At 65.1% G+C, this 55954-nt stretch carries 56 protein-coding genes and 1 tRNA gene (1 of these 57 cut by a window edge); 31 read left to right on the top strand and 26 right to left on the bottom strand.

Going from position 1 to position 55954, the window contains the following annotated elements:
* Window positions 1-331 precede the first annotated feature (331 nt).
* The 13 genes from ASE69_RS17585 to rpsB form a co-directional block, all read right to left on the bottom strand.
* Window positions 332-649 (bottom strand): PilZ domain-containing protein, encoded by a 318-nt coding sequence (locus tag ASE69_RS17585; RefSeq protein ID WP_056489523.1) that lies wholly within the window; start codon window positions 647-649, stop codon window positions 332-334.
* A gap of 104 nt (window positions 650-753) precedes the next feature.
* The gene (gene rpmE / locus ASE69_RS17590) at window positions 754-984 is read right to left on the bottom strand and encodes a 50S ribosomal protein L31 (RefSeq protein ID WP_055880673.1); all 231 of its coding nucleotides are present in this window, start codon (window positions 982-984) and stop codon (window positions 754-756) included.
* Between the two features lie 103 nt (window positions 985-1087).
* A complete protein-coding gene (fabZ, locus tag ASE69_RS17595) occupies window positions 1088-1573 on the bottom strand; it encodes a 3-hydroxyacyl-ACP dehydratase FabZ (RefSeq protein ID WP_056066017.1) in 486 nt (161 codons plus the stop codon).
* Between the two features lie 9 nt (window positions 1574-1582).
* Window positions 1583-2248: an OmpH family outer membrane protein gene (locus tag ASE69_RS17600; protein WP_056066013.1), complete on the bottom strand. Its 666-nt coding sequence runs from the start codon at window positions 2246-2248 to the stop codon at window positions 1583-1585.
* Window positions 2248-5061 carry an outer membrane protein assembly factor BamA gene (bamA, locus tag ASE69_RS17605; protein WP_056490230.1) on the bottom strand — a complete coding sequence of 938 codons (2814 nt, stop codon included), beginning with the start codon at window positions 5059-5061 and terminating at the stop codon, window positions 2248-2250. The genes ASE69_RS17600 and bamA overlap by 1 nt, the downstream gene beginning before the upstream one ends.
* 53 nt (window positions 5062-5114) lie before the next feature.
* A complete protein-coding gene (gene rseP, locus ASE69_RS17610; protein ID WP_056489525.1) occupies window positions 5115-6248 on the bottom strand; it encodes an RIP metalloprotease RseP in 1134 nt (377 codons plus the stop codon).
* Window positions 6245-7402: a 1-deoxy-D-xylulose-5-phosphate reductoisomerase gene (locus ASE69_RS17615; protein WP_056489527.1), complete on the bottom strand. Its 1158-nt coding sequence runs from the start codon at window positions 7400-7402 to the stop codon at window positions 6245-6247. Before ASE69_RS17615 ends, rseP begins: the two co-directional genes overlap by 4 nt.
* The gene (locus ASE69_RS17620) at window positions 7399-8154 is read right to left on the bottom strand and encodes a phosphatidate cytidylyltransferase (protein ID WP_056490233.1); all 756 of its coding nucleotides are present in this window, start codon (window positions 8152-8154) and stop codon (window positions 7399-7401) included. Before ASE69_RS17620 ends, ASE69_RS17615 begins: the two co-directional genes overlap by 4 nt.
* A gap of 65 nt (window positions 8155-8219) precedes the next feature.
* Window positions 8220-8978 (bottom strand): isoprenyl transferase, encoded by a 759-nt coding sequence (locus ASE69_RS17625; RefSeq protein WP_082453220.1) that lies wholly within the window; start codon window positions 8976-8978, stop codon window positions 8220-8222.
* Window positions 8979-8980: 2 nt separating this feature from the next.
* On the bottom strand, window positions 8981-9538 hold the full coding sequence (gene frr, locus ASE69_RS17630; protein ID WP_056055952.1) for a ribosome recycling factor: 558 nt from the start codon (window positions 9536-9538) through the stop codon (window positions 8981-8983).
* Window position 9539: 1 nt separating this feature from the next.
* Entirely contained in the window at window positions 9540-10268 is a 729-nt protein-coding gene (gene pyrH, locus ASE69_RS17635) for a UMP kinase (RefSeq protein ID WP_056489528.1), read from the bottom strand.
* Between the two features lie 411 nt (window positions 10269-10679).
* On the bottom strand, window positions 10680-11612 hold the full coding sequence (gene tsf / locus ASE69_RS17640) for a translation elongation factor Ts (RefSeq protein WP_056055945.1): 933 nt from the start codon (window positions 11610-11612) through the stop codon (window positions 10680-10682).
* Between the two features lie 89 nt (window positions 11613-11701).
* Window positions 11702-12556: a 30S ribosomal protein S2 gene (gene rpsB, locus ASE69_RS17645; protein ID WP_056489530.1), complete on the bottom strand. Its 855-nt coding sequence runs from the start codon at window positions 12554-12556 to the stop codon at window positions 11702-11704.
* A gap of 325 nt (window positions 12557-12881) precedes the next feature.
* Here rpsB and ASE69_RS17650 point away from each other — a divergent pair, with 325 nt between their 5' ends.
* Window positions 12882-13115 carry a hypothetical protein gene (locus tag ASE69_RS17650; RefSeq protein WP_056489532.1) on the top strand — a complete coding sequence of 78 codons (234 nt, stop codon included), beginning with the start codon at window positions 12882-12884 and terminating at the stop codon, window positions 13113-13115.
* Here the strand turns inward: ASE69_RS17650 and ASE69_RS17655 are convergent.
* On the bottom strand, window positions 13054-13872 hold the full coding sequence (locus tag ASE69_RS17655) for a CDP-alcohol phosphatidyltransferase family protein (protein ID WP_235518993.1): 819 nt from the start codon (window positions 13870-13872) through the stop codon (window positions 13054-13056). The two genes, ASE69_RS17650 and ASE69_RS17655, sit on opposite strands and share 62 nt — an antisense overlap.
* Window positions 13873-13901: 29 nt before the next feature.
* Window positions 13902-14630: a phosphatidylserine decarboxylase gene (locus tag ASE69_RS17660; protein WP_056489534.1), complete on the bottom strand. Its 729-nt coding sequence runs from the start codon at window positions 14628-14630 to the stop codon at window positions 13902-13904.
* A gap of 142 nt (window positions 14631-14772) precedes the next feature.
* On the opposite strand from ASE69_RS17660, the gene ASE69_RS17665 reads away from it, so the two are divergent.
* From ASE69_RS17665 to ASE69_RS17675, 3 genes are all read left to right on the top strand, one after another.
* Window positions 14773-15993, top strand: coding sequence for an NADP-dependent isocitrate dehydrogenase (locus tag ASE69_RS17665; RefSeq protein ID WP_056489536.1), 1221 nt, complete (start codon window positions 14773-14775; stop codon window positions 15991-15993).
* 72 nt (window positions 15994-16065) lie between these two features.
* The gene (locus ASE69_RS17670) at window positions 16066-16605 is read left to right on the top strand and encodes a TIGR02594 family protein (protein WP_235518955.1); all 540 of its coding nucleotides are present in this window, start codon (window positions 16066-16068) and stop codon (window positions 16603-16605) included.
* 90 nt (window positions 16606-16695) lie between these two features.
* Window positions 16696-18474 carry a cation:proton antiporter gene (locus ASE69_RS17675; protein ID WP_056489538.1) on the top strand — a complete coding sequence of 593 codons (1779 nt, stop codon included), beginning with the start codon at window positions 16696-16698 and terminating at the stop codon, window positions 18472-18474.
* A 43-nt stretch (window positions 18475-18517) separates the two neighbouring features.
* Here ASE69_RS17675 and ASE69_RS17680 read toward each other — a convergent pair whose 3' ends face one another.
* The gene (locus ASE69_RS17680; protein WP_056489540.1) at window positions 18518-20110 is read right to left on the bottom strand and encodes a long-chain fatty acid--CoA ligase; all 1593 of its coding nucleotides are present in this window, start codon (window positions 20108-20110) and stop codon (window positions 18518-18520) included.
* A gap of 19 nt (window positions 20111-20129) precedes the next feature.
* Entirely contained in the window at window positions 20130-23633 is a 3504-nt protein-coding gene (gene dnaE / locus ASE69_RS17685) for a DNA polymerase III subunit alpha (protein WP_056490240.1), read from the bottom strand.
* A gap of 106 nt (window positions 23634-23739) precedes the next feature.
* Here dnaE and ASE69_RS17690 point away from each other — a divergent pair, with 106 nt between their 5' ends.
* Entirely contained in the window at window positions 23740-24333 is a 594-nt protein-coding gene (locus ASE69_RS17690; protein ID WP_056489542.1) for an HdeD family acid-resistance protein, read from the top strand.
* A gap of 235 nt (window positions 24334-24568) precedes the next feature.
* On the opposite strand, the gene ASE69_RS17695 is transcribed toward ASE69_RS17690, so the two are convergent.
* The 6 genes from ASE69_RS17695 to ASE69_RS17720 all read right to left on the bottom strand — a co-directional run bounded on the left by ASE69_RS17695 (window position 24569) and on the right by ASE69_RS17720 (window position 29372).
* On the bottom strand, window positions 24569-25048 hold the full coding sequence (locus tag ASE69_RS17695) for a glutathione peroxidase (protein WP_056489544.1): 480 nt from the start codon (window positions 25046-25048) through the stop codon (window positions 24569-24571).
* On the bottom strand, window positions 25045-25641 hold the full coding sequence (locus ASE69_RS17700; RefSeq protein WP_056489545.1) for a GNAT family N-acetyltransferase: 597 nt from the start codon (window positions 25639-25641) through the stop codon (window positions 25045-25047). Before ASE69_RS17700 ends, ASE69_RS17695 begins: the two co-directional genes overlap by 4 nt.
* Window positions 25638-26351, bottom strand: coding sequence for an ABC transporter ATP-binding protein (locus ASE69_RS17705; RefSeq protein ID WP_056489548.1), 714 nt, complete (start codon window positions 26349-26351; stop codon window positions 25638-25640). Before ASE69_RS17705 ends, ASE69_RS17700 begins: the two co-directional genes overlap by 4 nt.
* Entirely contained in the window at window positions 26344-27594 is a 1251-nt protein-coding gene (locus ASE69_RS17710; RefSeq protein WP_056489550.1) for a lipoprotein-releasing ABC transporter permease subunit, read from the bottom strand. The genes ASE69_RS17705 and ASE69_RS17710 overlap by 8 nt, the downstream gene beginning before the upstream one ends.
* Before the next feature lie 535 nt (window positions 27595-28129).
* Window positions 28130-29128, bottom strand: a complete 999-nt coding sequence (rsgA, locus tag ASE69_RS17715; protein ID WP_056489552.1) for a ribosome small subunit-dependent GTPase A — start codon at window positions 29126-29128, stop codon at window positions 28130-28132.
* A 154-nt stretch (window positions 29129-29282) separates the two neighbouring features.
* Window positions 29283-29372: transfer RNA gene (locus tag ASE69_RS17720), tRNA-Ser, on the bottom strand.
* Between the two features lie 156 nt (window positions 29373-29528).
* Between ASE69_RS17720 and hspQ the strand changes: the two genes are divergently transcribed.
* The 4 genes from hspQ (at window position 29529) to ASE69_RS17740 (ending at window position 31546) form a co-directional block, all read left to right on the top strand.
* Entirely contained in the window at window positions 29529-29924 is a 396-nt protein-coding gene (gene hspQ / locus ASE69_RS17725; RefSeq protein WP_056489554.1) for a heat shock protein HspQ, read from the top strand.
* 253 nt (window positions 29925-30177) lie between these two features.
* Entirely contained in the window at window positions 30178-30522 is a 345-nt protein-coding gene (rplU, locus tag ASE69_RS17730; protein WP_056065957.1) for a 50S ribosomal protein L21, read from the top strand.
* A 13-nt stretch (window positions 30523-30535) separates the two neighbouring features.
* A complete protein-coding gene (gene rpmA, locus ASE69_RS17735) occupies window positions 30536-30826 on the top strand; it encodes a 50S ribosomal protein L27 (protein ID WP_056055842.1) in 291 nt (96 codons plus the stop codon).
* 174 nt (window positions 30827-31000) lie between these two features.
* The gene (locus ASE69_RS17740; RefSeq protein WP_235518958.1) at window positions 31001-31546 is read left to right on the top strand and encodes a GNAT family N-acetyltransferase; all 546 of its coding nucleotides are present in this window, start codon (window positions 31001-31003) and stop codon (window positions 31544-31546) included.
* 283 nt (window positions 31547-31829) lie between these two features.
* Here ASE69_RS17740 and ASE69_RS17745 read toward each other — a convergent pair whose 3' ends face one another.
* Entirely contained in the window at window positions 31830-32699 is an 870-nt protein-coding gene (locus ASE69_RS17745; protein WP_082453221.1) for a metal-dependent hydrolase, read from the bottom strand.
* A 63-nt stretch (window positions 32700-32762) separates the two neighbouring features.
* On the opposite strand from ASE69_RS17745, the gene ASE69_RS17750 reads away from it, so the two are divergent.
* From ASE69_RS17750 to ASE69_RS17810, 13 genes are all read left to right on the top strand, one after another.
* The gene (locus ASE69_RS17750; RefSeq protein ID WP_056489557.1) at window positions 32763-33362 is read left to right on the top strand and encodes a TetR/AcrR family transcriptional regulator; all 600 of its coding nucleotides are present in this window, start codon (window positions 32763-32765) and stop codon (window positions 33360-33362) included.
* A gap of 78 nt (window positions 33363-33440) precedes the next feature.
* The gene (gene obgE, locus ASE69_RS17755; RefSeq protein WP_056489559.1) at window positions 33441-34487 is read left to right on the top strand and encodes a GTPase ObgE; all 1047 of its coding nucleotides are present in this window, start codon (window positions 33441-33443) and stop codon (window positions 34485-34487) included.
* A 151-nt stretch (window positions 34488-34638) separates the two neighbouring features.
* Window positions 34639-35736: a glutamate 5-kinase gene (proB, locus tag ASE69_RS17760; protein ID WP_056489561.1), complete on the top strand. Its 1098-nt coding sequence runs from the start codon at window positions 34639-34641 to the stop codon at window positions 35734-35736.
* Between the two features lie 97 nt (window positions 35737-35833).
* Window positions 35834-36733, top strand: a complete 900-nt coding sequence (locus tag ASE69_RS17765) for an NAD-dependent epimerase/dehydratase family protein (protein ID WP_056489563.1) — start codon at window positions 35834-35836, stop codon at window positions 36731-36733.
* A 58-nt stretch (window positions 36734-36791) separates the two neighbouring features.
* Complete coding sequence (locus tag ASE69_RS17770) at window positions 36792-37037, top strand: acyl carrier protein (protein ID WP_056489565.1); 246 nt, start codon at window positions 36792-36794, stop codon at window positions 37035-37037.
* A gap of 138 nt (window positions 37038-37175) precedes the next feature.
* Complete coding sequence (gene spt, locus ASE69_RS17775) at window positions 37176-38438, top strand: serine palmitoyltransferase (protein WP_056490246.1); 1263 nt, start codon at window positions 37176-37178, stop codon at window positions 38436-38438.
* Between the two features lie 96 nt (window positions 38439-38534).
* Window positions 38535-40499 carry an ATP-binding protein gene (locus ASE69_RS17780; RefSeq protein ID WP_082453222.1) on the top strand — a complete coding sequence of 655 codons (1965 nt, stop codon included), beginning with the start codon at window positions 38535-38537 and terminating at the stop codon, window positions 40497-40499.
* Window positions 40500-40588: 89 nt separating this feature from the next.
* Window positions 40589-41782, top strand: coding sequence for an LPS export ABC transporter permease LptF (lptF, locus tag ASE69_RS17785; RefSeq protein ID WP_175518216.1), 1194 nt, complete (start codon window positions 40589-40591; stop codon window positions 41780-41782).
* Window positions 41779-42876, top strand: a complete 1098-nt coding sequence (lptG, locus tag ASE69_RS17790; protein WP_056489568.1) for an LPS export ABC transporter permease LptG — start codon at window positions 41779-41781, stop codon at window positions 42874-42876. Before lptF ends, lptG begins: the two co-directional genes overlap by 4 nt.
* A gap of 79 nt (window positions 42877-42955) precedes the next feature.
* Window positions 42956-43372, top strand: a complete 417-nt coding sequence (locus ASE69_RS17795) for a VOC family protein (RefSeq protein WP_056489570.1) — start codon at window positions 42956-42958, stop codon at window positions 43370-43372.
* 7 nt (window positions 43373-43379) lie between these two features.
* Window positions 43380-44105, top strand: coding sequence for a hydroxyacylglutathione hydrolase (gene gloB / locus ASE69_RS17800; protein WP_056489572.1), 726 nt, complete (start codon window positions 43380-43382; stop codon window positions 44103-44105).
* A 39-nt stretch (window positions 44106-44144) separates the two neighbouring features.
* The gene (locus ASE69_RS17805) at window positions 44145-44561 is read left to right on the top strand and encodes a hypothetical protein (RefSeq protein WP_056489574.1); all 417 of its coding nucleotides are present in this window, start codon (window positions 44145-44147) and stop codon (window positions 44559-44561) included.
* On the top strand, window positions 44558-44926 hold the full coding sequence (locus tag ASE69_RS17810) for a hypothetical protein (RefSeq protein ID WP_235518960.1): 369 nt from the start codon (window positions 44558-44560) through the stop codon (window positions 44924-44926). The genes ASE69_RS17805 and ASE69_RS17810 overlap by 4 nt, the downstream gene beginning before the upstream one ends.
* Window positions 44927-45102: 176 nt before the next feature.
* On the opposite strand, the gene ASE69_RS17815 is transcribed toward ASE69_RS17810, so the two are convergent.
* The gene (locus ASE69_RS17815) at window positions 45103-45885 is read right to left on the bottom strand and encodes a crotonase/enoyl-CoA hydratase family protein (protein ID WP_056489576.1); all 783 of its coding nucleotides are present in this window, start codon (window positions 45883-45885) and stop codon (window positions 45103-45105) included.
* Between the two features lie 93 nt (window positions 45886-45978).
* Between ASE69_RS17815 and ASE69_RS17820 the strand changes: the two genes are divergently transcribed.
* Together ASE69_RS17820 and ASE69_RS17825 are read left to right on the top strand one after the other, a co-directional pair.
* Window positions 45979-46434 carry a PaaI family thioesterase gene (locus ASE69_RS17820; protein ID WP_056489578.1) on the top strand — a complete coding sequence of 152 codons (456 nt, stop codon included), beginning with the start codon at window positions 45979-45981 and terminating at the stop codon, window positions 46432-46434.
* Window positions 46431-46829 carry a PaaI family thioesterase gene (locus ASE69_RS17825; RefSeq protein ID WP_056489580.1) on the top strand — a complete coding sequence of 133 codons (399 nt, stop codon included), beginning with the start codon at window positions 46431-46433 and terminating at the stop codon, window positions 46827-46829. Before ASE69_RS17820 ends, ASE69_RS17825 begins: the two co-directional genes overlap by 4 nt.
* A gap of 123 nt (window positions 46830-46952) precedes the next feature.
* On the opposite strand, the gene ASE69_RS17830 is transcribed toward ASE69_RS17825, so the two are convergent.
* Entirely contained in the window at window positions 46953-48077 is a 1125-nt protein-coding gene (locus tag ASE69_RS17830; RefSeq protein ID WP_056489582.1) for a PQQ-dependent sugar dehydrogenase, read from the bottom strand.
* A 178-nt stretch (window positions 48078-48255) separates the two neighbouring features.
* Between ASE69_RS17830 and rimP the strand changes: the two genes are divergently transcribed.
* The 7 genes from rimP to ASE69_RS17865 all read left to right on the top strand — a co-directional run.
* Window positions 48256-48852, top strand: a complete 597-nt coding sequence (gene rimP, locus ASE69_RS17835; protein ID WP_056489584.1) for a ribosome maturation protein RimP — start codon at window positions 48256-48258, stop codon at window positions 48850-48852.
* Window positions 48852-50642 carry a transcription termination factor NusA gene (gene nusA, locus ASE69_RS17840; RefSeq protein ID WP_082453223.1) on the top strand — a complete coding sequence of 597 codons (1791 nt, stop codon included), beginning with the start codon at window positions 48852-48854 and terminating at the stop codon, window positions 50640-50642. Before rimP ends, nusA begins: the two co-directional genes overlap by 1 nt.
* Complete coding sequence (locus tag ASE69_RS17845) at window positions 50642-50881, top strand: tautomerase family protein (protein WP_055881134.1); 240 nt, start codon at window positions 50642-50644, stop codon at window positions 50879-50881. The genes nusA and ASE69_RS17845 overlap by 1 nt, the downstream gene beginning before the upstream one ends.
* The gene (locus ASE69_RS17850) at window positions 50862-51713 is read left to right on the top strand and encodes a DUF448 domain-containing protein (RefSeq protein ID WP_082453224.1); all 852 of its coding nucleotides are present in this window, start codon (window positions 50862-50864) and stop codon (window positions 51711-51713) included. The genes ASE69_RS17845 and ASE69_RS17850 overlap by 20 nt, the downstream gene beginning before the upstream one ends.
* Window positions 51710-54565: a translation initiation factor IF-2 gene (gene infB / locus ASE69_RS17855; protein ID WP_056489586.1), complete on the top strand. Its 2856-nt coding sequence runs from the start codon at window positions 51710-51712 to the stop codon at window positions 54563-54565. Before ASE69_RS17850 ends, infB begins: the two co-directional genes overlap by 4 nt.
* 118 nt (window positions 54566-54683) lie before the next feature.
* On the top strand, window positions 54684-55073 hold the full coding sequence (rbfA, locus tag ASE69_RS17860) for a 30S ribosome-binding factor RbfA (RefSeq protein WP_056489589.1): 390 nt from the start codon (window positions 54684-54686) through the stop codon (window positions 55071-55073).
* A gap of 317 nt (window positions 55074-55390) precedes the next feature.
* Window positions 55391-55954: the 5' portion of a thymidine kinase gene (locus tag ASE69_RS17865; RefSeq protein ID WP_056489591.1), read on the top strand. It continues 12 nt past the right edge of the window; only the first 564 of its 576 coding nucleotides appear in the window; it begins with the start codon at window positions 55391-55393; its stop codon lies beyond the right edge, outside the window.

The following is a 55954-nucleotide window of genomic DNA, read 5'->3' on the forward strand; positions in this document are numbered from 1 at the left end:
CACCAACCAGACCGTGTGGCCGTTCGCTGCGGTGACACCCCTCTAGGGCCACCTCCCGATACCGTCAAACGCTTTTTTACAGTTTGAGGTCAGTTTTTGGAAAATTAAAGGCGAGGCTTCCTGCGACGCCCTCTCGCCTCGTGCCGGGGCGATGGTTTGTCACGATCGCGTTCTGAGCGAAGGCTGTCCTTGCCAGTGCAGACCAGCTGCATGTCGAGGCAGAACCCCCTCCCCAGACGAGGCAGACCGATCGAGCGCTCACGTTCGATCAGGCCTGAAGCTCACCTGAGGAGAAATGCGGCGGACTGCGGCACGTCCACTCAGCAACGCGTCAGGTTGAAGACGCCGTAGCGACCAGCGCTTCGAATACGGACGCCGGCAGGGGAGTGTGGAACTTGCAACCCGCCGTGTAGTCATCGGCCCACATTACCTCGGCAACGACCTGCCCGATTTGCGGAAGGTTGAGCCAGATGCTGGTACCGCGCTTGAGCGCCGAATAGGTTTGAAGTCGTGCACCGTGGATCGAGATGTCGATCACTCTGCAAAGAGTGCGGCCGGTCTTGCCGATCCGGACATCGAGCGAAACGGGAGCGCGAAGGGCGCTGCGCCGGGACTTACGCTCTGCGGGTTCGAAGTCGGCGGCGAACATGGGGTCCTCGTCCTTGCGAGTCCAAATTTAGCCGTCGATCCCTAACGCCGTCTTAATAAAACGCCCCGGAATGAATTAGTATCAATCCATTCCGGGGCTTTAGCTTACTTACGAAGCGTGAGACCGCCACCGAAACGCTTATTGAAGCGCGCGACCTGGCCGCCGGTATCGAGCATCGTGCCACGGCCGCCGGTCCACGCCGGATGCGCGAGCGGATCGATCTCGAGCGTCATCACATCGCCTTCCTTACCCCAGGTGGTGCGAGTCTGGTACTTGCTGCCATCGGTCATCTGGACAGTGATCATGTGATAATCAGGGTGCGTATCGGCCTTCATGGGAATTCTCCGTATGTGGCTGGTTCCGACCAGCCTGAAAAGGAAGGCGCGCCCGTACACGGACGCGCCCGAATTTACAACAATGCGAGGCTAGAGCCTCACATCAGGCTTTCGGCGGGTCGGCGATCATCGCCGTGAAGTTCGCCTCGGCCACCAACTGTCCGTCGACCAGCGCGCGGCCGGCGAACTTGCACACCGAACTGCGCTTCTGGACGAACGTCACTTCGAGCTTGAGCAACACGCCCGGCTCGACCGGCTTGCGGAACTTGGCCCCGTCGATCGCCATGAAATAAACGAGCTTGCCCGAACCCGCGAGACCCAGCGACTCGACGGCGAGAATCCCCGCCGCCTGCGCCATCGCCTCGACGATCAGCACGCCCGGCATGATCGGGCGTCCAGGGAAATGCCCCTGGAAGAACTGCTCGTTCATCGACACCGCCTTGATCGCGGTGATCGACGTGTCGAGGATCAGATCCTCGACACGATCGACCAGCAGCAACGGATAGCGATGCGGCAACGCGGCCATGACGCGCCCGATATCGAGCGGACCCAGGCTAGCCTTTGCCGTGTCGTTCACAGTCTCGCTCATCGGTATGACTTAACGACCCTGCGGCGTGCGCGTGGCGGCAGGTGCACGCCCGGCTGGAGCCGGCGCAGCGCCCTGCTGCTGCTGGCCACCCTGCTGGTTCGGCTGCCAGTTTGCCGGCACTGCGGTGCTGACCGACGGCACGAGACGATCAAGTTCGGTCGTGATCGCAGGCGTGATGTCGGCAGTCGGCTGTGCGAACAGCGCGGCCTCGGGACGCAGCAACAGGCTGACGTTCTTGGCACGAACCGCGGCCGTCACGGCGTCGCTGAGCTTCGCCTGGATCTGCTCGATCGCGTATTGCTGCGCGCGCTGAGCGGGCTGCGTCAGGCGAGCAAGCTCCTGGTTCGCCGCGGTCTCACGCGTCTGGATCGCCTGAGCCTGCGGACGCAGCGACGCGTCGGTCGCGCCGGGTGCACGCTGTGCGGTCTGGAACGCGGTGACAAGCGGCTGGAGCTCGCGAGCCACGGCCTGGCGGCGCGTCTCGGCCTGGTCGAGCTGTGCCTTGTAGGTCGTCTCGATCTGGGCGCGCGCGGCGTTCCAGGCCTTCGAGTTGGCGATCGCACCCTGCGCGTCGGCGACGGCGATGCCCGAAACCTGTGCATCAGCAGCGGTCGCGGTCATGGCAGCAGGCGCAACGAGCGCTGCGGCGAGGAGAAGCGTCTTGAACGTCGTCATCAGAACTGTGTCCCTACGTTGAAAGTAATAAGCTTGGGGTCGTCACCCTTCTGGGTGAGCAAGGCTTTGGCGAGATCGATCCGGAGGGGACCGAATGGCGAGTTCCAGTTGACACCGATACCTACCGACAGACGCGGTTTGGCAGAGTTGCCCAGGAACGTTTCCTGATAGATGCTCGGGTTGAGATACCGCGCATTGGCGGTTGTACCAGAACACGTCGTCGCCCCAGCGGCTATCACGCCTGCAGGACAGATCGTCTGAACAGACGCTATGCCTGGCGTCGTCGCAGTCGCCGGAACCTCTGGGGTCAAGTAGAGCGGATTGCCCCCGCTGTCCTTATACTGGTTTTGCAGCAACGTCGGCGAACCATCCGCATTGAACAGCAACGCGCCGGCCGCGCTTTTTGCCTGATCATAATTGAACGTCGGAAGCGGCTTCTTGATACCGAACAGGCTACCGACCTGTGCGTAGATCGACGGCCTCAGACCGAGTTCGCGTGCACCGGATCCCAACGGGATCTCGATTTCGGCACGCGCAAGGTAATAGGCACGACCACCGAGTGCATCGTCCTGAATCTGGTCGCGATCGGTCTGGACCGACTGCGAGCCATCGGCGGCGATCACGTAGCCGGCGCGCAACACACGGGGGCCTACGCCTCGAATGTCGAAGCCGCGGAACTGTGGCTCACCGAGATAGAAGCGATCGGTAATACGGATCGGGTCCCGACCGGGGCCTGGGCTGCTCTCGAGGGGATGGATGTACCCACCTTCTGCGACGATCGATCCGATAAACCCGCTGCCGAGGTTGGCATATTTCGAGCCCTCGAGCCGCGTACGCAGATATTTCACATCCCCACCCAGCCCGGCAAAATCCTGGCTGAACGAAAAACGTGACCCAGCGGTAGGACGGAGGCGGCTGTTCAACGTATCTCGGCTGATCGAGTAGCCGACCGAGGACGTCCAACGATTACCGATCGCTTCGCACAGATATCGACCCGCCACTTCGAGGTTACACGAACCGTTTGCGTTCAGATATTGGCTGTCGAGGCTAACCTCGTCGTAGGACAGACCATAGCGTGCCGAAAGCGACCAAAATTCAGTCAATGGCACGCCGGCACGAAGCTGGAAGCCGGTCGAGACCTGCGAATAATTGGTCTGGCGATCGTTGCCGACATAGTTGAATGAGTTATAGTCGCGGCGGAAGATGTCGCCACCGACTGCGATGTTCTTGTCGAACAGGTACGGCTCGGTGAAGCCCAGCTCGATCGACTTCGAGTAGCTCGAATAGTTGACGCCCGCGCGCAATTCCTGGCCCTTGCCGCGGAAGTTGCGTTGCGTGATGTTCGCCTGGATGATGAACCGCTCGAGGCTTGAATAGCCCGCCGACAGCTGCAGCTCGCCGGTGGACTTCTCTTCGAGGTTGGTTTCGAGGATCACGCGGTCGGGCGCGGAGCCCGGTAGCTGCTTGATCTCCATCTTGTCGGCGAAATACCCGAGCGAGTTGATGCGATCCTGCGAACGCTTCACCTGGAAGCTGTTGAACGCGTCGCCCTCCGCCAAACGGATCTCGCGACGAACGACCTTGTCCTGCGTCTGCGTATTGCCATTGATGTCGATCCGCTCGACATAGGTACGCTTGGCTTCGGCGATGTTGAAATTAATCCCCATCGTCAGCGTTTCGGCGTCCTTCTGGAACTCCGGGTTCACCTCGGTGAACGCGTAACCGAACAGGCCCGCGGTCTGGCTAAGGTTGTCAACCGAGTCCTCGACCAGCTTGGCGTTGTACCAGTCGCCCTTCTTGAGCGGCAGCGTGGCCGCCAGCTTGGTGTTGTCGAAGTCGCGGATTTGGCTGTCGACGGTGACATCGCCGAACTTGTAGCGCTTGCCCTCCTCCACCACGTACGTGATGATGAAGTCCTTCTTGTCCGGCGTCAGCTCGGCGACCGCCGACGTCACCCGGAAATCGGCATAGCCCTGCGTCAGGTAGAACTGGCGGAGCTTCTGCTGATCGTAGGACAGGCGATCCTGATCGTAGCTGGTCGCCGACGAGAGCAGGCGGAACAGGCGGGACTGCTTGGTCGCCATCTGCCCGCGAATCTGGTCGTCCGAGAAAACCTCGTTGCCGAGGATGTTGATCTGGCGGACCTTCGACTTCGGCCCTTCGCTGATCTCGAACACCACGTCGACGCGGTTCTGGTCGAGGTTGACCATCTTTGGATCGATCACCGCGGCGAAGCGGCCTTGGCGACGATACAGCTCGATGATCCGCGCGATATCCTGGCGGACTGCGGTGCGCGTGAATATCTGGCGGGGCGCGAGCTTGATCTCCTTAGTGATCTTGTCGCTTTTGAGCGCCTTGTTGCCCTCGATGATCACGCGGTTGATGATCGGGTTCTCACGCACGCGGAGAACGATGTTGCCGTCCTCGACACCTGCGATCGAGTAATCCGCGAACAGGTCGCTGGCCTGGAGATCCTTCAGCGCCTGATCGAGCGTCTCGGCGGTGTAGGGGATGCCGACGCGCAGCTTGGTATAGCTGAGCACCGTCTCGCCCTCGATGCGCTGCGATCCCTCAACACGCAAAGTCTTTATCGTCCGCACGGATACCGGCGCGCCGATGGGCGTTACTACCGGCGGAGCGACTCGCGTCGCACCGTTACGCGTCGCCGTTCCGGCAGGCGCGGTAGAAGGCCCAGCGGAAGGCGAGGCGGCGGGTGCCGTCTGCGCGAAGGCGGGAACGCCCGACAGGATCGTTCCTGCAAGCAGCAGGGCGCCCTTACGCGCGAAATCGTAACCGTTGATCGCTGTCACCAAACCCACCTTAAAAACGTGCACATACAAGGCGCGCCCGCCCTGCCCTATCGTCGTCAGCCGATCAAGCCGGCCAAGTTCTTCCACAGCCCAAAATTGCCGAGATCGTTGAAGGTCACGAGCAACATCAGCGCGAGGATTGCCGCAAGACCGCCTCGAAACGCCCATTCCTGAACCTGCGGCTCGACCGGGCGCCTGCGCACCGCTTCGATCGCATAGAAGAACAAATGGCCTCCATCGAGCATCGGCACTGGCAGCAGGTTGATGAACCCCAGATTGATCGACACCAGCGCGATCAGGAAGACATAGGCGTCGAGGCCGAGCGACATCTGCTCCCCCGACACCTTGGCGATACTGAGCGGCCCGCCGAGCTCCTTGACCGAACGACGCCCGGTGATGACCTGCCCCAGCGTCTCGACCATCATCGACACGATCTCGCCGGTTCGCTTCACCGCCACGACCGGTGCCTCGATCAGGCTGACGGGGACGATGACGGGCTTGCTGCCGGCGATGCCGAGACGACCGATTCGATATTCGTTGCCGAAGCGATCGCGCTGTAGTTCGGTACCGATGACGATGTTGCGTGACAGCGTCTGGCCACCACGCTGTGCGTCGATGCGCGTGCCCTCGCCAGCGCGGATGCGGGCGTAGCGGGCGAGATCGTCGAACGTCTCGACCGACCGGCCGCCGATGCCGGTGATCCGGTCGCCCGCCTGCAGGCCTGCCGCTGCGGCGGCACTACCGGGAACGGTGCCGCCGACGATCGGCGGCATCCGGATGTCGCCATAGGCGAACGCAAAGCCGGCAAGGATCAGGATCGCGACGACGAAATTGACGACCGGGCCGGCTGCGACAACGATCGCGCGCTGCCATACCGGCTTGGACTGGAAAGTACGCTGGCGTTCTTCGGCGGGTAGCGACAGCCACTCGGCCGAGGGCTGGCTCGCCGGGTTCATATCACCGGCAAACTTGACGTAACCGCCCAGCGGCAGCCAACCGAACTTCCACCGCGTGCCGCGCTTGTCGGTAAAGCCCGCGATCTCGTGGCCGAAGCCGATCGCGAAGGCATCCGCCTTGATCCCGAAAAAGCGCCCGGCGAGGTAATGTCCCATCTCGTGCACGAACACGAGGGGGCCGATCACCGCAGCGAACGACAATATGGTCAGCAGGACACCGGGTGTTTCGATCAAACCGCGTAATCCTTCACACGCTCGCCCGCCAAGATCCGCGCCTCGGCATCGATCGCCAGCACGGCATCGACGCTGTCCGGCGCGGCCGGGTCATAACACGACAACGTATGTTCGACGATTGCGGCAATTTCGAGGAAGCCGATGCGCCGTTGCAGGAAGGCCTCGACCGCTACCTCGTTGGCGGCATTGAGAATTGCGGGTCGAGCGCCACCTGCGTCGAGCGCCTCGCGGGCGAGCCGCAACGCGGGGAAGCGGACCGGATCGGGTGCCTCGAAGTCGAGTCGGCCGATCGCGACGAGGTCGAGCGGCGCCATCGGCGTCGCCATCCGGTCCGGCCAGGCGAGCGTATGCGCGATCGGCGTCCGCATGTCGGGTGGCCCGAGCTGCGCTAGCACCGACCCGTCGACATGATCGACGAGGCTGTGGATCACCGACTGCGGATGGATGACGATCTCGATCCGGTCGTGCGCAATCGGGAACAGCCGCGCGGCCTCGATCAGCTCAAGGCCCTTGTTCATGCAGGTCGCCGAATCGACCGAGATCTTCGCGCCCATCGACCAGTTGGGATGCTTGACCGCCTGTTCGAGCGTCACGCCGCGCATCTGCTCGGTCGTCCAGTCGCGGAACGGCCCGCCGCTGCACGTCAGGATGATGCGCCGCACGCGCTCGGGCCGGCTCGCGTCGAAGCACTGGAAGATCGCGTTGTGCTCGGAATCTGCGGGCAACAGAATCGCGCCGGTCCGCTTGGCCGCCGCAAGGATCACATCGCCGGCCGAAACCAACGGCTCCTTGTTGGCGATCACGACGGTACCACCCTGCTCGATCGCCGCCATCACCGGCTTCAAACCCGCGCAACCGACGATCGCGCCCATCGTCCAGTCCGCGCCCGAAGACGCCGCCTCGACGATCGCCTCGACACCGCCGCCTGCGCGGATCCCCGTGCCGGCCAGCGCCTCACGAAGCTCGGGAAGACAGCGCTCGTCCGCGACGACGGCGAACTCGGCCTTGGTCCGGATCGCCGCGGCGGCAAGCTTGGTCACGTCGCAATTGGCGGTCAGCGCGACGACGCGAAACCGATCGGGCTCACGCTCGATCAGGTCGAGCGTCGAGGTGCCGACCGAGCCGGTAGCCCCCAAAATCGTGACGCTCTTCATGCGTAGAAGTGCGGCAGCAAGACGAGGAACGCCGCGACCGGTGCGACCGGGACCAGGCCGTCGAGGCGATCCATCACGCCGCCATGGCCGGGCAGGATATTGCCGCTGTCCTTCACGCCTACCACTCTCTTCAACCAACTCTCGTAGAGATCGCCCATCTGCGCGAGCACGGCGAGTACCGGCGTCGCCAGCGTCATTCGCGTCGGCAGGCCATATTGCATATGCAACACGGCTGCGACCGCGCTGGCCACCACGACGCCACCGATCAGCCCCGACCACGTCTTGTTAGGACTGATCACCGGCGCCAGCTTCGGGCCGCCCAGCGTCCGCCCGGTGAAGAACGCGCCGATATCGCATGCCCACACCAACGACAGCGCCCACAGCGTGAAAAGGATGCCCTCCTCCTGCCGCCGGATGATCATCAGCGCGAACACCGGGAGGCCGCAGTAGATGATGCCCAGCGCCAGCTTGGGTCTGCGCGTCGTGATGACGACGAAGAACGCCGCCCCCACGAGCAGGCCCAGCGTGAAGAAATCGTGGATCACGAGGATCAGCGACGCCGGCGCCATCAGTGCGAGCGGCACCGAGAGCGCGAACTGCGTCATCCGCTTGGTCTTCGCGTCGGCGCCCTGGAGCATCGACCATTCCGCCATCATGAACAGCGCGGCCACCACGCCAAGCACCCAGAACGCGATCCCGCCGAGCGTCAGCGCAAGGCTGGCCACCGCGATCATGCCGACGCTGGCGATCATCCGGAGCTGGAGATTGGACGGCGTGCGCAGCGCCTGGTCGGGCGCCTTTTCAGGGTCGGTAAGACTCACAGACCACCGTAGCGGCGCTGGCGTTGGCCGAACGCCGCGACCGCATCGGCGAGCGCGGCGGCGTCGAAGTCAGGCCAGAGCGTGTCGACGAACAGCAGTTCCGCATACGCCGCCTGCCACAACAGGAAGTTCGACAGACGCTGCTCGCCCGACGTCCGGATCATTAGGTCCAGTGGCGGCAGGTCATGCGTGTCGAGCTCGGCTTCGATCGTCGCCTCATCGATGCTCGCCGGATCCAGCGCACCATCGCGCGCGCGCTCCGCCAGACGCCGTGCCGCGCCCACCAGTTCGGCATGCGCGCCATAATTCAGCGCGATCGCCAGAATCGGCCCGGTATTGCCCGCCGTCCGCGCGATCGCATCATCGACCATCGCCACCAGATCGGGCGAAAAGCTGCGGTAATCGCCGATCACCCGCAGCCGGACATTCTCGCGCGCGAGCTCGTCGAGATCGCTGCGGATGAAATGCCGCAGCAGCCCCATCAAATCGCTGACCTCCTCGGCCGGACGCCGCCAGTTCTCGGACGAGAACGCGTACAGCGTCAGCGCCTCGATCCCCATCGCGCGAGCCGCCCGCGTCACCTTGCGCACCGCCTCGACGCCGGCCTTGTGCCCGGCGAAGCGCGGCAGGAACCGTTTCTTCGCCCAGCGACCATTGCCGTCCATGATGATCGCGACATGACGCGGCACCGCCCCGCCTGCAGGAACGGCGCCCACAGGAACAGCAGCGAGCGGCGCGGCCGAGGAGGCCTGCAATCTCACTTGCCCAGGATTTCCTTTTCCTTGGCGGTCGCCGTCGCATCGAGCTCGGCGATGATGCTGTCGGTCAGCTTCTGCACTTCGGTCTCGTGACGCTTGCGCTCGTCTTCGCCGAACACGCCCTTCTTCTCGTCGACCTTGAGCGAATCCATGCCGTCGCGACGGACGTTACGGACCGCGATGCGCGCCTTCTCGGCATACTGGCCGGCAAGCTTGGCGAGCTCCTTGCGGCGCTCCTCGGTGAGGTCGGGGATCGGCAGGCGCAGCGTCTGGCCGTCGACGATCGGGTTGAGCCCGAGGCCGGCCGAGCGGATCGCCTTGTCGGTCGGGCCGACGTTCGACTTGTCCCAGACCTGCACCGACAGCATCCGCGGCTCGGGCGCCGACACGGTCGCGACCTGGTTCAGCGGCATCGACGAGCCGTACACCGTCACCATCACCGGATCGAGCAGCGCGGTCGACGCGCGGCCCGTGCGCAGGCCTGCGAGATCGCTCTTCAGCGCTTCGACGGCACCCGCCATGCGGCGTTCGAGGTCGGTCTTGTCGTATGCAGCCATCTTAAAGCTCCTGCTCGTTCTGGACGATCGTCGACACGCCATCACCCGCCAACACCGCGGCGAGATTGCCGGGTTCGCGGATGTTGAAGACGACGATCGGGATGTTGTTGTCGCGGCACAGCGCGATCGCGCTCGCGTCCATGACCTTGAGATCGTCGGACAGCACGCGGCTGTACGTGACCGTTTCGTAGCGCACTGCGTCCGGGTGCGTCTTCGGGTCGGCGTTATAGACGCCGTCGACCGAAGTGCCCTTGAACAGCGCATCGCACTTCATCTCGGCAGCACGCAGAGCGGCGCCCGAATCGGTGGTGAAATAAGGGCTACCGACCCCCGCCGCGAAGATCACGACGCGACCCTTTTCGAGGTGACGCTCGGCGCGACGGCGGATGAACGGCTCGCACACCGACGCCATCGGGATCGCCGACTGGACGCGCGTGTCAACGCCGATCTGCTCCAGCGCGTTCTGCACGGCGAGCGCGTTCATCACGGTCGCGAGCATGCCCATGTAATCGCCGGTCGCGCGGTCCATGCCGCGTGCGGCGCCTGCCATGCCGCGGAAGATGTTGCCACCACCGACGACGATGCAGATCTCGTAGCCCTTCGCCTTGATGTCCGCGATCTCCTGCGCGACGCGCGCGGTGAAGGTCGGATCGATCGAAAGACCCGACGGCCCCATCAGGACTTCGCCCGACAGTTTCAGCAGGATACGGTTGTAGCGCGGAGGCGTCATAAATCTCGAATTTTGATTGGCGGGGCGGCGCGGACCTTAGGCGGCGAGGCCCGGGATGTGAAGCGCTGTGCGGCGCGTGCATCGAAACTGGATGGAGATGAGACGGAAAATTGTCGTTTGCAAAGGAACGCAACGGAGAACTATCGTCATTCCCGCGGAGGCGGGAACCCATACTGGCTGGCGTCTTGATGCATCACCGGCGCCGGAGTATATGGATCCCCGCCTACGCGGGGATGACGGAGCAGCGCTGAGGCTGCCCTATAATTCTTCTCCCCTCGGGGAGAAGGTGGCCCGGCAGGGCCGGATGAGGGAGAGTGAGGTTCGAGACCCAACCACTCCCCYCACCCTTCCCACGGCCAAGCGGCCGCGGGCCCCTTCCCTCTCCCCGTAGGGGCTAGGGAGGAAGTCGGCTTACGCCTGTGGCACGCCCGAAGCAGCAGCAACCTCGGCTGCGAAGTCGGACTGCTCCTTCTCGATGCCCTCGCCGAGCTGGAAGCGGACATAGTCCACCAGCTTGATCTCGGCACCCGCATCCTTGCCGGCCTTGGCAACGACGTCGGAGATCTTGGTCTTGCCGTCCATCACGAACAGCTGGCTGACCAGAGCATGCTCCTTGCGGTACTTGGCGATGCCGCCCTCAACCATCTTGGCGATGATGTCGGCAGGCTTGCCCGACTCGGCGGCCTTTTCGGTCGCGATCGCGCGCTCGCGCTCGATCTCGGACTCGTCGAGGTCGGCTTCGTTCAATGCCTTCGGGAACGCGGCTGCGATGTGCATCGCGAGCTGCTTGCCGAGTGCCTGGAGAACCTCGTCCGAAGCCTCCGACTCGAGCGCGACGAGAACGCCGATCTTGCCGAGGCCGGGAGCCGCTGCATTGTGGATGTACGGAACGACCGCCCCCTTGCTGACTTCCAGCGTGCGCGAGCGGCGCAGCGACTGGTTCTCGCCGATCGTCGCGACGTTGTTCGTCAGGACTTCCTCGACCGTCTTGCCCGATGGCATCGCCTGCGACTTCAGCGCCTCGATGTCGCCGCCGGTTGCGAGCGCGATCTGGGTCACGTCACGGACGAACGACTGGAACTGGTCGTTCTTGGCGACGAAATCGGTCTCCGAATTGACCTCGACCGCTGCGCCCTTGGTGCCCGACACGGCGACGCCGACCAGGCCCTCGGCCGCGGTACGACTGGACTTCTTGGCAGCGGCCGCGAGCCCCTTGGTGCGCAGCCAATCCATTGCCTGCTCCATGTCGCCGGCATTCTCGCTCAGCGCCTTCTTGCAATCCATCATGCCCGCGCCGCTCTTCTCGCGCAGATCCTTGACCATTGCTGCCGTGATATCGGCCATGTCTCTAATCCTTTTTAGGTCTGAATATGGTTGCGGGCGAGGCAGAGCTTTCGCCCTACCCCGCCCGCATGACGGTTCGGCGACGACGCTTATGCGTCGATCTGGCGCTCACCCTCGGCTGCCAGCTCGGCAGCGATATCGGCGTTCGCCGCAGTCTCGGTCGTGTCGGCCGAAGCCTCGACGACGGGGTCTGCGCTCAGCGCCTCTTCCTTCGGCGGCTCGATCATCGCGCCGATGTCGGCACCGGTGCGGCGCTGCTGCTCCTGGCCGCCGCGCGTCGCTGCGATCGCGATCGCCTCGCAGTACAGGCGGATGGCGCGGGCTGCGTCGTCATTCGCGGGAACCGGGAAGGCGATGCCGTCCGGCGACACGTTCGAATCGAGGATCGCGACGACGGGAATACCCAGCGTGTTGGCTTCCTTGATCGCCAGCTCTTCCTTGTTCGCGTCGATCACGAACATTACGTCGGGAATGCCGCCCATGTCACGGATGCCGCCGAGCGAAAGCTCAAGCTTGTCCTTCTCGCGGGTGAGCTGAAGGACTTCCTTCTTGGTCAGGCCGACGGTGTCGCCCGACAGCATTTCCTCGAGCGTCTTGAGACGCTTGATCGAACCCGAGATAGTCTTCCAGTTGGTGAGCATGCCGCCCAGCCAGCGATGGTTGACGAAATGCTGGCCCGAACGACGCGCTGCGTCTGCGACAGGCTCCTGCGCCTGGCGCTTGGTGCCGACGAACAGGACCTTGCCACCACCGGCAACAGCCGACGAGACGAATTCGAGCGCGCGCGCGAACAGCGGCACGGTCTGCGAAAGGTCGAGGATGTGGACGCCGTTACGATCACCGAAGATGTAAGGCTTCATCTTGGGGTTCCACCGATGAGTCTGGTGGCCGAAATGCGCGCCCGTTTCGATGAGCTGCTGCATGGAGACGACTGGAGCCGCCATAGGGATATATCCTTCCGGTTGTGCCTCTGGGAAGCGGATGACGTCGTGGCCGAATGACCGTGACGCACCGGGCTATGATGCCTCCCATGCGGGGTTAGAGGCGCGGCCCTTAGCGTGGCTCTATTCGAAAAGCAATCGCACAAGGGCCGCTTGACTCATGGAACGCAATGAGAACATAAAGGGCTCAGAGGGGAACAGATGTTCGACTCGGCGCAGAATCACCCCGGCATGACGGGATTCGAAATGCGACGAGTGGAACGATGTTTCTGACCAAGTGTTTGCGGATATTAGGAATTTGTTCGCAACTCATAGGAAGGCGGACGTGATGTTGGTTCTGAGCTTCATGGTTTTTGCTGGTGCATTCGCGGTCGCGGGCATGATGATCGTCTCGTCGATCGCGCCGCAGTGGGACCGTATCGTCCGCCTCGCGATGGGCAACGTCGAACCCGCGTTCCAGCCGCTCCGCACGCTGGCGGTTGCGGAGCGCCGGATCGCGGTCAGGCGTTGGGCCTCGACGTCGGCTCCGGTGCCCGCCCGCCGCTGGAACGCTGCCGCCTGATCTTGGCGTAGCTCGCGATGCTGAATGGCATCGAGAGTAGGTAGAGCACGCAGATGATGCTGAGCGTATGCCACGGCGCGCTCACGATGGCGGCGCCGAGCAGCACGACGAGCGCGATGGCTTCGAACCGGATGTTGCTGCGGAGTTTGACCGAACTCCACGAATAGGTGGCGATACTCGACACCATCAGCAACGCGACGAACGCGACCCAAGGCGCCACGAAGTACGGTGACGCGAATTTGGGCTCGTCGGTCCAAAACCAGAAAAACATCGGCATCAGGGCCAGCCCTGCGCCCGCCGGAGCCGGAACGCCGGTGAGGAAGCCCGCCGACTTGTGCGGCTGGTGGCTCTCGTCGATCTTGGCGTTGAAGCGCGCGAGACGCAGCGCGCAGAACACGGCGAGGATCAACGAACAGATCCAGCCGACGCGCGGCAAAGCCGTCAGGGACCAGAGATAGACGATTAGGGCAGGTGCAACGCCGAACGAGATCGCGTCGGACAGCGAATCGAGTTCGGCACCGAACCGGCTTTCACCGTGCAGCATCCGGGCAATCCGACCATCCAGGCCGTCGAGCACGCCCGCGACCATGATCATCGCGACGGCGCTTTCCCATTGTCCACCGATCGCGAACCGCACGCCACTCAGACCTGAACACAGGGCTAGCGCGGTAACGGCGTTGGGGGCGACGGCGCGCAGAGGAAGTCCGCGCGGTGCACGCCGCGTGCGACCGAACCGGCCACGGCCTCGCTCTTCGATCGAGTCGTCGTCGATCCCGTCGCGATTGATCACTGGGCGATACCGCCGACTGGAACGCCACCGACGCGGCCGAGAACGGTCTCGCCCGCGATGCTGCGCTGGCCGAGGCAGACCTGCGGCACGACGTGGTCGGGCAGGTACACGTCGACTCGGCTGCCGAACCGGATCAGGCCGATGCGCTGGCCGACCGCGACCATGTCGCCGGCCTTCACGAAGCCGAGGATGCGGCGCGCGACCAGGCCGGCGATCTGCGTGAAGCCGATCCGCATGCCGTTGCGATCTTCGACGACAAAATGCTGGCGCTCGTTCTCGTCGCTCGCCTTGTCGAGGTCCGCGTTAAGAAACTTGCCCGAAATGTAGACCACCTGGCGGATCGTACCGGCGATCGGCGTGCGATTGATGTGCACGTCGAACACCGACATGAAGATCGACACGCGGACCAGCGGCGCATCGCCGAGACCGTTCTCGCCGGCGAGCTCGCGCGGGATCGGTACGCGCTGGATCATCGTGATCAGCCCGTCTGCGGGGGCGACGATCAGGCCTTCGCCCTGAGGAGTCGTGCGGATCGGATCGCGGAAGAACGTCGCGACCCAGATCACGACGCCCACCATTGGCCAGAACAGCACGTGGCTGACGATCGTCAGCAGCAGCGTGATGCCGGTCGCGATCGCGACGTATTTGTGGCCCTCTGGATGGACTGCGGGAAATCGCCATTTGACCGTGGAGGTCGTGACGGGCGGCTTGTCGAGCGATGCCATAACCTGCGGGTCTATCCGTGCAGGACGCGCGATACAACGATGAACCGGCTTTTCCTTGCAGCACCAACGGTTGGCCAGTGGTTGATCGCCGCGGCATGCTCCCCTAGACGCTCCCCAACCCCCTCCCCCGAAGGACCCGGATATGGCGAAGATCAAGGTAAAGAATCCGATCGTGGAGATCGATGGCGACGAGATGACCCGGATCATCTGGGAATGGATCCGCGAGCGCCTGATCAAGCCGTATCTCGATATCCAGCTCGATTATTACGATCTCGGCGTCGAGCATCGCGACGCGACCGACGATCAGGTCACGATCGACAGCGCGCTCGCCACGCAGAAGCACGGCGTCGCGGTGAAGTGCGCGACGATCACGCCCGACGAGCAGCGTGTCACCGAGTTCGGCCTGAAGAAGATGTGGAAGTCGCCGAACGGCACGATCCGCAACATCCTCGGTGGCACCATCTTCCGCGAGCCGATCGTGATCAAGAACGTGCCCCGCCTGATCCCGGGCTGGACGCACCCGATCGTCGTCGGCCGTCACGCATTCGGCGATCAGTATCGCGCGACCGACTATCTGATCCCGGGTCCGGGCAAGCTGCGTCTCGTCTTCGAAGGCGACGACGGCCAGGTCATCGACCGCGAGGTGTTCCAGTTCCCGTCGGCGGGCGTCGCGATGGCGATGTACAACCTCGACGATTCGATCCGCGATTTCGCGCGCGCCTCGATGCACTACGGTCTCAACCTGAAGTGGCCGGTGTACCTGTCGACGAAGAACACAATCCTCAAGGCCTATGACGGCCGCTTCAAGGATCTGTTCGCCGAGGTGTTCGAGGCCGAGTTCAAGGACAAGTTCAAGGAAGCCGGCATCGTCTACGAGCATCGCCTGATCGACGACATGGTCGCATCCGCGCTGAAGTGGAACGGCGAGTTCGTCTGGGCGTGCAAGAACTACGACGGCGACGTTCAGTCGGATCAGGTCGCACAGGGCTTCGGCTCGCTAGGCCTGATGACCTCGATCCTGCTGACCCCGGATGGCAAGACCGTCGAGGCCGAGGCGGCGCACGGCACCGTCACGCGTCACTTCCGCATGCACGAGCAGGGCAAGGCGACCTCGACCAACCCGATCGCGTCGATCTTCGCATGGACCGGCGGCCTGAAGTACCGCGGCAAGTTCGACGACACGCCCGACGTGACGAAGTTCGCCGAGACGCTCGAGCGCGTCTGCGTCCAGACGGTGGAGAACGGCCACATGACTAAGGATCTCGCGATCCTGATCGGCCCCGACCAGCCCTGGATGACGACCGAGCAGTTCTTCGAGCAGGTCCGCTCGAACCTCGAAACCGAAATGGCCAACTGGGCCTGATCTGGCACCCGTATCCGACCAGGTCTTCCTGGACTCCCGATACGACTGTGACGATGCTGGACCCAGGGCGAGATGATCGCCCTGGGTTTTGCTTTGCGTTCGCTGTTCTTGGGGGACCATTTCATGCCGATCGACAAGAACAACTATGCGTGGCTGGATGGCCTCGGCACGCTTCCGCGCATCATCGTCGAGTCGCGAGCGCTTGTCGGCATACTCGAGACGCCGGGCTCCGCGAACAACAGCGTCATTATCGGCTGGGCAAAGGAAGTTGGCGGCTCCGTCGAAAAGACATACACCGCCGACTCCGTACCATGGTGCGGGCTGTTCATGGCGTTGGTCGCGCGAAGGGCTGGAAAGACACCCCCCGTCGATCCGCTATGGGCGTTGAACTGGGGCAAGTTCGGAGAGCGCGCCGGGCAACCCATGCTGGGCGACGTTCTAACGTTCATACGACCTGGTGGCGGACATGTGGCGCTGTACGTCGGTGAGGACGGCGACCATTATCATGTGATCAACGGCAACATTTCCGATCAGGTGTGCTTTTCCCGTATCGAAAAGACCCGGCTGCGAGCTGCACTGCGAACGCCGTACATGACCACCCCCGGCAGCTGAAACCGTACGTGCTTACCGCTGAGGGCAGACTTTCACCGAACCCAAGCTAATATCTTTATAACTCGCATCGACTGTGCCTAGTGTGTTGCCATGGCATTACGGCTCGACAATCAAGGTTTCAGCGACGCGCTCGTCATTCTCGGCGCGGCGGGCCTCGTCATTCCCGCGTTCGCGCGGTTCCGGGTCAGCCCGGTTATCGGTTTCATCCTGGTCGGCCTGCTGGTCGGCCCCGCCGGGCTAGGCTCGCTCACCGGCTCCGCGCCGTGGTTGTATTATCTGACCATCTCCAACCCGGAATCGATCGAACCGTTCGCCGAATTTGGGATCATCCTGCTGTTGTTCTCGATCGGCCTCGAACTCTCGTTCAAGCGGTTATGGTCGATGAAGCGACTGGTGTTCGGCACCGGCGCCGCCGAACTCATCGGCTCGGCGCTGATCATCGGCACGGCGCTGCACTTCATCGGCCAGGAATGGGCGGGCGCGATGGGGCTCGGGTTCGCGCTCGCGCTCTCCTCGACAGCATTAGTCCTGCCACTTGTGGGCACGACGGGTGCGGTCGGGCGTGGTGCCTTCGCTATGCTGTTGTTCGAGGATCTGGCGCTCGTCCCGATCATCTTCGTGCTCGGTGCACTCGCCCCGACCGCGAGCGCGGACGGCTGGTCGAATATCGCCGGCGTCGCGCTACGCGGTGGGCTGACCGTGGTCGCGATGTATATCGGCGGTCGGATCGTCCTGCCCCGGCTGTTCGGCCAAGCCGCGCGAACCAAGAGTCCCGAACTCTTCCTCGCCGCGTCGCTGCTAGTGGTGATCGTTGCTAGCGTAGCGACCACAGCCGCGGGGCTGTCGCCTATCGTTGGTGCGCTGCTGGCCGGGCTGTTGATCGCGGAGACCGAGTATCACAGCGAGGTCGAGGTCATCACCGCGCCGTTCAAGGGCCTCGCGCTCGGCGTGTTCCTGATTACCGTCGGCATGAGCCTCGACCTGCGCCTGATCGGGCAGAACTGGCCTTCGCTGCTGCTCGCGGTGAGCGGCGTGGTTGCGACCAAGGCGATCGTCACGTTCCTGTTCCTGCGCGTCGCCAATTCGCGGCGCGGGGTCGCGGCCGAAACGGGCCTGCTGATGGGAAGCCCGTCGGAGACCACGCTGATCGTACTCGCCACGGCGGCGCAGGCGCAGCTGATCCTCCCTTCGACGGCGTCCTTCTGGCAGACCGTTACGGCGATCGGCCTGACGATCACGCCGTTGCTGGCCAAGCTCGGCCGCACCGTCTCGCGCCAGCTCGAAAGCCGCTCGACGGCCGATGCTGGGGATATCGAGATCGATGACGACGGCCCCGGCACGGTCGTCATCGGCTTCGGCCGGGTTGGCCGCATGGTCGCGGACATGCTGGCCGTCCACGGGCAGAAATACGTCGCGGTCGAGGCGGATATCGATTCAGTGGAAGAGGCCCGCATGCTGGGCCACCCGGTATTGTTTGGTGACGTCGCCCGCCCCGAACTGGTCGAACGATTGAAGCTGCATACCGCCAAGGCGTTAATCCTGACGATGGACGACCCGGTGCTGACGGTTCGGCTTGCGCGGCGGGTACGAGCTTTGGCACCAGACCTGCCGATCGTCGCGCGCGCGCGCGATACGGCGCATGCGGCGGAACTGTACCGCGCCGGCGTAACCGACGCCGTGCCGGAGACGCTGGAAAGTTCGCTGCAACTGGCCGAAGCTGTGCTCGTCGATCTTGGCGTGGCGATGGGGCCGGTGATCGCCTCGATCCACGAGAAGCGCGACGAGCTTCGCCAGGAGATCAAGGCGGCGGCGGACATGATCGTCGAGCCGCGGATCAGGAAAGCAAAGCGGACGCCCCGCGCGGCCTAGTATCGCACGAGGCGTCGGCCATGAACGGGCCTGAGCGAATTGATCAGGCGGCGGCGAGCGCGAAATCCTTGAAGCGTTCACGGAGTGCGGTCTTGAGCAGTTTGCCCGTCGCGGTGTGCGGCAGGTCTTCGACGAAGACGATCGCGTCGGGGAGCCACCATTTGGCGACGTGCTTGGCCAGGTGGTCGAGGATCGCCTGTTCGGTGACCTCGCTGCCCGGCTTGCGGACCACCAGCAACAAAGGACGCTCGTCCCATTTCGGGTGGTAGATGCCGATCGCCGCTGCCTCCGCGATCCCCGGACAGCCGACCGCTGCGTTTTCGAGGTCGACCGAACTGATCCATTCGCCGCCGGACTTGATGACGTCCTTCGAGCGGTCGGTGATCTGCATCGTGCCGTCCGCGTGGAGCATCGCGACGTCGCCGGTGTCGAACCAGCCTTCACCGTCGACTGCGTCCTCGTCGGCGCCGAAATAGCGTTGGACGACCCAGGGGCCGCTAACCTGCAACCGGCCGGCGATCGAGCCGTCGCGGGGGAGGACGACGCCCTCGTCGTCGATGATGCGGAGTTCTATGCCGAAGGGGACGCTACCCTGTTTGCCGACGAGGTCGAGTTTTTCGTCGTGCGTCATGTCGTCCCAGTGCGGCGGGTTGAAGCCCGCGGTGCCGATCGGCGAGGTTTCGGTCATCCCCCAGAGGTGCTTCACCGTGGCGCCCATCCCCATGATCCGCTCGATCATCGCGCGGGGGGCGGCCGAACCGCCGATCGTCACCTGTTTGAGGTAGCGCGGCGCGTCACCCGAGGCGTCCATGTGGCCGAACATCGCCAGCCAGACGGTCGGCACGCCGGCGGAGTGCGTGACCTTCTCGTCGTTCATCAGGCGGCACAGCACGGCGGGATCGTTGACCGCGGAGTAGACGACTTTCGCCCCCGACAGCGCGCAGGCGAACGGCAGGCCCCAGGCGGCGGCGTGGAACATCGGCACGACGGGAAGCACGACCGCGTTGGGGGAGAGATCGAACACCCACGGCGCGACCTCGGCCATCGCGTGGATCAGCGTCGAGCGGTGCGTATAGAGCACGCCCTTGGGATTGCCGGTGGTGCCGCTGGTGTAGCAGAGCATGCACGGCTCGCGCTCCGGGCCCTCGACCCACTCATAGTCGCCGTCCTCGGCGTCGAGCAGCGCCTGGAAGCCGTCGGGGCCGAGATCGTCGAAGCAGACGTAATGCCGAATGCTGCCCCACTGCCCCCGCAGGCGATCGACGAGCGGCTGGAACGCCTTGTCGTAGAGCATCACGCGGTCTTCGGCGTGGTTGGCGATGTAGACGAGCTGCTCGTCGAACAGCCGCGGGTTGATCGTGTGGATGACGCCGCCCATGCCGATCGTACCGTACCAGGCGACGAGGTGATGCGCGTGGTTCATCGCCAGCGTTGCGACCCGGTCGCCGGGCGCTACGCCGAGCTTTTCGAGCGCTTGAGCCAGTTTGCGGGCGTCGCGCGCGATACCGGCCCAGTCGGTGCGTGTCTCGCGACCGTCGGCCCAGTAGCTGACGAGTTCCCTCGCGCCATGCTCCCGCGCCGCGTGGTCTATCAGGCGGGGAACACGAAGCTCGAAATCCTGCATTCCACCAAGCATTCTCGCTCTCCCAAGCTCGTTATCCGACCAGAGCGAGCCTCGTTTCCGAGGTCTTCATCTCCACCTTGGCGACACCGTGCAACGACTCGATGTGCTCGACAAGCTCTCCGTCGAGCAGGAAGTCGCGGCCGAGCAGGATGCAGACCTCGCCGTCGGGCGTCGGCGCGCGCACGCGGACCTCGCCGCGCGCGCCGCGGTGTTCGGCGAGCAGCGAGGCGAGGCCGGCGAACGCGGCCATGTCGGAGATCGTCACGACCACCTGGAAGCGCGCTAGGTTGGCGAGGCCCTCGAACGGCTGGATGCGCTTGATGCTGACGCGCGGGGTGTCCTCGCCGGGCTTGCGGTCGAGTTCGACGGTGATGAGTCCGCAGCCGCCAGCCTTTGCTGCCTCTTCGAGATCCTTCGAGACCTGGTCGTCGAAGCAGGTCGCCATGAACTGGCCGCTGGCGTCGGAGCATTGCGCCATCATGAAGCGCTTGCCACGCGCGGAGGTGCGGTAGCGGGCGTCCTCGACCAGCACCGCCATCGTCGCGCCGGCGCGGCTGCCGTCATCGGGGATGTTGAGCTCGGACAGCGCGGTGTAGGCGCGGGCGCCGTGGCTGACCGCGATGTGGCGATGGCGATCGACCGGGTGCGCGGAGAAATAGAAGCCGAACGCTTCCTTCTCCTGATCCATGCGCTGGCTGAGCGTCCAGCGGACCGAGGGAGGGAGCTTGATCGCGTCGCCCGCGGGTTCGGCGTCGCCGAACAGGCCGCCCTGCCCGCTGGTCTTCTGTTCGTGCGTGCGCGCGGCGATCGCGAGGATCGTCTCGGCAGTGGCGTGGATGCCGGCGCGGTTCTGATCGAGGCCGTCGAACGCGCCCGCGGCGGCGAGCGTTTCGAGCTGGCGCTTGTTGAGGAGGCGCGGGTCGACGCGCTTGGCGAGATCGTCGAGGCCGGCGAACGGACCGTTCTGGACGCGCTCGACGATGAGCTTTTCCATCGCGCCTTCGCCAACCGACTTCAGCGCGCCGAGGGCGTAGCGGACCGCGAGGTTGTTCTCCTCGACGTCGGGCAAAACCTCGACATCGAACTCGGCCTGGCTCGCGTTGATGCAGGGCGGCAGCGCGGTGATCCCCAGACGGCGCATGTCGTCGGTGAAGATCGCGAGCTTATCGGTCTGGTGCAAATCGTAGCACATCGAGGCCGCGAAGAATTCGTGCGGGTGGTGCGCCTTCAGCCATGCGGTCTGGTACGCGAGCAGCGCATAGGCCGCGGCGTGGCTCTTGTTGAAGCCGTAGCCGGCGAACTTGTCGATCAAGTCGAACAGCGCGTTGGCCTCGGCCTTCTTGATGCCGTTGACGGTGAGACAGCCCTCGACGAAGCCCGCGCGCTGCGCGTCCATCTCGGCCTTCACCTTCTTACCCATCGCGCGGCGCAACAGATCGGCGCCGCCGAGCGAGAAGCCGGCCAGCACCTGCGCGGCCTGCATGACCTGCTCCTGGTAGACGAAGATCCCATAGGTCTCCGACAGGATCGGTTCGAGCAGCGGGTGCGGGTAGTCGATCGCCTCGGTGCCGTTCTTGCGGCGGCCGAACGAGGGGATGTTGTCCATCGGGCCCGGTCGATAGAGCGATACGAGCGCGATGATGTCGCCGAAATTGGACGGCCGCACTGCGGACAGCGTGCGCCGCATGCCTTCGGATTCGAGCTGAAACACGCCGACCGTGTCGCCCTTTTGCAGCAGCGCGTAGACGCCGGTGTCGTCCCATTCGAGCGCCTCGAGATCGACCGTCACGCCACGCTTGGCGAGCAGTTGCACCGCCTTCTGGAGCACCGACAGCGTCTTCAGCCCGAGGAAATCGAACTTCACGAGGCCGGCGCCCTCGACATATTTCATGTCAAACTGCGTGACGGGCATGTCGGACCGAGGGTCACGGTACAGGGGCACGAGCTGTGCGAGCGGGCGGTCGCCGATCACCACGCCGGCGGCGTGGGTGGAGGAGTGGCGGGGCAGGCCTTCCAGCTTCATCGCCAGATCGAGGAGCTTCCGGACTCCATTGTCGTTCGCGTACTCCTTGGCCAGTTCACCGACGCCGTTGAGTGCGCGCTCCAGCGTCCAGGGGTCGGTCGGGTGGTTCGGGACCAGTTTCGCGAGGCGATCGATCTGGCCGTAGCTCATCTGCAGCACGCGGCCGGTGTCCTTGAGCACCGCGCGCGCCTTCAGCTTCCCGAAGGTGATGATCTGCGCGACCTGATCGCGGCCGTATTTCTCCTGGACGTAGCGGATCACCTCGACGCGGCGGGTTTCGCAGAAATCGATGTCGAAATCGGGCATCGACACGCGTTCCGGGTTCAGGAAGCGCTCGAACAGTAGGCCCAGCTTGATCGGGTCGAGATCGGTGATCGTCAGCGACCAGGCGACGACCGAGCCTGCGCCCGAACCACGGCCCGGGCCGACGGGAATGTCATGATCCTTCGCCCATTTGATGAAGTCCGCGACGATCAGGAAGTATCCGGGAAAACCCATCTGGACGATCACGTCGACCTCGAACGCGAGGCGCTTGCGGTACACGTCGCGCCAGCCGTCCTCGCCCTCACCGTGGAGTTCGGCGATGCGGGCGAGACGCGCTTCGAGGCCGGCTTCAGCGTCGTCGCGGAGAAGCTTGGCCTCGCCCTCGATATCGCCCGCGAGGCTGGGGAGGATCGGTTTGCGGTACGGCGCCATCACTGCGCAGCGCTGTGCGACGACCAAGGTGTTGGCGATCGCCTCGGGCAGATCGGCGAACATCTCGTGCATCACCAGCGCGGGCTTCATCCAGGCTTCGGGACAGCTGCGGATGCGGTCCTCGGTCTCGACATAGGTCGAGTGCGCGATGCAGAGCATGGCGTCGTGCGCATCGCCGAACGCGCTTTCGGTGAAGCAACACGGGTTGGTCGCGACGAGCGGCAGGTTGCGCTCATAGGCGATGTCGATGAGGTCGTTTTCGGCCGCCGTCTCGATCGCGTCGTTGCGGCGCGAGAGTTCGACGTAGAGGCGGTCGTCGAACAGCCCTTGCAGGCGGTCCAGGTAAGCGCGCGCGCGGTCAGGCTGGCCTTCCGCGAACAGTCGGGCGAGGCCACCCTCGCCGCCTGCGGTCAAGGCGATCAGACCGTCGGTGTGGCGTTCGAGCGCGGCGAAGTCGACATGCGCGGGCATCTCGATCGGACGGTCGAGATGCGCCATCGAGACGAGCGCGCAGAGGTTGTCGTAACCGGTCATGTTCTGCGCGTAGAGCGCGAGCCAGTCGAACTGCGTGGCGACGCCGTCGGGCATGTCGGGACGACCGACGCCGAGCATGACGCCGATGATGGGCTGGACGCCATCCTTCTTGGCGGCGTCCGAATAGGCCATTGCCGCATAGAGCCCGTTACGATCGGTCAGCGCGGCGGCGGGGAAGCCCAGCGCACGCGCCTGCTTGGCGATCGCTTTCGGATCGATGGCGCCGTCGAGCATGGTGTAGCAGGAGAAAACGCGGAGAGGGACGTAACCGGAATGAGGCATCATATTTAGGTAGGCGTTGACGCATGATTCGGCCAGCGGCGTTGCGCCCGGTTGGAACCCCGGACACGACGAGCCGTTGCGGCGCAGACATCTGGGAGCATTCTTCATGACGGATCCACGCGGGCACTTTGCCGATACCGAAACCACGGCTGCGGGAACGCCTCGTGCGGGTGCTGGCTGGGGGTGGATTCTGGCGTATGGCGTGCTGTCGGTGGTGCTAGGGATCATGGCGTTCGCGTCGCCGTTTTCCGCGACCTATGCCGCGACTCTGGTGATCGGGGCGTTCTTCATTGCGGCCGGGATCGTGTCGATCGTGTCCGGGTTTGCCGGCAAGGGACACGAGGGGCGCGGCTATGCGATCGGGTTCGGGCTGGTGTCGCTGGTGATCGGGCTGATCATGGCGTTCGAGCCGGCGACGGGGGCGATCTCGCTGACGTTGCTGATTGCAATTTGGCTTGGTGTTCGTGGCGCGTTGGAGATCGGGCTTGGGGCGCGGTTCCGACGGGGCAAGGGGCTGATGATCGCGCTGGGGGTGGTGAATATTCTGCTGGCGGTGATCGTGCTGGTGACGCTGCCTTGGTCGGCGTTGACGCTGCCGGGGTATGTGCTGGGGATCAGTTTCCTGTTTGGTGGGGTGACTTCGATTGCGTCTGCGCTGGCGCATAAGAAGGGTGCACCGGCTTTCTCGGTGACCGCCTGACTTTCCCCGCGAACTGCTTGTTCTCCCGCGAAGGCGGGAGTCCAGTCTGGGCCCCCGCCTTCGCGGGGGAACAAGCTTCTGTTGGGATAAGCCACCACATCTCCTTAACCCCACCCCGGCGGAGGCCGGGGCCCAGTTGGGGGACGTTGCTAACCACGGTCAGCGCTTCGTTACTGCGACCTTTCCAACTGGGCCCCGGCCTTCGCCGGGGTGGGGCCGGGTATAGGTGCTGCTTCTACAGTAGCTTCTCGATATCCTTCCGAATGTCCTCGGGCTTCGTCGTTGGGGCATAGCGATCCACCACCGCCCCATCGCGCCCAACCAGGAACTTAGTGAAGTTCCACTTGATCGCCTTCGACCCCAACACGCCCGGCGCGTCCGACTTCAACCGCTCGAACAGCGGGTCCGCGTCCGAGCCGTTGACGTCGATCTTCGCGAACACCGGGAACGTCACGTCGTAGGTCAGCGTGCAGAAGTTCGCGATCTCAGCTGCGTCACCCGGCTCCTGCCCGCCGAACTGGTTGCAGGGGAAGGCGAGCACTTCGAACCCGCGCTCCGCATAGTCACGATGTAGCGCTTCGAGGCCGTCATATTGCGGGGTGAAGCCGCATTTCGAGGCGGTGTTGACGATCAACAGCACCTTGCCGCGGTGGGGTTCGAGCGAAGTCGCTGTGCCGTCGGCGTTTTTCACGGTGAAGTCGGTGATCGCGGTCATGGGCGGTCCTCGTTTCGCGCGAGCAGATACGCCAGGTTCTGGCGCACGCCGGGCCATTCGTGGCGGATGATGCTGTAGACGACGGTGTCGCGCAAGCGGCCGTCGGCCATCACCTGATGCCCGCGGAGCACGCCGTCGCGCTTGGCGCCTAGGCGTTCGATCGCGCGTTGAGAGTTCTTGTTAAGTGAGTCGGTCCGGATCTGGACGCATTCGCAGTCGAGGACGTCGAACGCGTGGGTCAGCAACTTCAGCTTGGCTTCGGTGTTGACGCCGGTGCGCTGCACGGACTTGGCGTAGAAGGTGCCGCCGATCTCGAGCCGCTTGTTGCCCTCGTTCATCCGCATGAAGCGCGTGGTGCCGACGACAATCCCGGCGGCCTCTACCGCGAACAACCGCGCACGGCCGAAGTCCTGCTCGCGCAACGCCGCAGCGAGCCAGCGATCGGGCGCCTTCATCATCGCGACGTTGGCGTAGAACGTGTCCCACAAATTGCCCGCCGACGCCGCCGCGACCAGCCCGTCCATGTCGTCGGCAACCAGCGGGCGGAGCGTGACGTGACGCCCGGTCAGCGTCGGCGTCTCGCCCCAGGTCACGCCAGCCGCCCCTCGTGCAGCCGCAACACGCGGTCCATGCGGGCCGCGAGCCGCTCGTTGTGCGTCGCGACCACCGCCGCCGTGCCCTGTTCCCGAACCAGGCGGATGAACTCGGCGAAGACGATGTCGGCGGTGTGTTCGTCGAGGTTGCCGGTCGGCTCGTCCGCCAGCACCAGCGCAGGCTTGTTGGCGAGCGCGCGGGCGACGGCGACGCGCTGTTGCTCGCCGCCGGAAAGCTGGCTCGGGCGGTGCGTGAGGCGGTGGCCGAGCCCGAGCTGGGTCAACAACTCCGCAGCGCGCGCGTCCGCCTCGGCCCGCGTCGCGCCGTGGACGAGTTGCGGGAGGACGACGTTCTCGGTCGCGTTGAAGTCCGGCAGCAGGTGGTGGAACTGGTAGACGAAGCCGAGGCTGTCGCGGCGCACCACGGTCCGCTCATGCGCGTTGAGCTTGGCGGCCTCGGTGCCGGCGATCCTGATCGACCCCTGGAAGCCGCCCTCGAGCAGGCCCACGGCTTGCAACAGAGTCGACTTGCCCGAGCCCGATGGCCCGAGCAGCGCGACGATCTCGCCCGGCGCGATCGCGAGGTCGACGCCGCGCAGCACGTCGATCGTCGCGCCACCCTGCGTGAAGCTCTTGGTCAGCCCGCTGGTCTGGAGGACGTAATCGTCGAACTTCTCGATCTGGCGATCGATTTTGAGGCCTTCATTCATAACGCAGCACCTGCACGGGGTCGGTACTCGCCGCTTTCCAGGCCGGATAGAGCGTCGCGAGGAAGCTGAAGACGAGCGCCATCAGCGCGATCACGACGATCTCGACGGGATCGGTCTTCGACGGGAGTTCGGTCAGATAGCGGATCGACGGATCCCACAAATTCTGGCCGGTGAGGAGCTGGACGAAGTTCACCACCCCCTGTCGGTAGAACAGGAAGATGAAGCCGAGCACGAGGCCCGCGACCGTGCCGAGCGCCCCGATGGTGGTGCCGACGACGATGAAGATCCGCATCATCGAGCCGCGCGTCGCGCCCATCGTCCGCAGGATCGCGATGTCGCGCGTCTTGGCTCGGACCAGCATGATCAGCGACGAGAGGATGTTGAACACCGCGACCAGGATGATGATCGACAGCACGGTGAACATCGCGACACGCTCGACCGCGAGTGCCTCGAACAGCTGCGCGTTCATCGTCCGCCAGTCGGCGATCACCGCGTTGCCGCCGATCTTGTCGGCGAGGGGCTTGAGGATCTCGCCGACGCGGTCCGCGTCGACCGTCTTCAGCTCGACCATGCCGGCCGCATCGCCCATCAGTAGCAGCGTCTGCGCATCCTCGATCGGCATGATGATGTACGCCTTGTCGTAATCATAGACGCCGATCTCGAAGATCGCGCCGACCGTATAGCTGACGATCCGCGGGACGGTGCCGAACGGCGTGGTCTGGCCTTGCGGGCTGAACAGCGAAATCTCCGAACCGACCTGCGCACCGAGCGATTCGGCAAGCCGCGAACCGATCGCGATCCGGCCGCTGCCCTGCGTAATCGACTGGAGCGAGCCCATCACGACCTTGTTGCTGATCGTCGAATTGCGGCGGATGTCGTCGACGCGCATCCCGCGCACGAGCACCGCCTCGGCACGGCCGTTATAGGTGGCGGCGAGCGGCTGTTCGATCAGCGGCAGCGCGCTGGTGACGCCCGGCGTCTTCTGCGCCTGCGCGACGATCTCGCGCCAGTCGGGGAGCCGGTTGCCGACGCCCTGCACCACCGCATGGCCGTTGAGCCCGACGATCTTGTCGAAAAGCTCGGCGCGGAAGCCGTTCATCACGCTCATCACGATCACCAGCGCGGCGACGCCGAGCATGACCGCGACCAGGCTGATCGAGGCGACGAGGAAGATGAACGCCTCGCCCTTGCCCGGCAGCAGATAGCGGCGGGCTATCATCCGTTCGTAGCGGGACAGGATCATGGGCGGCCAGGTTCGATCGTTAGGGATAGAGTGCAGCGGCTCTAGGACGCGGCCCGTTGCGAGGCAACTGTCGGGGCCGTGCGTCAGGCCCATGCTCGGCGTGCGGCGCCCCCTCCTACAGGGCTGGGTTAGTCCCGATCCGGAAGTGTCTAGATTGGTCTGTTGCGTAATCGCCACAGGCGCAGTTCAATCGTGAGCCGCCCCGCGCAAAGACCGTGACAAAATCCACGGACATAACTAGCAACAAACTCGCTGAGACACAGGCAACGGCCGTGGTTCGGGGACTGCTTTTCCGCTCCGTCGCAAGACGAGATGCGAGAGCAAAAAAATGGGGGCTGACGAGCGATCGTCACGCAGGCGCCCGGATCGGCAACGGTCCGGGCGTTTGCTTGTCCGGCATAGTTCACCGCAGTGGTCTATACTTTGTCAGATCTTGAACTGCTGTCACAGCAGCCTCGGCAACACAGTCGAGACGCTGCGCTCTGATGCTTTGCTGCGCCGGATCGCTTGGAAACGTCGAAGCGCGGCGCGTGCGTTACCGGGTCCGGCGCTTCGTCAGCCGTGACGCCGCACCATTTTCCTCCGCGTTGAGCTTGCGCCAGCGTTCGAAGCGGTCCGGCGCCAGCGTCCCCGCCGCGATCGCTGCCTGGATCGCGCACCCCGGCTCGACGCCGTGCGAACAGTCGGCGAACCGGCACTCCTGCGCGAGCAGCGCGATATCGTCGAACACCTCGGCCAGCCCGGTCGCGGCCTCCGACAATTGCAGCTCACGCATACCGGGCAGGTCGAGCAGCCAGCCGCCCTGATCGAGCCGGTGCATCTCGCGCACCGTCGTAGTGTGGCGGCCGGTACCGTCCTTGACCCGCACCGCCTGCGTTCCGATGCTGTCCGATCCGCGCAAGGCGTTGACGAGCGTGGATTTGCCGACGCCGGACGAGCCGAGGAACGCGACAGTCTTGCCGGGCCCACACCACGCCGCCAACCGCTTGACGTCGGCCCGGTCGCGCCCGTCGACGGTTTCGACGAGCAATCCCGGTTCGATCGCGCGCGCGGCGGCGGCGAACTCCTCGGGCGTGTCGGTCAGGTCGGCCTTGGTGAGGACGACGACCGGGGGCACCCCCACCTCGCGCGCCAGCACGAGATAGCGCTCGAGCCGAGCGATGCTGAAATCCTGGTTGCACGATGCGACGATGAAGACGGTGTCGACATTGGCGGCGATCATCTGATCTTTCCGCGGATCGGCCGGCGAGCGTCGCTTGAACAGGTTCACGCGCCGAAGGACCCGCGTCGCCTCCTGCGTGCGATCGTCGATCAGCAGCCAGTCGCCGACCGTCGGGTGATCGTCCCCCGGCTGCGCGCCTGCGATATAGGGCGAGACGAAACCGTCCGATTTGGCGCCGGACACCGCGATATTGCCGCGGTGCACCGCCATCACGCGGACAGGGTGGCAATATTGCTGCTCGTCTTCGGCAAGCTGGTCCGCGAAATGCGCAGTCCAGCCAAGGTCTGCCAGTGCCTGGTCGGTCGATATCATAGGCTTGGTGCGGCATCCTTCTCGACGACGCGGCGGCGGTCGTACCGCCCATCGTCTAGGCCGCGATGGAGGGCATTGCCATCGCCGTATGCACGCGAAACCGCCCAATTGGGGGTGCGCCTGACGGCGAATGTCCGGTGGTATAAGGAATAAATGGCGGAGAGGGTGGGATTCGAACCCACGGTACCCTCGCGGGTACGCCGCATTTCGAGTGCGGTACGTTCGACCACTCTGCCACCTCTCCGCAGGTCATCCGAAGCTCTGCGAACAGCGCCTCCGATCGGTCGAAGCGCGGCCTCTAATGAAAGGGCCCCAGCGATGCAAGAGGGTTTTGAGCGCTCCGGGCGCCGCTCGACGCGTTTTCCTTGTGCGGCGCAAAACAAACCCTAAATTGGCCGATATGCCCCGACACGACAGTATCGCTCACGACATCACCCGCCCGATCGTGCCCGCCGAGGTGGTCGCACCGCCGGTTTCGCATGCGAATTTCTCGATCGGCGACGTCGTGCGGCACCGGCTGTTCGATTTTCGCGGGGTGATCTTCGACGTGGACCCGGTGTTTGCGAACAGCGACGAATGGTATGCGGCGATCCCCGAGGACATTCGTCCGCGGAAGGACCAGCCTTTCTACCATCTGCTCGCCGAGAACATGGAGTCGAGCTACGTCGCCTATGTGAGTCAGCAGAACCTGGTGCCCGACGACAGCGACGAGCCGGTCGACCATCCGGCGATCGATGGGCTGTTCAGTGACTATGCGGATGGCCGGTACGCGCTGCGGCAGGTTCATCGGCACTAGAGGCGAATCGAATCTTCGTCATGCCGGACTTGTTCCGGCATCCACTGTTCCGTTTGATCATCGGCGGTTGATTCGCTGCGCGGTGGACCCCGGAACAAGTCCGGGGTGACGGAGTGGCGGTGATTGCCCTACCTAAACCACCCTTTCCCGCCCCTTCGCGGTTGACAACTCTCCCCCCCTCGCTTAGCTGCCCGGCTTCTTCCGGCGGACCCTGCGTTCGTGGGATACACGTATTTGGAAAGTGACAAGGGCCATGTTCGCAGTCGTGCGCACGGGCGGCAAGCAGTATCGCGTCGCCGCCGGAGATAAGATCGTCATCGAGAAGATCGAGGGCGATGCAGGTGCGTCGGTGACGCTGGGTGACGTTCTGCTGGCGGGCGAAGGCTCCGAGCTGCGGTCCGTCGAGGGCTTCGTCGTCGCTGCAGAGATCATCGCGCAGGCGAAGGCGGACAAGGTCATCGTCTTTAAGAAGCGTCGTCGTCATAACTATCGTCGTAAGAACGGCCATCGCCAGCAGCATACGATCCTGAAGATCGTGTCCGTGGGTGGCCAGACCGCCAAGCAGACCGAGGCTGATGCCCCGGCCGCTCAGGCATAAGGAGTAGCTTCAGATGGCACATAAGAAAGCAGGCGGCTCTTCGCGCAACGGTCGCGATTCGGCCGGTCGTCGCCTAGGCGTCAAGAAGTTCGGTGGCCAGGCGTGCGTCGCCGGCAACATTCTCGTGCGTCAGCGCGGGACGAAGTTCTATCCGGGCACGAACGTCGGCATCGGTACCGACCATACGCTGTTCGCGCTGGTCGATGGCCGCGTTGTGTTCAGCCAGGGCAAACTCGGGCGCAAGTTCTGCTCGGTCGAGCTGGCAGCGAACGATACTGCCGACATGGCAGCAGCAGCCGAATAACATCGGGTAACCATCCGGGTTGCCCACCAGGGTGACCCGGGTCGCGAAAGCGAACCTGAACAAGGGAGACGGGTCACCCCGGCTCCCTTTTTTATTGCTCCCTCCACGCGGCTGTCGCGGTCCCGTCATCCCGACGTGGCATGCGCGCAGCCAATGACGCGATAGGAGAGAGCCGTGTTCGCGCGCACCAAGAGACTGACATTGCGGCCGGGTTGGCCGGAAGATGCGCCTGCACTGGCGCGGGCGATCGGCCATGAGTCGGTGGTCGCCAAGCTGGCGCGGGCGCCCTGGCCGTATGCGCTGGGCGATGCCGAGGCGTTCCTGGCGCAGCCGCGTGGGCCACACGACCCCCATTTCATGATCGAGACGATGGAAGCGGGTGCGCCGCGACTGGTCGGTGGGATCGGTATCCGCGCGGCGGATGCGGGGCATGAACTCGGCTATTGGCTGGCACCTGACGCGTGGGGTCGCGGGTATGCGACCGAGGCTGGCGAGGCGGTGGTGGCGATGGCGCGGCATGCGCTTGGTTTGCGGCGGCTGGATGCGTTTCATTTCGTGGACAACCCGGCGTCGGGGCGAGTGCTGGCGAAGCTTGGGTTTCGGCCTACGGGGCGGGTCGAGGCTCGGACTTCTCGGGGGCGTGGTGGGGAAGCGCCTGCGGTGATGTTCGAGTTGAATCTGGATGACGATCGATGTGCGCCGATGCCTTTGGCGGCGTGATTCGGAGATTCGCTACCCTTTAAAGGTACGCCACCCCGGCGAAGGCCGGGGCCCAGTTGGGAGACATGGCTAACGAAGTGCGTTGCTTCGTTACTGCAACCTTTCCAACTGGGCCCCGGCCTTCGCCGGGGTGGGGCCTTAGTTTAGGCGAGCAGTTGCTCTGCACTAACTGTTCCCCCGCGAAGGCGGGGGTCCAGGAATCACGGGCGGTGTCGTTTGGTATCCTGGGCCCCCGCCTTCGCGGGAGAACTAGGAGAGGGGGAAGAAGCCTGGAGTCCGGGGCTCAGGCCACCGCTACCACCTGTTTCGCAACCGGCAGCACAGCCGCCTCATACTCGCTCTCCGCCAAGCCGATCAGCGCTCGATCGTCGTGCTTCCACGGGTGGAACCCAGGCAGGAAATACGCCGCCCAGACGCCCGCGATCTTGCGCGCCATCCCCGGATTGCCGAACGCATACCACGCCATCCGCGCCCACACGCGAGGTCCGGTCAGGCCATCCTGCCGCAACAGTTCCGCCATCCCCCGTGCACGCCCGGTGAAGAACCGCCATGTCGTGATCAGCATCACCAGCGACTTCACCCGCCAGCGCGTGAAGCGCGGCCAGTCCCGCGTTGCGTGCAACCACGTGTCATACGCGACGCCCTTGTGCTCAATCTCCTCGGCTGCGTGCCACAGCCAGAGCGCCGCCGCCTGCTGGTCGCCGCCCGCGAGATGTTTCGGATTCGCGATCAGTTCGTGCGCCAGCATCGCGGTGAAATGCTCGAGCGCGGTGGTCGCGGCGAGGCTCGCGATCTCCGGACGCCCCTTGGTCAGCGCCAGCGCCGCGTCGACGTCCACGATCAGCGGCGCGACGTCGTAGCCCTGGTCGGTGACGTGGCGGTTGAACGCGACGTGCTCACGCGTGTGGATCACCTCCTGCTTGATGAAGGCGTTGATCTCGGCGTGGAGTTTCGGCGGCGTGCCTTCGCGGAACTTCCGGACGCTGTCGACGAAATAGCCCTCGCCCTTCGGAAACGTCACCGACAGCGCGTTGTAGAACGCGGTCGCTACGGAATCGTCGTTCAGCCACCAGCGGCGAACCGCGGCACCGCGGCCGAAGCGGCGGTCGCGCGGGGTGATCGTCAGATCGGCAGGCGTGGTTGCTTTCGCCACGGAAACCTCCAAACAGGGATGAACACTCGTTACTTACATTGATGTAAATAGGTTTTCCGGTCCGTGACGTCAACACCGCGCAAGCGCCTCTCCCCCACCGAATCGCGTGAAGCCGCCGTCGAGGCCGCGCGAGCCCTGCTTGTCGAGAGCGGCCCCAGCGCTGTCACGCTAAAGGCCGTGGCAGGCCGCGTCGGACGAACGCATGCCAATCTGCTCCACCATTTCGGCTCGGCGGAGGCGCTGCATACCGCGCTGATCACGCGGATGGCGGCGGACATCGTCGGGACGATCGGTGCCGCGGTGCTGCGCGTGCGGGCGGGCGAGCTCGATCCGCGCGAGGTGGTAGAGATGACCTTCGACGCGTTCGGCAAGGGCGGCGCGGGGGCGCTGGCGAGCTGGATGATCCTGTCGGGCAATACCAATGCGCTCGATCCGATCCTGACCGCGATCCACGATCTGGTCGACGAACTGGCGGAGGGTGACATGCCCGGCGATCAGCCGATCCAGGAGCAGACGCTGACGCTGGTGCTGATGGCACTCGGCGATGCGCTGATGGGGGCACCGATGGCGCGCGCGCTGGGGCTGCCGGTCGGCAAGGCGCGCGAACTGGCGCTCGACGCACTGCTCGCCAGCAAGGACGCCGCCGCCCCTCCCCGCTGCTGAGCGCATCGGATCGGGGCACGAATCGCGAGCCGAATCGCGGAGGGTGGAGATTTTCGCCAATTTCGCTATGGGGCGGCGATGCATTTTCTAGACCAAGCCAAGATCTACGTACGTTCGGGCGAGGGCGGCCCCGGTGCCGTCAGCTTCCGCCGCGAGAAATATATCGAATATGGCGGCCCCGATGGCGGCAATGGCGGCAAGGGCGGCGACATCGTGTTCGAATGCATCGCCGGCCTGAACACGCTGATCGACTTCCGCTACACGCAGCATTTCCGCGCGCCACGCGGCTCGGGTGGTTCGGGTTCGAACCGCACCGGCGCAGGCGGCAAGGATCTCGTCATCCGCGTTCCGCTCGGCACGCAGGTGCTCTCGGAGGACAAGGAAGAGGTGCTGATCGACTTCACCGAGGTCGGCCAGCGTGAAGTGCTGTTCCGCGGCGGCGACGGCGGGCGCGGCAACGCAAGCTACAAGACCTCGACCAACCGCACCCCGCGCCAGCACGGCACCGGCTGGCCGTTCGGCGAGGCGTGGGTCTGGCTGCGGCTGAAGCTGCTCGCCGATGCGGGCCTCGTCGGCTTGCCGAATGCGGGCAAGTCGACCTTCATCAACCAGGTGACGAACGCGCAGGCCAAGGTCGGCGAATATGCCTTCACGACGACGCGGCCGCAGCTGGGCGTGGTGCGTCACAAGCAGCGCGAGTTCGTGGTCGCGGATATTCCGGGGCTGATCCAGGGTGCTGCCGAAGGTGCGGGTATCGGCGATCGGTTCCTCGGGCATATCGAGCGGTGCCGGGTGCTGTTGCATCTGGTCGATGCGAACGACCGCGACGTGGCCGAGTCGTACCGGATCGTGCGCGACGAGCTGGAGAATTACGGCGAGGGGCTCACCGACAAGAAGGTGATCATCGCCCTGAACAAGATCGACATGCTCGATCCGGAACTGATCGCGGCGCTGTCGGCGGAGCTGGCGGAAGCCAGCGGTGCCGAGGTGATGGCGATTTCGGGGGCGAGCGGCGCTGGTATCGAGGCGGTGCTGGACCAGCTGATCGAGGCGATCGGGCCGGCTCCGGGCGCGGCGAAGGAACTGGAAGAAGGCGAAGTGCCGGTCGCATGGTCGCCGCTCTGACGTCTTGCTTAGCCTTCTCCCCTGCGGGGAGAGGGTTGGCTTTCGATTTCTCCCCTTCCGCTTGCGGGAGGGGTCGGGGGAGGGCTTTCTTGCCGACAGGTCACGCCCGCCCCTCCCCTAACCCCTCCCGCAAGCGGGAGGGGAATGCGTGATGTTTCCGCCTTCGTCTTGCTCGCGGCTGATCGTGAAGATCGGCTCGGCGTTGCTGGTAGATCCCGATGGGAGCGTTCGGCGGGAGTGGCTTACGGGGCTGGTCGCCGACATTGCCGCTCGGACTGGTGAAGGCCAGCAGGTCGCGATCGTGTCGTCTGGCGCGATTGCCTTGGGCGCGCGACGGCTTCGTCTCCCAAAGGGTGGCCGCGCAAGTCTTGAAGACGCGCAGGCCGCAGCTGCCACTGGTCAGATCGCGCTCAGCCAAGTCTGGGCCGAACTGCTCGCCGCGCAGGGGCTTAACGCGGCGCAGATCCTCGTCACGCTGGACGATCTCGAAGACCGCCGCCGCTATCTCAACGCCGCCGCGACGCTCAACCGGTTGTTGTCGCTGAAGGTCGTTCCCGTCATCAACGAGAACGACAGCGTCGCGACCGAGGAAATCCGGTTCGGTGACAATGACCGCCTCGCCGCCCGCGTCGCGCAGGCCGCCGGCGCGCAGGGCGTGATCCTGCTGTCCGACGTCGATGGGCTCTACACCGCCAATCCGCATGTCGATCCGTCCGCGACGCATATTGCTAGCGTGCCGCGGATCGATGCGGTTGCGGGGATGGCGGACGATGGGTCGGGCTCGGGGATGGGTTCGGGTGGGATGGCCTCGAAGATCGCCGCGGCGCGGATCGCGACGGGTGCGGGCATTCCACTGGCGATCGCTTCGGGGCGGATCGAGCATCCGCTCTCCACCCCTGCCCGCCACACGATCTTTACGGCCGAGCGGACGGCATCTGCGCGGAAGGCTTGGTTGGCAGGCGGGCTGACCGCGAAGGGGGCGATCCATGTCGATGCGGGAGCTGCGGCAGCGCTTGGACGGGGGCGGAGTTTGCTGGCGACTGGGGCCACTCGGATCGACGGGGGTTTCGCGCGCGGTGATCTGGTGACGATCGAGGGGCCTGCCGGGACTGTCGCACGGGGCCTTGCGGAATATGATGCGGCGGATACCGCGCGCCTGCTTGGTCGACATAGCGACGATCATGCGGCCATCCTTGGCTACGCGCCTCGGTCTGCGCTGGTGCATCGCAATCATCTGGCGCTCGTATGACCGGCCGCGCCTTGTTCACCCGCGAAGGCGGGTGTCCAGTCTGGGCATCCGCCTTCGCGGGTGAACATACTTTTACTGCCACCTCGGGAGCGGCGTCTTGATCCTGGCCATCACCGGCGGCACCGGGTTCGTCGGCAGCCACCTGATCGATCATGCGCTCGAGACCGGGCACACCGTCCGCGCGCTCGCGCGGAAGCCGCAGGCCAAGCGCATCGGCGTGACCTGGATCGAAGGCGCGCTGGATCGCCCGAAGAGCCTCGCGACCTTGGTCGAAGGCGCGGACGTGGTGATCCACGTCGCGGGAGTCGTCAACGCGCCCGACCGGGCAAGCTTCGTCAAGGGCAACGTCGCCGGCACCGAAGGCATCCTCCAGGCTACGAAACATGCGGGAATCCGCCGATTCGTCCACGTCTCCTCGCTTGCCGCACGCGAGCCGACGCTGTCGAACTATGGCTGGTCGAAGGCCGAGGCGGAAACGCGTGTGCAGACGTCGGGGCTGGAGTGGACGATCGTCCGCCCGCCCGCGATCTTTGGTCCGCGCGATCTTGATATCCTCGATCTCTTCAAGGCGGCACGGTCCGGCTATCTGCCGATGCCGCCGGCCGGCACGCGCGTCTCGTTGCTGTACGTCGAGGATTTGACCGCGCTGCTGCTCGCGCTCGCCGAGACCGCCGATGCGCCGTCGATCATGGAGCCCGACGACGGGGTGCCGAACGGCTGGGACAACCGCGATTTCGCGCGCGAGATCGGCGTGGCGGTCGGCAAGCCGGTCAAGGTGTTCTCGACACCCCGCGCGCTCCTGAAGCTCGCCTCCGCCGCCGACCGGCTCGTCCGGCGTCGCAAGGCCAAGCTGACGCGCGACCGGGTGAGCTATTTCTGCCACCCCGACTGGGTCTCGCACAAGCCGCCTCCGGCTGCGCTGTGGACGCCGTCCGTCCCGACTCCGCAGGCACTCGCGCAAACCGCGGCGTGGTATCGCGCCGCCGGGCTGTTATAGCGCCGAAAAGCCGCCGCAATTTCCTGTCAGGGATTGTTGCGACACCGAAGGGAATAGCATGAGCGACCGTCAGCAGATCTACGACACCGTCACCGCGCAGATCGAGCCGTTCAACAGGAAGGGCGTCGCGCTCGCCGATGCGACGACGTTCCAGGGCGACCTGGAATGGGACAGCCTGACCGTCATGGATTTCGTCGCCGCGATCGAGGACGAATTCGACATCATCATCACGATGAACATGCAGGCCGAGATCGAGACGGTCGGCCAGCTGGTCGACGCGGTCGCGAAGTTGAAGCAGGACTAATCAAAAATATCCCGTTCGTGGTGAGTAGGGACTGAGCATGGCGAAGGCCCGTATCGAACCACCTGCCCTTCGATACGCGTCTTCGTCTTCGCTCAGCCGCTACTCAGGACGAACGGAAATTTTCAAGGCCGAATGACGATGACCGAAGCCGCCACCACCGCCCACGCCCTCCCCGTCGACGCTCCGGAGGTCGCCCCCGAACGCGACCTGATGTCGAAATTCGACGCGCTGATCGCCGAACGCGAGGCGCTGATCGCCAGTGGCGTGCGCAATCCGTTCGCGATCGTGATGGACGAGGTGAAGGGCCCGACGCAGGCGGTGATCCGCGGCAAGGACACGATCCTGCTCGGCACCTACAATTACATGGGCATGACGTTCGACCCCGACGTCATCCAGGCGGGCAAGGACGCGCTCGACGCGTTCGGGTCGGGGACCAACGGCAGCCGGATGCTCAACGGCACGTTCCACGATCATATCGACGTCGAACAGGCGCTCCGCGAATTCTACGACATGACCGGCGCGATCGTGTTCTCGACCGGGTACATGGCCAATCTCGGGATCATCTCGACGCTCGCCGGCAAGGGCGAATTCGTCATCCTCGACGCCGACAGCCACGCGTCGATCTACGACGGCTGCAAGCAGGGCAACGCCGAGATCGTCCGCTTCCGCCACAACGACGTCAACGATCTCGACAAGCGGCTCGGCCGCCTGCCGAAGGAAGCGGGCAAGCTGGTGGTGCTCGAAGGCGTCTATTCGATGCTCGGCGACATCGCGCCGCTGAAGGAGATGGTCGCGGTCGCCAAGAAGCATGGCTGCATGGTGCTGGTCGACGAGGCGCATTCGATGGGGTTCTTCGGCCCCAACGGGCGCGGCGTGTACGAGGAGATGGGGCTGACCGACGAGGTCGATTTCGTCGTCGGCACCTTCTCGAAGTCGGTCGGCACGGTCGGCGGGTTCGTCGTGTCGAACCATCCGAAGTTCGAGATGGTGCGGTTCGCCTGCCGCCCGTACATCTTCACCGCGTCGCTCCCCCCCTCGGTGGTCGCGACCGCCGCGACCTCGATCCGCAAGCTGATGACCGCGCACGACAAGCGCGCGCAGCTCTGGAAGAACGCGCGCCGGCTGCACGGCGGACTGAAGGCGATGGGGTTCAAGCTCGGAACCGAGACGTCCGATTCGGCGATCATCGCGGTGATCCTCACCGACCAGGAACAGGCGATCGCGATCTGGCAGTCGCTGCTCGAGGGCGGTCTGTACGTGAACATGGCGCGCCCGCCCGCGACGCCAGCGGGGACGTTCCTGCTGCGATGCTCGCTGTGCGCGGAACATACCGACGAGCAGATCACGACGATCCTCGGGATGTTCGAGACCGCTGGCCGCGCCGTCGGCGTGATCGGCTGACGGTTTCCTCCTCCCGCGGGGAGGAGGAAACATCCGTGAAATGTTCGATCGGTACTGGCATTCCAAGTCATTGCGTGTGGGCAACGACGCGTTAGGATGCCGGCCGTGACGCAAGACGAGGTCGAGACTGCGGCCCAGGGGGGCGGGGCGAGGTGGCGCATAGCCATGCTGGTCGTGATGGGCCTGCTCGGTGCGGCGGTGCTCGTGGCGCTGATCGTGACGCTCGGCCACGCAAATCGCCAGCGCGATCGTGCACTGGAGCTGCAGGCTCACAGCTATGACGTGATGATCCTCGCGCGGACGCTGTCCGGGACGATCGCGCGATCGGAGGCGTCGCTCGGGCGGTACGTCATCAGCGGCGACAAGCAGCTGGGGCAGCTCTATTTCGACGAGTGGCTGCTCGCGGGGACGCAGATCGACCGGCTCGACCAGATCACCAACGACAATCCCGAGCAGCAGCCGCGAGTCGATCGGCTGCGCGCCGCCTATGACGCGCGCGGGCGGGAGTTGTCGCTGACGGCGCTCAATACGCGCTACGGCAAGAACGGGCAGGCGCTCGCACGCTATTACCAGGGGCGAAAGGCGCCGACGCTCATCGAGATCAACACGACGCTCGACACGTTGATCGCACGCGAGCGCGCGTTGCTCGACGACCGGACGGCGGCGGCCTTGGGGTCGGTCGAGCGGTCGAGCTGGGTAGCGGGCGTGCTTGCCATCTTCGGCGTGCTGATCGTGCTGGGCGCGATCCTGCTCGGCTGGTTCACGATCCGCGCGGTCGGCGAGCGGGCGACCGCGCTGGCCGATGCCGAGCTGGAACGCGAGCGCGCCGACGAGCTGACCACCGCGGTTGCTGCCGCCACCGCTGAGCTGCGCGTGCAGGAGGCGAAGCTTCGCCAGATCCAGAAGATGGAGGCGGTCGGGCAGCTGACCGGCGGGATCGCGCACGACTTCAACAACATGCTGGCGGTGGTGCTGGGCGGTCTCGAACTGGCGCGGCGCAATCTCGCGAGCGATCCGGCCAGCGTGCGCCGGCATATCGACAGCGCGACCGAGGGTGCGAACCGCGCGGCGGCGCTGACTCGCCGGCTGCTCGCCTTCAGTCGCGAGGATTCGCTGAAGGCCGAGACGATCGACGCCGCCGCGCTGGTCGCCGGGATGTCCGACTTGCTCGACCGTACGCTGGGGGACGCGATCACCGTCATCGTGCGCGACGATGCGGCCGGCGGGTGCGTCCGCGCCGACCGAGTCCAGCTGGAGAACGCGGTGCTGAACCTTGCGGTCAACGCGCGCGATGCGATGAACGGGCGTGGCACGCTGACCGTCGCTACCGGCGCGACGACGCTAGCGGCGGACCAAGTCGGACGGTGCGCGGCGGGCGACTACGTCACGATCATGGTCGGCGACGACGGCTGCGGGATGGCGCCTGATGTGGCCGAGCGCGTCTTCGAGCCGTTCTTCACCACCAAGGAGGTCGGCAAGGGCACCGGGCTTGGGCTGAGCCAGATCTTCGCGCTGGTCCAGCAACTGCACGGCGAGGTCGGCATCGTCTCCGCACCGGGCGAAGGGACGACCGTCACACTCTATCTCCCGCGCGCCGCCGAGCTGGTCGCCCTCCCCCTGCCCACCGTCCCGATCGCGATGGTCGAGCCGATCGCGCCGACGGTGCCGGAAACGTTGCAGATCCTGGTGGTCGAGGACGATCCGCGCGTGCTGGCCGCGACGACCGGCGCGCTGGAGGAAATCGGGCATAACCCGATCGCGTGCGACGATCCGCTTGCGGCGCCTGCGCTGCTGGCGGCGAACCCGGGGATCGGGCTGATTATCTCCGACGTGCTGATGCCGCGCCAGACCGGGCCGGAGATGATCGCCGCGCTCTCCCCGCTGTATCCGCACGTCGCAGTGCTGTTCGTCACCGGGTTTGCTGGCGAGGTGAACGTCGCACAGTTCGGCGGACACGAGGTGATGCGTAAACCCTTTACGCTCAATGGGCTGGAACGCGCGGTCATGACGGCGATGGCCGCGGAGCGCCGCGAGACGAACCGCCCGATAGCCGCGGAATGATCGTTCATTGATGCGTTGCGATTGAGGATGACGCCTAGCGCGTGCGCCCCTATACCCGCGCGACCCAGCATACCGAGCCCAACCCGCGCATGAAATCCATCGACCGCTACATGGCCCGGCTGATCGCGGTGCCGCTCTTTTCGACGCTGCTGATCGCCGTCATGCTGTTCGTGCTCGATCGCATGCTCGGGCTGTTCAATTTCGTCGCGACGCAAGGCGGGCCGATCAGCGTCGTGTGGCGGATGCTCGCCAACCTGCTGCCCGAATATCTGGGCTTGGGCATTCCGATCGGGCTGATGCTCGGCATCCTGCTAGCGTTCCGCCGGCTGTCGACCTCATCGGAGCTGGACGTCCTGCGCGGCGTCGGCATGAGCTACAATCGGCTGCTGCGCGTGCCGTACATGTACACGATCGCACTGGCGCTGCTGAACCTCGCGATCGTCGGCTATGTCCAGCCGATCGCACGCTATTATTACGAGGGCCTGCGGTTCGAGTTGCGCACGGGTGCGCTCGGCGCGTCGATTAAGGTCGGGGAGTTCACCAATCTCGGCGACCGCATGACGCTGCGGATCGAGGAGAGCAAGGACAAGGGCCGCGAGCTGTCCGGGATCTTTGTCCATGCGTCGAGCCAGAATGGCGACTGGCTGGGCGTGACCGCGGAGAAGGGCAAGTTCCTCGCGACCGACGATCCCAACGTCATCATCTTCCGCCTTGCGAACGGGACGCTGATCCACAACCGGCCCGAGTTCAAGACGCCGCGCGTGCTGACCTTCAGCAGCCATGATCTGCCGATCAACCTGCCCAAGTTCGAAAGCTTCCGCAGTCGCGGCGGGCGCAACCTCGAATATACGCTGCCCGAGCTCGCCAAGCAGGGTCAGCGCGGCGCGACGCTGGAGCAGCGCGACGGCAGCCGGTCCGAATTCCACTTCCGCCTTGCCGAGGTCGCGACGATGTTCCTGTTGCCGCTGCTCGCGCTCGCGCTCGGCGTGCCGCCCAAGCGATCCTCGTCCGCGCTCGGCGTGTTCCTGTCGATCGTGATGATCGTCACCTATCACAAGGTGAACCAATACGCGGCGGACGTCGGCGAACTCGGGCGGATCGATCCGATCATCGCACTGTGGGTGCCGTTCACGATCTTCGCCGGGCTGATCCTGTGGATGTACTATACGATCGCCTATGTCCCCGGCGGGCAACCGATCGGTGCGCTCGAACGCGTCTTCTCGAAGACGTTCAAGGCGATCACCAAGCGTATCCCGGGCTTCCGTAAGAGCAAAGCCGCATGAACATCGTCAGCTTCTTCCCGTCGCGGACGGTCGCGATTTACATGGGACGGATGTTCCTGGTGCGGACGTTCGCGGTGCTCGCCGCGCTCGTGCTGGTGCTCCAGGCGCTCGACCTGCTGAGCAACTCCGGCGACATCCTCGCCTTTCCCGGCAATGGCGATGCGCAGGTCTGGCAATATGTGTCGCTGCGTGCGCCGCAGATCGTCTCGCGGTTCCTGCCGTTCTCGGTGCTGCTCGGCACCATACTGACGCTGATCACGATGAACCAGAACAGCGAGATCGTCGCGCTGAAGGGCTCCGGCCTGTCAGCGCATCAGGTGCTGGCGCCGTTGCTGGTCGCGAGCCTGGGTGTCGCGGTGATCAGCTTCGTGTTCAACGACCGCGTGGTGGCGCGCGCGACGGCAACGCTGAACCAGTGGCAGAAAGTGAATTACGGCAAGCTGCCAATCGATCGCGGCGACCGCGCCAACGTGTGGGTGCGCGACGGCGACGACCTGATCGAGGTCGCACAGATCCGCGGGCGCGGCGACGCGACGCGGCTTGGCGGCATCACGCTGTACGATCGCACCGGCGGTAACCTCGTCGCGATCCTGCGGGCGGATCATGGCAGGCGCGTCGCGAGCGGCTGGGAGGTAAGCCCTGCGACCCGGTTCGACGTGAAGAGCGGCAACGTCCGCCCCTTGGGCGCGGTGGTGATCGCGAAGGACGTGCGGCCGGACCAGTTCACGCTGGCGAGCGTCGATGCGGACGGACTGTCGTTCGGCGCGCTGAAGGCGGCGATCGCCGACTTGTCCGACGCGGGGCGGCCGACCAAGGCGCTCGAAGGATCGTTGTGGCACAAGCTGTCGGGGCCGCTGTCGTCGGTGCTGATGCCGTTGCTCGGCGCGGTCGCAGCGTTCGGGATCGCGCGATCGGGCAAGCTGTTCGTGCGCGCCGTGATCGGCATGGGGCTCGGCTTCGCGTTCTTCGTCGCGGACAATTTCGCGCTCGCGATGGGCAATCTCGGCGCCTACCCGCCGTTCCTCGCCGCGTGGGCGCCGTTCCTGCTGTTCTTCTTCATCGGCGAGGCGGTGCTGATCCGGTCGGAGGAATAGGGCGCCGCCGATCGGTCGCACCCTTTCACGCCACCGCCCCCGTCCCTATCTGCTGGTCCGAACAACCATCGGAGCAAGCATGAAATATCTCCACACGATGATCCGCGTGACCGACCCGGCGAAGACGATCGCGTTCTTCGAGACGCTGGGGCTGAAGGAGGTCCGCCGGATGGAGAACGAGAAGGGGCGGTTCACGCTGATCTTCCTGTCGGTCCCCGGCGACGAGGGCGCCGAGGTCGAGCTGACGCACAATTGGGATCCGGAAGAATATGGCGAAGGCCGCAATTTCGGGCATCTCGCCTACCGCGTCGACAACATCTACGACACGTGCCAGCGGCTGATGGACTCGGGCGTGACGATCAACCGGCCGCCGCGCGACGGTCACATGGCGTTCGTGCGGACGCCCGACAACATTTCGATCGAACTGTTGCAGGCCGATGGCGCGCTAGATCCGGTCGAGCCTTGGGCGTCGATGCCGAACACCGGCAAGTGGTGACCCGCTGATGCTCGATATCGTCCGCGTGCCGGTGCTGGCTGACAATTACGCCTGGCTGATCCACGACACCGTCTCGGGTGAAACGGTGGTGGTCGATCCGGGCGAGGCGGGGCCGGTGATCGCCGCCGCCAAGAAGCGTGACTGGCGGATCGACCGGGTTTGGACGACGCACTGGCATCCCGATCATACCGGCGGGAATGCCGAGATGAAGGCCTATGGCGCCACCGTCGTGGGTCCGGCGGCGGAAGCGGACAAGATTCCGACGCTCGACGAGCGGGTCGGCGAAGGCGACGTCGTCCGCCTTGGTGCGCATGAGGCGACCGTGATGACGGTGCCGGGGCATACGCAGGGGCATATCGCGTTCCACTTCGCCGATGATGCGGCGATCTTCACCGGGGATACGCTGTTCGCGATGGGCTGTGGGCGGCTGTTCGAGGGGACGCCGGCGGACATGTTCGCGAACATGCAACGATACGCGACGCTTTCGGACGAGACCGAAGTATTCTGCGGGCATGAATATACGCAGAGCAACGGGCGCTATGCGCTGGTTGCCGAGCCGGACAACGGCGACATCGTTGCGCGGATGGCCGATGTCGACGCGGCACGCGCGAAGGGCGAGCCTACCGTGCCGACGACGATCGGGCGGGAGCGGGCGACCAATCCTTTCCTGCGGGCGACGTCGCTCGAGCAGTTTGCGGGCTATCGTGCGGCCAAGGATGCGTTTCGCGGGTGAAGCGCGTATAAGGGCGATGGGATTTTGAGGAGCGTTGCGATGCGGATGCGGACCCTGCCACTCTTGATGCTGCCAGCGATTTGGTTGGGTGCGTGTACGCAGACCCAGGCGGAGGTCGAGCGTGCGCAGGTGCGCGAGGCGGGCGTGCAGGAGAAGCTGGCTAAGGAACTCGCTGGGCTCGTGCCGGGCAAGCCCGAGTCGTGCATCAGCCAGTTCCCGCAGAAGCAGAGTTCGGGCTACGGCGCGACGATCCTGTACCGGGTGAATAGCGGGCTGGTGTACCGCAGCGATACCGTCGGCGGATGCGAGGGGATCGCGCGGGGCGATATCCTCGTAACGCGGACGCCGAGCGGGCAGCTGTGCCGCGGCGACATTGCGCAGACGTTCGACCAGGCCTCGCGCTTTCCGACCGGGAGTTGCAGCTTCGGCGACTTCGTCCCGTATCGGAAGCCATGATGCGCGGGGCGGTCCTGGCGGCGGTGGCGCTGATGACGGTGGGAATGCTCGGCGCGGGCAAGTCTGATCCGCTGGAGGGCCGGGTTGCTGGAACGCCGGTGCGGTGCATCGACCTTCAGCAGCTCAACGGGCCTGAAATCATCGATTCGCAGACGATCCTGTATCGGCAATCGGGCAAGCGGATCTGGAAGACGGGGCCGGTTGGTGAATGTCCTTCGTTGCGGCCATTGGATACGTTGATTGTCGATGTTTACGGGGGGCAATTGTGCCGGAACGATCGATTTCGGACGGTGTCGGTGGGTATGTCGATTCCGTCGGGGTACTGCCGGTTTCGGAATTTTACCCCGTATGACAAGGTGAAGTAGACGCATCCACGCTACACATTCGCCACCCCGGCGGAGGCCGGGGCCCAGTTGGGGGACGCTGATGGCGTAAGACAGCGCTCCGTTACAACGACCTTTCCAACTGGGCCCCGGCCTTCGCCGGGGTGGTAGAAGTAGGGTTGAACGTCGCCCTTCTCTCGTCACCCTGACGGAAGGGCTCAGTCCTCGAACACCGCCGCCCGCTTTTCTATGTTGGCCCGCACCTGCTCGACCTGGTTGGGCGTGCGGATGACCTTCAACTGCTCTTCGGTTTCCGCGTGCAGCACTGCCGCCGCGTCCGCATCCGCCGCAAGGTTGTAGAGCGCCTTCGACCCGCGGATCGCGTGGGGGTTCCTCGCGGCAATCTCGCGGGCGAGCATCATCGCCTCGCCGAGCGGGTCTTCGGACAGACGCGTGACGAAGCCGTGCCGCAACGCTTCCTCGCCGTCGAACTCGCGGGCGGTGTAGGTGAGTTCGCGGAGCACGTCGTCGCGGGCGAGCGTACGCCAGAGGGCGATGCCAGCCATGTCGGGGACGAGGCCCCAGTACGTCTCGCGAATTGCGAAGCGGGCTTGCGGGTGGGCGATGCGGATGTCGGCACCGGACATGATCTGGAAGCCGCCGCCGAACGCGACGCCGTGGACCGCGGCGATGACCGGCATCGGCAAGGTGCGCCAGCCCCATGCGACCTGTTGCACCAGGTTCGCGCCTTCCTCCGTCCGGTCGCCGAGCGCCAGACCCGAGCCACCGCTCGCCATCGAGGCCATGTCGAGGCCGGCGCAGAACGCCTTGCCCTCGCCTGAGAGGACGACGCAGCGGACTTCGGTCATCCCCTTGAGCCGATCGATCGCGGCGGCGATGCCCTCGAACATTGCGGGGTCGATCGCGTTCATCTTGTCGGCGCGCGCGAGGCGGACGTCGGCGATGCCCTCGGCGACGGTAATCGTGACCCGGTCGTTCATTCTGGCGATCCTCTCGATCTTTGTGGGGACGCTAACCGGCCCTGCCCTCCCCCGCAATGTTGCGCGCGGCCACCCGGCGTGTAGAGGCGGGCAATGGCTGGTTTTGATCCACAATGGTTTGCGACGCGCGGGTTCGGCGGGCACGGCGCCGCGCTGGGGATGCGCTATCACGCGCATGGCGACGACTGGACGGAGCTCGCGCTGCCGTATGACGAACGGCTGATCGGCGACCGCGCGAGCGGCGTGATCGCGTCGGGGCCGATCATCACGATGATGGACATGGCGACGAGTCTGGCGATCTGGATCAAGCGCAAGGCATTCGTGCCGCATGCGACGCTTGACCTGCGGGTCGATTACCTGCGGCCCGCGACGCCGGGGAAGACCGTGATCGGGCGCGGCGAATGCTACCGGATCACGCGCTCGATCGCGTTCGTGCGTGGGCAGGCGCATGACGGCGACCCGAACGATCCGCTCGCGCATGTCGCGGGGACGTTCATGGTGGTGGGCGATGTCGCCGGCATGGGTCTCAACAGGAGGACCGAGGCATGACGATCGGCCTGCCGCCTTATGCGGAGATCCTTCGTGTGTCGGTCGAAGCCGAGGACGGTGCGCCGCCGGTATTGCTAATGCCGTTTGCCGACGACGTGCTCGGGCGGCCGGGGTTTTTGCATGGTGGTGCGATCTCGGGGTTGCTGGAGATGGCGGCGATTGCGGCTTTGCAGCATGCGTTGGAGGCTGAGGGTGCTGGTTCCGAAGCTCGGATCAAGCCGGTGAACGTCACGGTCGATTTCATGCGGGGTGGTCGGGACAAGCCTACGCGGGCGGCGGGCGTGGTGACCCGGTTGGGGAACCGGGTGGCCAATGTGGAGGCGACCGCTTGGCAGGATGAGCGGGAGAAGCCGATCGCCGCCGCGCGGATGAACTACCTGATCGTGCGGGACTAGCCGCTTCTTCTCCCCTTCCGCTTGCGGGAGGGGTCGGGGGAGGGGTGTGCCTCACAGACCGGACGCCAGTACGTACGTCGTGCCCTCCCCTGACCCCTCCCGCAAGCGGGAGGGGAATTTAGGTTACTTTGCGGTCAGTTTGATCAGGCGGCCTTCGGAGTCGCCGCCGTCTTCGAGAACCCAGATCGCGCCGTCGGGGCCTTGTTCGACTTCGCGGATGCGGGCGTTCATGTCCCATTGGTCGCCCTTGGCGGCGTTAGTACCGGTAAGGTGGACGCGGACGAGGGACTTCGAGGACAGGCCGCCGATGAACGCGTCACCCTTCCACTGCGGGAACATGCTGCCCGAATAGATCATCAGGCCGCCGGGCGAGATCACCGGGTTCCAGAACACCTTAGGCGGCTCGTAACCGTCACCGGGCTTGTGATCGGGAATGTCGGTGCCGTCGTAGTTGCTGCCGTTCGAGGCGTTGGGCCAGCCATAGTTGAGGCCGGGCTTGATGAGGTTGACCTCGTCGCCGCCCTTCGGCCCCATCTCCTGCTCCCAGAGATTGCCCTGCGCATCGAACGCGATGCCGAGCAGGTTGCGGTGGCCATAGCTCCAGATCTCAGGCGCGAAGCCCTTGGCCACCAGCGGGTTGCCGGGGGCGGGCTTGCCGTCGAGCGTGAGACGCAACACCTTGCCGAGCGTCATCTTCGGGTCTTGCGCAGGCGTGAATTTCTGGCGCTCGCCGTTGGTGAAGAACAGATATTTGCCATCGGGCGAGAACGCGATGCGGCCGGAATAATGGCCGTTGCCCTCCACGAACGGCCGCGCGCTGAACAACGCTTCGATCTCGCCGAGACGCGTGCCGCCACCACCATCCGGACGCAGGCGGCCGCGCGCGAGGACGACGCCCTTGCCGCCCTCGCCTGCGGTCGAATAGCTGAAATACACGCGGTTGCTGGTCGCGAAATCGGGGGCGAGGACGACGTCCATCAAGCCGCCCTGCCCGGCCGAATCGACCGTGAGCGTCGCGACCGTCTGGCGCGACTTGCCGTCGGCGGAGACCAGCAGCATCTGGCCCTTCTTCTCGGTTACCAGCATGCGCTTGTCGGGCAGAAACGTCATCGCCCAGGGCGAATCGAAGTCGGCGACCACCGTCTCCTCGAACGGCTTGCCCGCCGCGGCCGGTTGCGCCGAACAGGCGGTCGAGGCGAGCAGCGTGGCGGTCAGCAACCCAGTGGCGAACAGCGTTTTGCGAATCATGATCTTCTCCCGGAAATCCCTGCGCTAACGCAGCGTACTAAACGAAGGTTGCTCCCGCTTGCGGACGGGCGCCACCCCGCGTATAGAGGCACCACTTCTCTACATCGCCAGATGAAGAGGCTGCGGGGCTTGCTCCGCGGCGGCAATCACCTGTGCTTTGGCCCTGTTTGGAATTTCGATGGCGAATATCGCCCTGCTGACCGACCTGATCGAACCCGAGGCGACGGCGCTCGGCCTCAGCCTCGTGCGCGTGCGCATGCAAGGCGGCAAGTCCGATCCGACGTTGCAGGTGATGGCCGAGCGCCCCGACACCCGCCAGCTGGTGATCGAGGATTGCGCCGAGCTGTCGCGCCGGATCTCGGACAAGTTCGATGCGCTCGAAGCCGAGGGCAAGGACCCGGTCGGCGAGGACGCGTATCGTCTCGAAGTGTCGAGCCCCGGTATCGATCGCCCGCTAACCCGGCTCCAAGACTTTGCCGACTGGGAAGGTCAGGAGGCGCGCATTCGCCTCGTCGAGCCGTTCGAGGACCGCAAGCAGATCTCGGGCAATCTGATGGGCGTCGAGGGGACGAAGATCACCGTCGACGTCAACAAGCACAAGCTCATGACGATCGACTTTTCGCAGGTCGCCGACGCCAAGCTCGTCATGACCGACCGACTCATCGCCGCGACCGCGCCGCTTTCGATCGAAGGCGCGGACGAAGTTTTCTATCAAGATACGCCCGTCGATGAGCCCGATGCTCACGAGGCCGACACCGAAGAAGGACAGCATTGATGGCCACGGCAGTCACCGCCAACCGCGCGGAACTGATCGCGATCGCGAATTCGGTCGCGTCGGAGAAGATGATCGACAAGGCGATCGTGATCGAGGCGATGGAGGACGCGATCCAGCGCGCCGCCCGCTCGCGCTACGGCGCCGAGAACGACATCCGCGCCAAGCTCGATCCGAACACCGGCGATCTGCGCTTGTGGCGCGTCGTCGAAGTGGTCGAGGCGGTCGACGATTATTTCAAGCAGGTCGACGTCAAGGGCGCGCAGAAGCTCCAGAAGGACGCCGCACTCGGCGACTTCATCGTCGATCCGCTGCCCCCGATCGAGTTCGGCCGCATCGCCGCACAGGCTGCCAAGCAGGTCATCTTCCAGAAGGTCCGCGACGCCGAGCGCGAGCGCCAGTTCGAAGAGTATAAGGACCGCGCAGGCGAGATCATCACCGGCGTCGTCAAGCGCGTCGAGTTCGGCCATGTCGTCGTCGACCTGGGCCGTGCCGAGGGCGTCATCCGCCGCGACGCGCAGATCCCGCGCGAAGTGGTGCGCGTCAACGACCGCATCCGCTCGCTGATCCTTAACGTCCGCCGCGAGAACCGTGGGCCGCAGATCTTCCTGTCCCGTGCGCACCCCGACTTCATGAAGAAGCTATTCGCGCAGGAAGTGCCCGAGATCTACGACGGCATCATCGAGATCAAGGCTGCGGCCCGCGATCCCGGTTCGCGCGCGAAGATCGGCGTCATCTCGCATGATTCGAGCATCGATCCGGTCGGCGCGTGCGTCGGCATGAAGGGCTCGCGCGTCCAGGCCGTCGTGCAGGAAATGCAGGGCGAGAAGATCGACATCATCCCCTGGTCGCCCGACATCGCGACCTTCGTCGTCAACGCGTTGCAGCCGGCTTCCGTGTCGCGCGTCGTGATCGACGAGGAGGAAGAGCGCATCGAGGTGGTCGTTCCCGATGACCAGCTGTCGCTGGCGATCGGTCGTCGTGGTCAGAACGTGCGGCTCGCGTCGCAGCTGACCGGCAAGGCGATCGACATCCTCACCGAGGCGGATGCGTCGGAGAAGCGCCAGAAGGACTTCGTCGAGCGTTCGGCGATGTTCGAGAAGGAGCTCGACGTCGACGAGACGCTCGCACAGCTGCTGGTCGCCGAAGGGTTCACGAACCTCGAAGAGGTCGCCTATGTCGAGGTCGAGGAGATCGCCGGCATCGAGGGCTTCGACGAGGACCTCGCGGGCGAGTTGCAGAACCGTGCGACCGAGGCTTTGGAGCGTCGTGACGCTGCGAGCCGCGAGGAGCGCACTGCGCTCGGCGTCGAGGACGCGCTGGCCGGCATGCCGTATTTGAACGAGGCGATGCTGGTCACGCTCGGCAAGGCGGGCATCAAGACGCTCGACGACCTCGCCGATCTCGCGACCGACGAACTGGTCGAGAAGAAGCGCGTCGAGCCACGCCGTCGCAATGAAGACGCACCGAAGCGGCCGGAGCCCAAGGGCGGGATTCTCGCGGAATATGGCCTGAGCGACGAGCAGGGCAACGAGATCATCATGGCCGCGCGCGCGCACTGGTTCGAGGACGAGGCTCCCGAGGCTTCGACTGACGACGTCGAGGCGGACGAGACTCCGGTGGAAGAGGCTTCGGCTGATGGCGCCGTGGTCGAGGATGCTGCGACTGAAGACACGACGGCCGACGAAGCCGTGGCTGAGGACGCTTCGGCGGACGACGCTTCGGTCGAGGACGCTTCGGTTGAAGACGCGGCGGACAAGACCGACACGAAGAGCGAGGGCGACAAGGCCTGATGCCCTTCGTCAGCATCCGCATCTCGGGGTCCGCCACCAAGGACCAGAAGTCCGGCATCGTCGCCGACGTCACCCAGTCGCTTGTGCAGCGGCTGGGAAAGAACCCGGCTGCGGTGCAGATCGTGATCGAAGAGGTCTCGACCGAGAATTACGGCGCGGGCGGCCAGCTGCTGGTCGACCGCGACGCTCCGAAGACGACTCCAGCGCAGGAGGACGCACATGCGGAACCCTCCCGATGACACTGCGCCGCTAAACTCCCCTCCCGCTCGCGGGAGGGGTCGGGGGAGGGCAGTCACGGCTGCTACACCTGCGGATAGCCCCTCCCCTGACCCCTCCCGCGAGCGGGAGTGCATCCTCTCCGGGGAACGCGACGTGCGGCCGCACCTCGTGCGACTCGCATTGTCGCCCGATGGCCAGATCCTTCCCGATGTACGCGCCAAGGCTCCGGGCCGTGGCGCGTGGATTGGCGTGACTCGAGTCGAGCTCGAAGCCGCGATCAAGAATGGGAAGCTCAAGGGCGCTCTTTCCCGCGCGTTCAAGACCGGCGAGTTCAGCATCGATCCCGAGCTTCCGGCCAAGATCGAATTCGCACTGGAGCGTAACGCGCTAGACCGGCTCGGGCTCGAATCGCGCTCCGGCACGGTGCTGATCGGCTCCGACCGGATCGAGCAGAACGCACGCCAGGGCAAGCTGAAGGCGCTGTATCACGCGTCCGACGCCGCCGAGGATGGCAACCGGAAACTCGATCAGGCGTGGCGCATCGGCAACGATGTCGAGGGCTCCGGTTTGCGGGGGTTGGCACTCCCGGTATCGCGCACCATATTGGCATTGGCGCTGGGGCGGGAAAATGTGGTACACATTGGCCTGACCGACCGCGCTGCAGCAAAGCGGTTGAGCGAAGCGCTCGACCGTTGGCTGCATTTTATCGGCCCCGAACCTTCTTCCGTGTCTTGCGAAACGGCCTCGCAGGGCGCATCGGCGTCACCACAAAATGGGGCGCCACCGATACAACAGGCGTCCGGATCGACCGGAACACGCCCGGCCGTGGACATGACTGAGGAATTTGAGTGAGCGACACGGACAACGAGAAGCCGAAACTTGGCATGCGCGCACCTTTGGGTGTGAAGCGCACGGTCGAGACCGGCCAGGTGAAGCAGAGCTTCAGCCACGGCCGATCGAATACGGTGATCGTGGAAACCAAGCGCGCGCGCGTCCTGCGCCGTCCGGGCGAGCCCGACGTGCAGGTCGCGGATGCCGCACCGGTTGCCGCGCCCGCCCCGGCGGCTGCCCCCGCGGCCCCGGCACCACAGGCTCGCGCACCGCAGCCTGCGCCCGCCCCCGTGCGTCAGCAGCAGAGCAATCTGTCGCCGCAGGAGCGCCAGGCCAAGCTGCTCCGCGAGGCCGAAGAGCAGCGCATGAACACGCTGGAAGAAGGGCGTCGTCGCCAGGAGGCCGAGCGCGCCAAGGCGATCGAAGACGAGCGTAATCGCGTCGCCGATCGTGCGCGTGCCGAGGCTGAGGCCAAGGTGCCGAAGCCCGTCGAGGCCCCTGCGCCTGCGCCGGCCCCTGTGGTCGAAGCGGCTCCCGCTCCGGTTGCGGCACCGACACCAGCGCCTGCGCCGGCTCCGGTCGAAGCTCCCGTTGCTGCGGCGCCTGTCCCGGCACCGGTTGCCGCGGCACCTGCGCCTGCACCGAAGCCCGCTCCGGTAGTGGCCGCTCCTGCACCGGCTCCCAAGCCTGCACCGGCACCCGTTACTCCGCCGGCACCGCCACCCGTCATCGAACTGACTCGCGATCCGGCGTTCCCGGCACCGCGCCGGTTCTCGCCGGTGGCGCGTCCCGAGCGTCCTCCGCCGCCGCCGAAGCCTGTCGCAGCTCCCGCTGCCGCAGCGCCGACCACGGCTGCGAATGCCGGCACGACCGCGGCGCGCCCTGGCGCGACCGGCGTCAATGCTCCGGCTGGTGGCGTCCGCCGCGACGCTGTGCCTGCACGTCCGCAGCAGCGTGACCGCAAGGGTGACGATCGTCGCACCTCGGGCAAGCTCACCGTCAACCGCGCGCTCGGCGATGGTGATGGTGCACGCGCTCGCTCGCTCGCCGCACTGAAGCGTGCGCGCGAGAAGGAGCGTCGTGGCACCGGTGGTCCGCGCGAGGCGCAGGCCAAGCAGATCCGCGACGTCGTCGTCCCAGAGGCGATCACGGTGCAGGAACTCGCCAATCGCATGGCCGAGAAGGGTGCCGACCTCGTCAAGGCGCTGTTCAAGATGGGCATGCCCGTCACGATGACGCAGACGATCGACCAGGACACCGCCGAGTTGCTCGTCACCGAGTTCGGCCACAACCTGACGCGCGTTAGCGATGTCGACCAGGATCTGGCCAACGACACGATCGACGATGCCGAGGAGACGCTGCGCCCACGCGCGCCGGTCGTCACGATCATGGGTCACGTCGATCACGGCAAGACGTCGCTGCTCGATGCCTTGCGCGGCACCGACGTGGTGCGCGGCGAAGCGGGTGGCATCACCCAGCATATCGGCGCTTATCAAGTGACGCTGAAGGACAAGTCGAAGATCACCTTCCTCGACACCCCGGGCCATGAGGCGTTCACGCAGATGCGTGCGCGTGGCGCGGACGTCACCGACATCGTCATCCTGGTGGTGGCGGCGGACGACGGCCTCATGCCGCAGACGGTGGAGGCGATCGCCCACACCAAGGCGGCGGGCGTGCCGATGATCGTCGCGATTAACAAGATCGACAAGGAAGGCGCCAATGCCCAGAAGGTGCGCGAGCGCCTGCTGAGCGAGGAGATCGTGGTCGAGGACATGGGCGGCGACGTCCAGGACGTCGAGGTCTCCGCGACCAAGAAGATCGGTCTCGATGCGTTGATCGAGAAGATCCAGCTCCAGGCCGAACTGCTCGAACTGCGCGCCAATCCGGATCGCGCGGCCGAGGGTACGGTGATCGAGGCCAAGCTCGACAAGGGCCGTGGTCCGGTCGCGACGATCCTCGTCAACCGCGGTACGCTGCGGGTCGGCGACATCTTCGTGGTCGGCGGCGAGAGCGGCAAGGTCCGCGCGCTGGTCGACGACAAGGGCAAGCAGATCAAGGAAGCGGGTCCGGCGATGCCGGTCGAGGTCCTCGGTCTGTCGGGTGTTCCGCAGGCGGGCGATCCGTTCCAGGTCGTCGAGAACGAGGCACGGGCCCGCGAAGTCGCGGAATATCGTCGCAGCGTGAAGACCGACAAGCGGACCGCATCGGTTCCTGCCAGCCTCGAGAGCATGTTCTCGGCGTTGAAGGAAAAGCAGGCGATCGAATATCCGCTGGTCGTGAAGGCGGATACGCAAGGCACGGTCGAGGCGATCGTCGGGGCGATCAACAAGATCTCCACCGACCTGATCAAGGCGCGCGTGCTCAGCTCGGGCGTCGGCGGCATCACCGAGTCGGACGTCACGCTGGCGGCAGCATCGGGCGCACCGATCATCGGCTTCAACGTCCGCCCGAACGCCAAGGCACGCGAGATTGCCGAGCGCCAGAAGGTCGCGTTCAAGTACTATGATGTCATCTACGACCTGATCGATGAGATCCGGGCGGGGATGGCTGGCGAGCTTGGGCCGGAAGCGTTCGAGACGGTCGTCGGTCGTGCCGATATCCGCGAGGTCTTCTCGGCGGGCAAGCACGGCAAGGCGGCAGGTCTGCTCGTTACCGAGGGCAATATCCGCAAGGCGCTCAAGGCCCGCATCACACGCAACGACGTCATCATCTACCAGGGCGAAATCGCATCGCTGCGTCGCTTCAAGGATGATGTCGCCGAGGTCCGTGCGGGGCTCGAGTGCGGCGTGACGTTCACGTCGAACTTCGTCGACATCAAGGCCGGCGACGTCCTCGAGACGTTCGAAGTAGAGATGCGCGAACGCACGCTTTGAGGCCTAGAGCCCTCTCCCCTGCGGGGAGAGGGTTGGGTGAGGGGCAGTACCGCGCGACAGCGTTCGTGGCAGCCCCTCACCCCCACCCTCTCCCCGGAGGGGCGAGGGAGTTAGAAGAATGAAGACCGATACCCCAGAAGCAAAAGCCGTCCGCTCGCTACGAGTCGGCGAACAGGCGCGTCACGCGCTGTCCGACATCCTCGCGCGCGGCGATGTCCACGATCCGGTGCTCGAAAAGCACCTCGTGACGATCACCGAAGTCCGCATGTCGCCGGATCTCCGCCACGCCGCGGTCTTCGTGAAGCCGCTGCTCGGCAAGGACGAGGAAAAGGTGCTGAAGGCGCTGCGGACCAACACCGCCTACCTCCAGCGCGAAGTCGCGAACCGGGTGCAGATGCGGTATGCGGCGAAACTGAAGTTCCTGGCAGATGAGAGCTTCGACGAGGGCACGCACATCGACCAGTTGTTGCGGGATCCGCACGTTGCGCGGGATCTGGCTGAAGATTGATTTTGCTGGGCTGCTAGTGCTCCGGTTGCAGCTAGTCAGCACTAACGGCGGTTCGATTGCAATGCCTCGTCCGCCTCATCCCGTTCGCTGCCCCCTCCGTTCCGAACGCCCCACCCCTTCCGTTCGTGCCGAGTAGAGACCGAGTAGCTCCGCAAGGAGCGTATCGAGGGCTCGTATCGAAGCACAGGTTCCGCCCACCAACCTGTCCTTCGATACGCCGCTTCGACAAGCTCAGCAGCTACTCGGGACGAACGGATGTGGGGTAGCGCGTGACAAACGCCTCTGGACATCCTCCCGCGTTCCCGCTCTTTGCCCCCATGGCCAAGCTGTATTTCTACTACGCCTCGATGAATGCGGGGAAGTCGACGAACCTGCTGCAGGCGGACTTCAACTACCGTGAGCGGGGGATGCGGACGATGCTGTTTACCGCGGCGATCGACGATCGGTTCGCGGCGGGGACGATCACGTCGCGGATCGGGCTGGAAGCGCCGGCGATCGCGTTCGATGCGGGGACGGATATCGGGGCGTGCGTGGTTCGACAGCACGGCGAGGACGCGATTTCGTGCGTGCTGGTGGATGAGGCGCAGTTTCTGACGTCTGCGCAGGTGGATCAGTTGGCGCATATCTGCGACGTGGTTGGGATACCGGTGCTGGCGTACGGGTTGCGGACCGATTTCCAGGGAGCGCTGTTTCCGGGGTCGGCGCGGTTGCTGGCGCTGGCGGACTCGCTGGTCGAGATCAAGTCGGTTTGCATGTGCGGGCGGAAAGCGACGATGAACCTGCGGGTCGACGGGAACGGGCGGGCGATCGCCGAGGGGCAGCAGACCGAGATCGGCGGGAACGATCGCTATGTCGCGCTGTGTCGGCGGCATTTTTGTGAC

Origin of the sequence: Sphingomonas sp. Leaf208, from assembly GCF_001421415.1 — a bacterium.
GTDB lineage: Bacteria > Pseudomonadota > Alphaproteobacteria > Sphingomonadales > Sphingomonadaceae > Sphingomonas.

Excerpts from the sequence above, each read along its gene's own strand:
- ASE69_RS17585 (WP_056489523.1), bottom strand. The coding sequence starts at position 649 with ATGTTCGCCGCCGACTTCGAACCCGCAGAGCGTAAGTCCCGGCGCAGC.
- rpmE (WP_055880673.1), bottom strand. The coding sequence starts at position 984 with ATGAAGGCCGATACGCACCCTGATTATCACATGATCACTGTCCAGATG.
- fabZ (WP_056066017.1), bottom strand. The coding sequence starts at position 1,573 with ATGAGCGAGACTGTGAACGACACGGCAAAGGCTAGCCTGGGTCCGCTC.
- ASE69_RS17600 (WP_056066013.1), bottom strand. The coding sequence starts at position 2,248 with ATGACGACGTTCAAGACGCTTCTCCTCGCCGCAGCGCTCGTTGCGCCT.
- ASE69_RS17615 (WP_056489527.1), bottom strand. The coding sequence starts at position 7,402 with ATGAAGAGCGTCACGATTTTGGGGGCTACCGGCTCGGTCGGCACCTCG.
- ASE69_RS17620 (WP_056490233.1), bottom strand. The coding sequence starts at position 8,154 with ATGATCGCCAGCGTCGGCATGATCGCGGTGGCCAGCCTTGCGCTGACG.
- frr (WP_056055952.1), bottom strand. The coding sequence starts at position 9,538 with ATGGCTGCATACGACAAGACCGACCTCGAACGCCGCATGGCGGGTGCC.
- pyrH (WP_056489528.1), bottom strand. The coding sequence starts at position 10,268 with ATGACGCCTCCGCGCTACAACCGTATCCTGCTGAAACTGTCGGGCGAA.
- tsf (WP_056055945.1), bottom strand. The coding sequence starts at position 11,612 with ATGGCCGATATCACGGCAGCAATGGTCAAGGATCTGCGCGAGAAGAGC.
- rpsB (WP_056489530.1), bottom strand. The coding sequence starts at position 12,556 with ATGGCGGCTCCAGTCGTCTCCATGCAGCAGCTCATCGAAACGGGCGCG.
- ASE69_RS17650 (WP_056489532.1), top strand. The coding sequence starts at position 12,882 with ATGTTGGTTCTGAGCTTCATGGTTTTTGCTGGTGCATTCGCGGTCGCG.
- ASE69_RS17660 (WP_056489534.1), bottom strand. The coding sequence starts at position 14,630 with ATGGCATCGCTCGACAAGCCGCCCGTCACGACCTCCACGGTCAAATGG.
- ASE69_RS17665 (WP_056489536.1), top strand. The coding sequence starts at position 14,773 with ATGGCGAAGATCAAGGTAAAGAATCCGATCGTGGAGATCGATGGCGAC.
- ASE69_RS17670 (WP_235518955.1), top strand. The coding sequence starts at position 16,066 with ATGATCGCCCTGGGTTTTGCTTTGCGTTCGCTGTTCTTGGGGGACCAT.
- ASE69_RS17675 (WP_056489538.1), top strand. The coding sequence starts at position 16,696 with ATGGCATTACGGCTCGACAATCAAGGTTTCAGCGACGCGCTCGTCATT.
- ASE69_RS17680 (WP_056489540.1), bottom strand. The coding sequence starts at position 20,110 with ATGCTTGGTGGAATGCAGGATTTCGAGCTTCGTGTTCCCCGCCTGATA.
- dnaE (WP_056490240.1), bottom strand. The coding sequence starts at position 23,633 with ATGCCTCATTCCGGTTACGTCCCTCTCCGCGTTTTCTCCTGCTACACC.
- ASE69_RS17690 (WP_056489542.1), top strand. The coding sequence starts at position 23,740 with ATGACGGATCCACGCGGGCACTTTGCCGATACCGAAACCACGGCTGCG.
- ASE69_RS17695 (WP_056489544.1), bottom strand. The coding sequence starts at position 25,048 with ATGACCGCGATCACCGACTTCACCGTGAAAAACGCCGACGGCACAGCG.
- ASE69_RS17705 (WP_056489548.1), bottom strand. The coding sequence starts at position 26,351 with ATGAATGAAGGCCTCAAAATCGATCGCCAGATCGAGAAGTTCGACGAT.
- ASE69_RS17710 (WP_056489550.1), bottom strand. The coding sequence starts at position 27,594 with ATGATCCTGTCCCGCTACGAACGGATGATAGCCCGCCGCTATCTGCTG.
- rsgA (WP_056489552.1), bottom strand. The coding sequence starts at position 29,128 with ATGATATCGACCGACCAGGCACTGGCAGACCTTGGCTGGACTGCGCAT.
- hspQ (WP_056489554.1), top strand. The coding sequence starts at position 29,529 with ATGCCCCGACACGACAGTATCGCTCACGACATCACCCGCCCGATCGTG.
- rplU (WP_056065957.1), top strand. The coding sequence starts at position 30,178 with ATGTTCGCAGTCGTGCGCACGGGCGGCAAGCAGTATCGCGTCGCCGCC.
- rpmA (WP_056055842.1), top strand. The coding sequence starts at position 30,536 with ATGGCACATAAGAAAGCAGGCGGCTCTTCGCGCAACGGTCGCGATTCG.
- obgE (WP_056489559.1), top strand. The coding sequence starts at position 33,441 with ATGCATTTTCTAGACCAAGCCAAGATCTACGTACGTTCGGGCGAGGGC.
- proB (WP_056489561.1), top strand. The coding sequence starts at position 34,639 with ATGTTTCCGCCTTCGTCTTGCTCGCGGCTGATCGTGAAGATCGGCTCG.
- ASE69_RS17770 (WP_056489565.1), top strand. The coding sequence starts at position 36,792 with ATGAGCGACCGTCAGCAGATCTACGACACCGTCACCGCGCAGATCGAG.
- spt (WP_056490246.1), top strand. The coding sequence starts at position 37,176 with ATGACCGAAGCCGCCACCACCGCCCACGCCCTCCCCGTCGACGCTCCG.
- ASE69_RS17780 (WP_082453222.1), top strand. The coding sequence starts at position 38,535 with ATGCCGGCCGTGACGCAAGACGAGGTCGAGACTGCGGCCCAGGGGGGC.
- lptF (WP_175518216.1), top strand. The coding sequence starts at position 40,589 with ATGAAATCCATCGACCGCTACATGGCCCGGCTGATCGCGGTGCCGCTC.
- lptG (WP_056489568.1), top strand. The coding sequence starts at position 41,779 with ATGAACATCGTCAGCTTCTTCCCGTCGCGGACGGTCGCGATTTACATG.
- ASE69_RS17795 (WP_056489570.1), top strand. The coding sequence starts at position 42,956 with ATGAAATATCTCCACACGATGATCCGCGTGACCGACCCGGCGAAGACG.
- gloB (WP_056489572.1), top strand. The coding sequence starts at position 43,380 with ATGCTCGATATCGTCCGCGTGCCGGTGCTGGCTGACAATTACGCCTGG.
- ASE69_RS17805 (WP_056489574.1), top strand. The coding sequence starts at position 44,145 with ATGCGGATGCGGACCCTGCCACTCTTGATGCTGCCAGCGATTTGGTTG.
- ASE69_RS17810 (WP_235518960.1), top strand. The coding sequence starts at position 44,558 with ATGATGCGCGGGGCGGTCCTGGCGGCGGTGGCGCTGATGACGGTGGGA.
- ASE69_RS17815 (WP_056489576.1), bottom strand. The coding sequence starts at position 45,885 with ATGAACGACCGGGTCACGATTACCGTCGCCGAGGGCATCGCCGACGTC.
- ASE69_RS17820 (WP_056489578.1), top strand. The coding sequence starts at position 45,979 with ATGGCTGGTTTTGATCCACAATGGTTTGCGACGCGCGGGTTCGGCGGG.
- ASE69_RS17825 (WP_056489580.1), top strand. The coding sequence starts at position 46,431 with ATGACGATCGGCCTGCCGCCTTATGCGGAGATCCTTCGTGTGTCGGTC.
- ASE69_RS17830 (WP_056489582.1), bottom strand. The coding sequence starts at position 48,077 with ATGATTCGCAAAACGCTGTTCGCCACTGGGTTGCTGACCGCCACGCTG.
- rimP (WP_056489584.1), top strand. The coding sequence starts at position 48,256 with ATGGCGAATATCGCCCTGCTGACCGACCTGATCGAACCCGAGGCGACG.
- nusA (WP_082453223.1), top strand. The coding sequence starts at position 48,852 with ATGGCCACGGCAGTCACCGCCAACCGCGCGGAACTGATCGCGATCGCG.
- ASE69_RS17845 (WP_055881134.1), top strand. The coding sequence starts at position 50,642 with ATGCCCTTCGTCAGCATCCGCATCTCGGGGTCCGCCACCAAGGACCAG.
- ASE69_RS17850 (WP_082453224.1), top strand. The coding sequence starts at position 50,862 with ATGCGGAACCCTCCCGATGACACTGCGCCGCTAAACTCCCCTCCCGCT.
- rbfA (WP_056489589.1), top strand. The coding sequence starts at position 54,684 with ATGAAGACCGATACCCCAGAAGCAAAAGCCGTCCGCTCGCTACGAGTC.